Below are 57671 nucleotides of genomic sequence, written 5' to 3' on the forward strand. Positions count from 1 at the left end.
GGACGCGGAGGGTGCGGCGGCGGGTGGATGCGGTCCTGGCGGGTGCGGGTGCGGACGCGGCGCAGGTGCGGCCGCGCGGGCGGATGCCGGGTGGGGTGCTGCGGCGGGCCGAGGTGCGGGACGCCGTGCGGCGGTGGCTGCCCGTCACCGGGGCGCTGTGTGCCGGCTGGGTGGTGATCGGGGGGTTCGCCGGGCTGGGGGCCGGGCTGGTCACCGGGTTGGGCGTGGCGCGGTGGCGTGCCCGGCAGGAGCGCGACCGCCGCACCGAGGAGTACGACCCTGTCGTGGCCGTCCGTCAGCTCCCGCTGGCCGCCGACCTGCTCGCGGCGTGCATCGCGGCGGGCGCGAGCCCGGTCTCGGCCGCCCAGGCGGTGGGCGAGGCCATGGCGGGGCCGGTCGGGGAGCGGCTGGCGCGGGGCGCGGCCGAGGTGCGGCTCGGCGCCGAACCGACCGATGCGTGGCCGCGGCTCGCCACGCTCCCCGGCGCGGGAGCACTGGCGCGGCTCCTTGAACGGGCGGGCCGTTCCGGGGCCCCGGCTGCCGCACCGGTCGGGCGCCTCGCGGCTCAGGCTCGGGCCGAGTGGGCCCGAGGGGCGACGGCACGGGCGCGCCGTGCGGGCGTCCTGGTCACCGCCCCGGTGGGGCTGTGCTTCCTGCCCGCGTTCATCGCGGTCGGGGTGCTGCCCGTGGTCATCGGGCTGGCGGGAGGGCTGCTGGGAGGGGGTGGGAGGTGAGGGTGCACGGAGAGACCAAAGGGATCAGACGACGGCCACGGCCGGAAGAGACAACGACAACGCACGACAACGAACGACAACCTACGGGGGTAGAGACATGAGCAAGGCGGTACGAGTACGAGCCGGGGTGCGTGCGCTGGTGCGCCGGCTGCGGGCGGTGGTGCGCAAGGACGCGGGCATGGTCACGTCGGAATACGCGGTGGGAATCATCGCCGCGGTGGCCTTCGCGGCGGTCCTCTACAAGGTGCTGACGAGCGGGCAGGTCAGCGCGGAACTGCAGGCGATCGTGAAACGGGCGCTCAGTGTCCGGATGTGAGGGCGTGAGGGCGCGCCGGGGAGCGGGCCGTGGCCGGGACCAGGGCTTCGTGACTGCGGAGACCGCCGTGGTGCTGCCCGCCCTGGTGCTCTTCGCCATGGCCCTCGTGTGGGCCTTGCTGGCCGCGTCCGCGCAGATCCGCTGCGTGGACGCGGCCCGCGCGGGAGCCCGGGCGGCGGCTCGGCAGGAGCCGCCGGGCGTGGTGCGGGACATGACCCGGCAGGCGGCTCCGGACGGCGCGAGGATCACGGTGAGCCGGCAGGGCGACCTGGTACGTGTCCTGGTGGTGGCGCATCCTCCGGGCCCGGACGTGTTCCCTCTCGAACTGCGCCACGAAGCGGTGGCGTTGGCGGAGGACACGGTGGGGGTGAAGCAGTGAGGGCGTGTGACCCGGTCGCTCTCCGGAGCCGCTTGGAGGCCCTCAACGCCCGTCTGGCGGCGGCCCGTTCGGACCGCGGCTCCGCCACCGTCTGGGTTGTGTGCCTGCTCGGCGCGATGTGTGCCGTGTTCGGCGTCCTGCTGGCCCAGGGCGAGGTCGTGCTGTCCCGGCACCGTGCGGCCGGTGCGGCCGACCTCGCCGCACTCGCGGCGGCGGACCACTGGATGGACGGAGGCGGCAAGGCGTGTGCCATGGCGGCCCGGGTGGCCAGGGCCCAGGGGAGCAAGCTCGTGCGGTGCGCGGCTGTGGGGGCCGTCTCCGACGTCACGGCGGCGGCGGCCGCGGGACCGTTCACCACCGAGGTCAGGGCGAGGGCGGGGCCGGCGGAGCCGGGGGAGCCGGAGCGGAGGGCGCCGGAGCCGCCGGACCGCTCGTCGCCTCCTCGGGCGCCGCGCGCAGCAGCACCGTGAGGAGGCGTACGGCACCCCTCTTGTGCAGCGGATCGTTGCCGTTGCCGCACTTGGGGGACTGGATGCAGGACGGGCAGCCCGCCTCGCACTCGCAGGACGCGATGGCCTGACGGGTGGCGGACAGCCAGTCGCGGGCCGTGTGGAAGGCGCGCTCCGCGAAGCCCGCGCCGCCCGGGTGGCCGTCGTACACGAAGACGGTGGGCAGGAGGGTGTCCGGGTGCAGCGGCACGGAGACGCCTCCGATGTCCCAGCGGTCGCAGGTGGCGAAGAGCGGGAGCATGCCGATCGAGGCGTGTTCGGCCGCGTGCAGCGCGCCGCCGAGGATCTCCGGGCCGATCCGGGCCTGGTCCAGCTGGTCCTCGGTGACCGTCCACCACACGGCGCGGGTGCGCAGCGTGCGAGGAGGAAGATCGAGTTTCGTCTCGCCCAGCACCTCACCGGTGATCAGACGCCGACGCAGAAAGGAGACGACCTGGTTGGTGACCTCCACCGAGCCGTAGCACAACCGGCCCTCGCCCCAGGGGATCCCCACGTCCGTCTCCAGGACGGAGATGGAGGTCGTGTCGCGGGCGACCGTCGTGTACGGCGGGTCGGCCTCCTCGACCAGGGCGACGGAGTCCTCCAGGTCGAGTGACCGCACCAGGTACGTACGGCCCTGGTGCAGATGGACCGCGCCCTCGTGGACGGTCGTGTGGGCGGCGCCCGCGTCGACCGTGCCGAGCAGCCGGCCGGTGCCGGCCTCGACCACCTGGACCGGGCGCCCGCCCGCCCCGCGGATGTCCGTGAGGTCGGCGGCCCGCTCCCGGCGCGTCCAGTGCCAGGCCTTCGTGCGGCGGCGCAGCAGCTTCGCGGCCTCCAGCTGCGGCAGCACGTCCGCGCACGCGGGACCGAACAGCTCCAGGTCGTCCTCCGCAAGCGGCAGCTCGGCCGCCGCCGCGCACAGGTGCGGCGCGAGGACGTAGGGGTTGTCCGGGTCGAGGACCGTGGACTCCACCGGCTGGTCGAAGAGGGCCTCGGGGTGGTGGACGAGGAACGTGTCCAGAGGGTCGTCACGGGCGACCAGCACCGCGAGCGCCCCCTGCCCGGCACGGCCCGCGCGCCCCGCCTGCTGCCACAGCGACGCGCGTGTCCCCGGGTACCCGGCGATCAGCACGGCGTCCAGCCCGGACACGTCCACGCCGAGCTCCAGGGCGGTCGTCGCGGCGAGGCCGAGGAGTTCCCCGGAGTGCAGGGCCCGCTCCAGCGCGCGGCGCTCCTCGGGAAGGTAGCCGCCGCGGTAGGCGGCCACGCGGCGGGCCAGGGAGCGGTCGACCTCCGCCAGGCGTTCCTGCGCGATCACCGAGATCAGCTCGGCGCCGCGGCGGGAGCGGACGAAGGCGACCGAGCGCACGCCCTGCACGGTGAGGTCGGTCAGCAGGTCGGCGGTCTCGGCGGTGGCCGTGCGCCGGACGGGCGCGCCGCGCTCTCCGTGCAGCTCGGTGAGCGGCGGCTCCCACAGGGCGAAGACCAGCTCACCGCGCGGTGAGGCGTCGTCGGCGACCTCGACGACCGGCAGCCCGGTGAGGCGGCGGGCGGCCACCGAGGGCTCGGCGGCGGTCGCGGAGGCCAGCAGGAAGACGGGTGAGGCGCCGTAGCGGGCGCACAGGCGGCGCAGTCGGCGCAGGACCTGGGCGACATGGGAGCCGAAGACGCCGCGGTAGGTGTGGCACTCGTCGATGACGACGTACTTCAGGGCGCGCAGGAAGGAGGACCAGCGCGGGTGGGAGGGCAATATGCCGCGATGGAGCATGTCGGGGTTGGTGAGGACGTAGTTGGCGTACTGGCGTACCCATTCCCGTTCCTCGGGCGGCGTGTCGCCGTCGTAGACCGCGGCACGGATCGCTGGGCCGAGAGGGTGTGAAAGTTCCTTCACCGATCGGCACTGATCCGCCGCGAGGGCCTTGGTGGGGGCGAGGTACAAGGCGGTCGCGCCCCGGCCGTTCGGAGCCTCGGAGCCGTCCAGCAGCCGCGACAGCACCGGGACCAGGTAGGCGAGCGACTTGCCCGACGCCGTGCCCGTGGCGACGACCACCGAGTCGCCGTCCAGGGCGTGCTCGGCGGCGAGCGCCTGGTGGGCCCAGGGGTGCTCGATGCCCGCGCGGCGCACGGCGGCGACGACCTCGGCACGGATCCGGTCCGGCCAGACGGCATGGCGGCCCGCTCGCGGGGGCAAGTGCTCCGTATGAGTGATGCGCGCAGCCCGGCTCGGACCCGAGGCGAGCCGGTCCAGCACCGTGCCCGGCGAGAGGCGGGACACGGGGCCCGTCGTGGGTCGATCGGATCGGTGATTCTTGGCCATCGGCACCGAGTGTGTCACTGGCGTGACGGACAATGGGTCCAAGGCGTCGTACACGCCTGCCGGTAAGTGATTGAATGCCATCGCGGCTGGCGAACCGTCCCGGGGGCTGAAGCCGAGGTGCCCGAGGGGCGACCGCTCGATAGCAAGGTGCTGGAGGATCCGTGGACCTGTCCCTGTCGACCCGTACCGTCGGCGATCGTACGGTCGTCGAGGTCGGTGGCGAAATCGACGTATATACCGCGCCCAAGCTGCGCGAGCAGCTGGTCGAGCTGGTGAACGACGGGAATTTCCACCTCGTCGTCGACATGGAGGGCGTGGACTTCCTCGACTCCACCGGGCTCGGCGTGCTGGTGGGCGGCTTGAAGCGTGTTCGAGCCCATGAGGGCTCCCTGCGCCTGGTGTGCAACCAGGAGCGCATTCTCAAGATCTTCCGCATCACCGGCCTCACCAAGGTGTTCCCGATCCACACCTCGGTCGAGGAAGCGGTGTCGGCCACCGACTGACCCCGCTTCCGGGCCGTGGTGCCCGGACGGCAGAAGCAAGAGCGGGGGGTGCGGGCCAGTACGGCCCGGGCCCCCCGACCGCACGCCCGAAGTTCTGAGGGGGATGCATGGCCACCGTTGAACTCCGCTTCAGCGCGCTGCCCGAACACGTCAGGACCGCCCGACTCGTGGCGGCGGCGGTGGCGCGCCGGGCCGGAGTGGAGGAGGCCGCACTCGACGAGGTCAGGCTCGCCGTCGGGGAGGCCTGCTCCCGGGCCGTCGGACTGCACCAGAGCAACGGAATCTCGGCGCCGGTGCGAGTGCTGCTGACCGAGGAGGAGAAACAGTTCTCCATCGAGGTCGGCGACGAGGCGCCGCACATCGTGCCCGGCGACGAGCCGGTGGGTGCCGACCCGGTCGAGGCGGAGGCCGAGGCCGAGGAGGACGAGATGGGTCTCGCGGTCATCAGTGGCCTCGTCGACGACGTGGAGGTCACCACCGGGGAGAACGGCGGACTGATCAGAATGAGCTGGCCGACCACGCCGCCCGGCGCCGCCCCGTTCCCGGCCTGACGGGGCGTTTCTCCCTCAAGCCCGAAGACTTCTCCGGAAGGGTCCTGCCTGTGCAGGGCCCTTCTTTTTGTAAAGTCGTATCGTAATTCGTGAACCCCTTCACGTGAATAACTTCACGATCAATAGCGCGATAATTTGATCAAGATTCCATCTCGTCAATGGTTTTGGGGCGTTACCACTTTCGGGTTCTATGGCTGATGTGCGATCTTTTCCTGAAGAGCAAGTGACGTCTCAATCGGTTTACCGCGCACTGTTTTGATCAGGTTCCGGTACCTACAATCCGTCCACATCTTGAGCTCAGCCCAAGCGTCAAGGAGGACGAATGGCGGGGCTTTCTACCCCTCAACAGTTTGACCACCCCTCAGCCCTCGCGGCTGCGGTCCTGACCCACGACAACCGCATGATCGTGGTGGTCATCGCGGCCGTCGCGCTGGCGGCCCTCGTGGTGGCCGGGATTCTGGTGCGCGAGGTGCTCGCGGCCGGCGAGGGCACCGACAGCATGAAGAAGATCGCCGCCGCGGTCCAGGAAGGCGCGAACGCCTATCTGGCCCGGCAGTTGCGCACGCTCGGCGTATTCGCCGTGGTCGTGTTCTTCCTGCTCATGCTGCTGCCCGCCGACGACTGGAATCAGCGCGTCGGACGGTCGGTGTTCTTCCTGATCGGTGCGGCGTTCTCGGCGGCCACCGGCTATATCGGTATGTGGCTCGCCGTGCGCAGCAATGTGCGCGTCGCCGCGGCGGCGCGCGAGGCGACCCCGGCGGAGGGCGAGCCGGAAAAGGACCTCACCGCCGTCTCGCACCGGGCGATGAAGATCGCTTTCCGCACAGGCGGTGTCGTCGGCATGTTCACGGTGGGGCTCGGTCTGCTGGGCGCCTCCTGTGTGGTGCTCGTCTACGCGGCGAACGCCCCGAAAGTCCTCGAGGGCTTCGGTCTGGGCGCCGCGCTGATCGCCATGTTCATGCGTGTCGGCGGCGGCATCTTCACGAAGGCCGCCGACGTCGGCGCCGACCTGGTCGGCAAGGTCGAGCAGGGCATTCCGGAGGACGATCCGCGCAATGCCGCGACCATCGCCGACAACGTGGGCGACAACGTCGGCGACTGCGCGGGAATGGCTGCCGACCTCTTCGAGTCGTACGCCGTCACGCTCGTCGCCGCGCTGATCCTGGGCAAGGCCGCGTTCGGCGACTCGGGGCTGGCGTTCCCGCTGATCGTGCCTGCGATCGGGGTCGTGACCGCGATGATCGGCATCTTCGCGGTGGCCCCGCGCCGGGCCGACCGCAGCGGCATGTCCGCGATCAACCGGGGCTTCTTCATCTCCGCGGTGATCTCGCTCGGGCTCGTCGCGGCGGCCGTCTTCGCCTATCTGCCGTCGTCGTACGCCGCCCTCAAGGGCGTCACCGACGCGGCGATCCGCGCCAAGAGCGGCGACCCTCGGATCCTCGCACTCGTCGCGGTCGCCATCGGCATCCTGCTCGCCGCCCTGATCCAGCAGCTGACCGGCTACTTCACCGAGACCAGCCGACGTCCCGTGCGGGACATCGGCAAGACCTCGCTGACCGGTCCCGCCACCGTGGTTCTCGCCGGTATCTCCGTCGGTCTGGAATCGGCCGTCTACACGGCGCTGCTGATCGGTCTCGGCGTCTACGGGGCGTTCCTGCTCGGCGGTACATCGATCATGCTCGCGCTGTTCGCGGTGGCGCTGGCCGGCACCGGCCTGCTCACCACGGTCGGTGTGATCGTCGCCATGGACACCTTCGGTCCGGTCTCGGACAACGCACAGGGCATCGCCGAGATGTCCGGCGACGTCCAGGGCTCGGGCGCGCAGGTGCTCACCGACCTGGACGCCGTGGGCAACACCACCAAGGCGATCACCAAGGGCATCGCCATCGCCACCGCCGTCCTCGCGGCCTCGGCGCTCTTCGGGTCGTACCGCGACGCGATCACCACGGCCGCCCAGGACGTGGGCGAGAAGGTCGGCGACGGCGGGCCGATGAGCCTGGTCATGGACATCTCGCAGCCCAACAACCTGGTCGGCCTCATCGCCGGCGCGGCGGTCGTCTTCCTCTTCTCGGGGCTGGCGATCAACGCGGTGTCGCGGGCGGCCGGTGCGGTGGTCTTCGAGGTGCGGCGGCAGTTCCGCGACCGGCCCGGAATCATGAACTACACGGAGAAGCCGGAGTACGGCAAGGTCGTCGACATCTGCACCAAGGACGCCCTCAGGGAACTGGCAACGCCCGGTCTGCTCGCCGTCATGGCGCCCATCGCCCTCGGGTTCACGCTCGGCGTCGGAGCGCTCGGCGCGTACCTCGCGGGCGCGATCGGCACCGGCACGCTGATGGCGGTCTTCCTCGCCAACTCCGGAGGCGCGTGGGACAACGCCAAGAAGCTCGTCGAGGACGGCCACCACGGTGGCAAGGGGAGCGAGGCGCACGCCGCGACGGTGATCGGCGACACGGTCGGCGACCCGTTCAAGGACACCGCGGGCCCCGCGATCAACCCGCTGCTGAAGGTGATGAACCTGGTTTCGCTGCTGATCGCGCCCGCGGTCATCAAGTTCTCCTATGGCAGCGACAGGAACATCGGCGTGCGGATCGCCATCGCGGTACTCGCGCTCGTCGTGATCGTGCTCGCCGTGTACGTCTCCAAGCGGCGCGGGATCGCCGTGGGTGACGAAGACAACGCCGAGAAGGTGTCCAAGCCCGCAGATCCGGCGGTGGTGTCGTAGCCCGGCTGCCCGGCACCCCGCTCTTACGCCTGGTCAGATACGGGCACACGGGCGGGCGCACGGCGCTCCTCGAGAGGCCGCGCGCCCGCCCTTGTCCGTGCGCGGGGCCTTCTCGTGAGCCTTCTCTCGCGTGGTGCAAAAGGCTGCAACAGCACCCATAGGTGACATTCGGCCTGCGGCCGTCGCCCGATTGGCGTGTATCTTCCGGGCCGAGAGAGCCATGGAAGGGACCAATCCGGTGAACAAGAAGCTCGCGACCACAGTGTCCGGCGGTGCGGTGCTGGTACTGGCGCTGTCGGCCTGCACCAGCGGTGGCAAGAGCCAGACCGACGACAAGCTGGCCTCCTGGGCCAAGCAGGTCTGCGACGCGGTGCCGGCGCAGAACGCGAAGATCAAGGCCGCCAACGATGCGATCACGAAGGCGGCCTCGGACACCACGAACCCGCCTCAGACCATCCAGAAGACCGACTCCCAGGCCTTCCAGGACATGTCCGACGGCTACAAGGCGCTCGCGACCGCCCTCAACAACGCCGGAGCGCCCCCCGGCGTCGACGGCGGTGCGCAGCGGCAGCAGGACGCCGTCAAGACCCTGAACAACCTCTCCGCGTCCTACGCCGACCTGAAGAAGAAGGTGGACGCGCTCAACACGAAGGACCAGGGCAAGTTCGCGTCCGGGCTGCACGACATCGCGGCGCAGATGACCGAGCTGGAGAAGCAGAACCAGAGCGGGACCACGGCGCTGAAGAACCTCGAGCAGGGCGACGTCAAGAAGGCGATCGCCGAGCAGGCGAGCTGCAAGAAGGCGGCCGCTACGGCCTCGGCGACCGCGGGCTGAATCCGCCCGCAGGCCACAATGGGGGCGTGAGTACCCCCAGTCGCACCCTGCCCTCCCTGGACCGCACCGATGTCGCCGCACGGCTGCGGGACGCCCTGCTCGGCGCCTCCTTCACCGCCGACGGGCTGCTCGACCTGCTCGGAGCGCCCGCGTACGCGGCGCTCGCACGGAGCGAGACCGTCCCCGCACTCCGGGCGACGCGCGGGGACACGCCGCTGGAGACACTCGTACGGCTGTTCCTGTTGCAACAACCCGTGCTCCACGCGCGCGTGGCCGACGTCCTGCCCCTCGACGCCTGCCTGGAGGCCGGCTGGTTGGTGCGCGCCGGCGGGGACGAGGTCGCCGCGACCGTGGACGTGCGGCCGTACGGCGGACCGGAGGGCGAGGACTGGTTCATCGTCTCCGACCTCGGGTGCGCCGTCGGCGGTGCGGGAGGCATCGGCAGCCGGGAAGAAGACGTCGTCCTCGGGGTCGGCGGCGCCTCCACCACCCTCGCCGGCATCACCGTACGGACCCCCGTCGGGTCAGCACTCGACCTCGGTACCGGCTCCGGGATCCAGGCGCTGCACGCCGCCCAGCACGCCACGCGCGTGACCGCGACCGACGTCAACGCGCGCGCCCTGCACATCGCCGCGCTCACCCTGGCGCTGTCCGGCGCCCCGGCCGCCGATCTGCGCCAGGGTTCGCTCTTCGAGCCGGTCCGGGACGACGAGACGTTCGACCTGATCGTCTCAAACCCGCCCTTCGTGATCTCCCCCGGCGCCCGGCTCACCTACCGCGACGGCGGGATGGGCGGGGACGATCTGTGCCGCACGCTCGTTCAGGGGTCGGGGGAACGGCTGAACGTGGGCGGGTTCGCGCAGTTTCTCGCCAACTGGCAGCACGTGGAAGGGGAGGACTGGCAGGACAGGCTCAGGTCGTGGGTGCCGCGCGGCTGCGACGCGTGGATCGTGCAGCGTGAGGTGCAGGACATCACGCAGTACTCCGAGCTGTGGTTGAGGGACGCCGGGGACCACCGCGGCGATGCGGCCGGGTACCAGGCGCGGTACGACGCGTGGCTGGACGAGTTCGAGGCGCGCAAGGTGCGCGCGGTCGGATTCGGCTGGATCGCGCTGCGCAGGACCGACGCGGGTGAGCCCTCCATCACGATCGAGGAGTGGCCGCATCCGGTCGAACAGCCGCTCGGAGACACGGTGCGTGCGCACTTCGACCGCGTCGACTACCTGCGGGCGCACGACGACGCCGCCCTGCTCGCCGGGCACTTCAAGCTCGCCGCCGAAGTCGTCCAGGAACAGGTCGGGCTGCCGGGCGCCGAGGACCCGGAGCATGTGGTGCTGCGCCAGAACCGGGGGATGCGCCGCGCCACCAGGGTGGACACGGTCGGCGCGGGCTTCGCGGGCGTCTGCGACGGCACGCTGAGCGCGGGACGGATCCTGGACGCCATCGCCCAGCTCGTCGGCGAGGACCCTGTGCTGCTGCGCGACCGCACACCCGCACAGATCCGGTTGCTGGTCGAACAAGGGTTCCTGGAGCCCGGGCGCTGACGGGGCGGCGGGGCCGCACGGGGGCGCGGGGGCCGGTGGCGACGGGGGGTGCGAATGGATTGTCCGCCGGCCGTTCACCTCAGGTTCGCGTGCGGGCTTTCCCGGTGTGCCAGCCTCCCGTCGCCGGGGCGGGTCGGGCGATGGGAAGCCGGGCCGGCCGGGCGGGAGGGAAACGACATGGAGAGCGGGCCGGCGATCATCACGGGGACGGCGTTCGTCCTGTTCGGCGGCGCTCTGCTGACCTGGACCGGGACCCGGCTGTACCGTGGGGAGCCGGTGGCGGACGGTGTGAGCCGTATCGCATCCGCCACACTTGCGAGCCTCGCCGCCGTGGCCGCGCTCGCGGCCGGTGCGTGGTGCCTCCTGCGCCTCTGACATCACTGTTCCCGGTCCCCGGGCAACCGGAGGCGGAGTAACCGGGGGATCACGCTCCGGACAGGCCCGACGGGGCTGCTGGACAGTCCGGGCGGCAGGAATGCCGGTAGTCGGGTTACCGTTCGAGTGGCCGTTGTGGGCTTTTCCCGTTTGACACGGGGGCGGGATGTACCGTCACACTCCGCAGCGTCACCAGCGAGCCAGAAAAGCGACCTCACCCCGGGACCAAGGCCTGGGGAGGCCCAGCGTCGACCGGAGAGAAGAGCGAAGTTGTCCCCGACCAGCGAGACCGCACAGGGCGGCCGCCGACTCGTCATCGTCGAGTCGCCTGCCAAGGCGAAGACGATCAAGGGCTATCTCGGCCCGGGCTACACCGTCGAGGCGAGCGTCGGGCACATCCGCGACCTTCCGAACGGCGCCGCGGAGGTACCCGAGAAGTACACCGGCGAGGTCCGCCGCCTGGGCGTGGACGTCGAACACGACTTCCAGCCCATCTACGTCGTCAACGCCGACAAGAAGGCGCAGGTCAAGAAGCTCAAGGATCTGCTGCGCGAATCCGACGAACTCTTCCTCGCCACCGATGAGGACCGCGAGGGCGAGGCCATCGCCTGGCACCTCCAGGAGGTGCTCAAGCCGAAGGTCCCGGTCAAGCGGATGGTCTTCCACGAGATCACCAAGGACGCGATCCAGCAGGCCGTGCGCAACCCGCGCGAGCTGAACCAGAAGCTCGTCGACGCGCAGGAGACCCGCCGCATCCTCGACCGGCTCTACGGCTACGAGGTCTCGCCGGTCCTGTGGAAGAAGGTCATGCCGCGCCTGTCGGCCGGCCGTGTCCAGTCGGTCGCCACCCGTCTCGTGGTCGAGCGGGAGCGTGAGCGCATCGCGTTCCGTTCCGCCGAGTACTGGGACCTGACGGGCACCTTCGCGACCGGCCGCGCGGGCGACCCCTCGGACCCGTCGTCGCTGGCCGCCCGTCTGCAGAGCGTCGACGGCAGGAGGGTCGCGCAGGGGCGTGACTTCGACTCCCTGGGGCGGCTCAAGAGCGATCAGGTCCTGCACCTCGACGAGGCGAACGCCCGCGCCCTGGCCGCCGCCCTGGCGGACACCCGCTTCTCGGTGCGGTCCGTCGAGTCCAAGCCCTACCGCCGCTCGCCGTACGCCCCGTTCCGTACGACGACGCTGCAGCAGGAGGCGAGCCGCAAGCTCGGCTTCGGCGCGAAGGCCACCATGCAGATCGCGCAGAAGCTGTACGAGAACGGCTACATCACGTACATGCGTACGGACTCCACGACGCTGTCCGACACGGCGATCTCTGCCGCCCGTGCCCAGGTCACGCACCTGTACGGGGCCGAGTACCTGCCGGACGCCCCGCGCACCTACGCCGCCAAGGTCAAGAACGCGCAGGAGGCGCACGAGGCGATCAGGCCCTCGGGTGATCGTTTCCGCACCCCGGCGGAGACGGGGCTGACCGGCGACCAGTTCAAGCTCTACGAGCTGATCTGGAAGCGGACCGTCGCCTCCCAGATGAAGGACGCGACCGGTAACTCGGTCACCGTCAGGATCGGCGGCACCGCCGCCGACGGCCGGAACGCCGAGTTCAGCGCTTCCGGCAAGACGATCACCTTCCACGGCTTCCTGAAGGCGTACGTCGAGGGCGCCGACGACCCGAACGCCGAGCTCGACGACCGCGAGCGCCGGCTGCCGCAGGTCGCCGAGGGCGACGCGCTGAGCGCCGAGGAGATCACCGCCGACGGACACGCGACCAAGCCCCCGGCCCGCTACACCGAGGCCAGCCTGGTCAAGGAGCTGGAAGAGCGGGAGATCGGCCGTCCGTCGACGTACGCGTCGATCATCGGCACGATCCTGGACCGCGGCTATGTGTTCAAGAAGGGCACGGCCCTCGTGCCGTCCTTCCTGTCCTTCGCCGTGGTCAACCTCCTGGAGAAGCACTTCGGGCGGCTCGTCGACTACGACTTCACCGCCAAGATGGAGGACGACCTCGACCGCATCGCCCGCGGCGAGGCGCAGGCCGTGCCGTGGCTGAAGCGGTTCTACTTCGGCGAGACGGCATCCGACAGCGGCTTCCCCGCGGGCACCAACGGCACCGCGGCCGACGCCGGGAACGGCGACGGTGATCACCTCGGCGGCCTCAAGGAGCTGGTGACCGACCTGGGCGCGATCGACGCGCGCGAGGTGTCGTCGTTCCCCGTCGGCAACGACATCGTGCTGCGGGTCGGCCGCTACGGCCCGTACATCGAGCGCGGCGAGAAGGACACCGAGCAGCACCAGCGGGCCGACATCCCGGCCGACCTCGCCCCCGACGAGCTCACCGTCGAACTGGCGGAGGAGCTGCTGGCCAAGCCGAGCGGCGAGCGCCCGCTGGGCACGGACCCGGAGACGGGCCGCCCGATCGTCGCCAAGGACGGCCGCTACGGCCCGTACGTCACCGAGATCCTCCCCGAGGGCACCCCGAAGACCGGCAAGAACGCGATCAAGCCGCGCACGGCATCGCTGTTCAAGTCGATGTCCCTGGACACGGTGACTCTCGACGACGCGCTGAGGCTGATGTCGCTGCCGCGCGTCGTGGGCACCGACGCCGACGGGCAGGAGATCACCGCGCAGAACGGCCGCTACGGGCCGTACCTGAAGAAGGGCACGGACTCGCGCTCGCTGCAGTCCGAGGACCAGATCTTCACGATCACGCTGGAGGAGGCCCTGGCGATCTACGCCCAGCCCAAGCAGCGTGGCCGGGCGGCCGCCAAGCCGCCGCTGAAGGAGCTGGGCGAGGACCCGGTGAGCGGGAAGCCGGTCGTCGTCAAGGACGGCCGCTTCGGGCCGTACGTCACCGACGGCGAGACCAACGCGACCCTGCGCTCCGGCGACAGCGTGGAGGCGATCACTCCGGAGCGCGGCTTCGAGCTGCTCGCGGAGAAGCGCGCCAAGACGCCCGCGAAGAAGACGGCGAAGAAGACGGTCGCCAAGAAGGCACCGGCCAAGAAGACGACGTCGACAGCGGCGAAGAAGACGGCCGCCAAGAAGACCGCCGCGAAGACGACCGCGAAGAAGACGACGACGGCGAAGAAGACCGCTGCCGCCAAGACGGCGGCGTCGAAGGGCACCGCGGAGGACTGACGCGGAAGAGGACCGAGCCGAAGGGGCACGGTTCCTCACAACCCCTTGGCCAAACACACGGTCCGGCATCGGTTCGGTGTCGGGCCGTGTGTACATGGCGAGTGGCCGCACCGGGCTGTCGGTGGCTCCCGATAGTCTGAATGCATGACGCGAGCCGAGCAGCCAACGGCCCCCCAAGCGGCCCCCGACGACGCCCTGGTCGCAGATTCCCGCGAGCGCGCCGTCCGCGCCCTGCTGCGCCAGCCGCAGCTGAAGCGGCTGTGGAGCGCCCAGCTCGTGGGCGGCATCGGTGACGCGCTCGCCGTGCTCGTCCTGGTCCTGCTCGTTCTCCAGGCGGCCATCGCCGCGGGCTCCTTCGGCGGTGGCTACCGGGGTGTGGCGTTCGCGATCGCGACCGTCTTCGGCGTGCGGATTCTTTCCACCCTGCTCTTCGGGGCCGTGCTCCTCGGCCCGCTGAGCGCGCTGACGTCCAAGGAGGGGCCGCTCGACCGCCGCTGGACCATGGTCGGCGCGGATGGCCTCAGGGCGGCCCTGCTGATCGTCGCCCCCCTGTGGATCGACTGGACTCCGGGCAACGCGCTCGCGCTCCTGCTGGTCACCGCCTTCGTCACCGGCGTGGCCGAGCGCTTCTGGACGGTGTGCCAGGAGAGTGCGGCGCCCGCGCTGCTGCCCGCGCCGCCCCTCGAGGGCGCGACGGTGCGTCCGCTGCCGGACCACATGGACGCCCTGCGCCGTCTGTCGCTGCGGACGGGGTTCGTGGCGGTGCCGCTGGCCGCTGCCGGACTCGTCGTGGTGGCGCTGGTGAACAACCTGCTGGGCACGGGCATCGCCTGGTTCGGCCAGCACCAGGCGGCCCTCGCGTCGTACGTGGCGGCCGGGCTGTTCGCCGCCTCCCTGTCGGTGGCCACCTCACTGCAGCTGCCCGACACCCGCACTCCCCGCGCGCGCTCGCCTCTGGAGGGCCTGCGCCGCCCCCGGACGGAAGCGGGCGTCGCCAAGGGCCGCACGGGCGCGCTCCCGCTGCTGGTGCTCGCCTGCGCCGCCGTCGCCGGGGCGGTCGCGGCCGCCGTCGCCGTCTGCGTGCTGCAGGCCAAGGACCTGGGCGGCGGCCCGGTGCTGTACGGCCTGCTGGTTCTCGCGCTGACCGGGGGCACGGTCGTCGGCATCCGTACGGCGCCCCGTGTGCTGCCCGCGCTGTCGAGGCGCCGGCTGCTCGCGCTGGCGATCGCCTTCACCGGGATAGCGCTGCTCGCCGCGGGTCTCGACCCGGACGTCACGAGCGTGCTGCTGATCGCGCTGCTCGCGGGCATCGGCGCGGGCGTGGCCGCGAACACCGGGCACACGCTGCTCGAGCAGGAGGCCGAGGAGCACCGCCGGGCGCGGACGACCGAGCATCTGCACGCGGTCGTGAGGGTGTGCGGAGCCCTCTGCGCACTCGTGGCGCCGCTGGTGGCCGGAGCCATCGGGCCGCACCGGATGGAGAACGGCAGGTTCGTGTTCGCGCACGGCGGCGCCGCCTTCACGCTGATGCTGGTCGGCGCGCTGCTGCTGCCCGTGGCCGCACTGGTGCTCGCCAAGGTCGACGACCGCTCCGGCGTGCCGCTGCGGCAGGACCTGCTCGACGCCCTGCGCGGCGGCGACGATCCGGAGAACGCCCCTGTGGCGAGCGGGTTCTTCATTGCCCTGGAGGGCGGCGACGGCGCCGGGAAGTCCACCCAGGCCGAGGCGCTCGCCGAGTGGATCCGCGGCAAGGGCCACGAGGTGGTGCTGACCCGTGAGCCGGGCGCCACTCCGGTCGGCAAGCGGCTGCGGTCGATCCTGCTGGACGTCTCCAGCGCCGGCCTCTCGCACCGCGCGGAGGCGCTGCTGTATGCGGCGGACCGCGCGGAACACGTGGACACGGTCGTGCGTCCGGCCCTGGAGCGGGGCGCCGTCGTGATCTCGGACCGCTACATCGACTCGTCCGTGGCCTACCAGGGCGCGGGCCGTGACCTGTCCCCGACCGAGATCGCCCGCATCAACCGCTGGGCGACGGACGGCCTCGTGCCGCACCTCACCGTGCTGCTGGACGTCGCCCCGGAGACCGCGCGGGAGCGGTTCACCGAGGCACCGGACCGGCTGGAGTCGGAGCCGGCCGAGTTCCACGCGCGCGTGCGGTCCGGTTTCCTCACGCTGGCTGCCGCCGACCCCGCGCGCTACCTGGTCGTCGACGCCGGACAGGAGCCCGAGGCGGTCACGACCGTGATCCGGGCCCGGCTCGACCAGATGCTCCCGCTGTCCGAGGCGGAGCTGAAGGCGCAGGAGGAGGCACGCCGCAAGGCCGAGGAGGAGGCCCGGCGCAAGGCCGAGGAGGAGGCCGCGCGCAAGGCCGAGGAGGAGCGACTGGAGCGCGAGCGCCAGGAGCAGCTCGCCAAGCTGCGCGCCGAGGAGGAGGAGCGCGAGCGGCGCGAGCTGGAGGAGGCGCAGCGCCGCGAGGCCGAGCGGCAGGCGGAGGAGGCCCGGCGGCGTGCCGAGGAAGCCCGTCGGCGTGCCGAGGAGGAGAAGGCGCGGCTGCTGGCCGAGGAGAAGGCCCGGGCCGAGGAGGAGGCGCGGCGCAGGGCCGAGGAGGAGCGGCGGCGCAGGCAGGCGGAGGAGGAGGCCCGGCTGCGGGCGGAGGCCGAGGAGCGCCGGCTGGAGAAGCAGCGGAAGGCCGAGGAGGCGCTGCTGCGGGCCGAGGAGGCGCGCAGGGCGGCCGCGGAGGCGGCGGCGTCGGCCGCGGCGGCGGCATCGGCCCCGCCCGCGACGCCGGCCGCCGGATCCGGCGCGCCCGCACGGAGTGCGTCGCCGGACAACGAGACGACGGTCCCCACGCCACTGGTGACACCGACGAACGCGTCCGGCGGGCCGGTGGAGGAGACCGCGGTCCTGCCGCCGGTACGGGCGCGCGACACCGACGCCGAGACCACGGCGGAGCTCCCGGCGCCGCCCGAGCCGCAGGGAGCGGCCGACGAGACGGCGGTGCTGCCCCCCGTGGTGCCGGGATCCGCCGACGAGACGGCCGTCCTGCCGCCCGTACGGGACACGGGCGCCGGTGATCCGGCGGACAGGGTGCCGCCCGGCTTCTTCCGCGACGAGCGCCCGGCTCCGCGACCGGACGGCGCCGAGGACCGCACGCGCGAGCTGCCGCAGCTGGACGCCGACGGCCGCCCTCGCCGCCCGCGCCCGGACTGGGCCGAGGAGACGCCTCTGGACGACCTCCCGACCCTGGCGGACGAACTGCTCGGCCCCCGTCAGGACGAGGACTGGGGCGACGGCCGGGACGGGCGGGACGGGCGGGGACGCGGCAGGCGCCGCTGAGCGGCGTCTGACCCGCCTGTCGGTGCCCGCGGCCGTGGTCAGTGGTGATCCGTTGTCAGTGGTGACCCGCACAATGGATCGCGGTAGGGCGCAGTACGACGGAAGGGCGGTGTCCCCGTGAGCGTGTGGGACGACCTGGTGGGCCAGGAGAAGGTGTGCGAGCAGCTCGACGCGGCTGCCCGGGACGCCGACGCCCTGGTCACCGCGGCCGCCGCCGACACCTCGCCGCCCGAGGCGTCCAAGATGACGCACGCCTGGCTGTTCACGGGTCCGCCCGGCGCGGGACGTACGCAGACGGCGCGGGCCTTCGCCGCCGCGCTGCAGTGCGTGAGCCCCGACCGCGCGCTCGGCGGCGCCCCCGGCTGCGGGTTCTGCGACGGCTGCCACACCGCCCTGATCGGCACCCACGCGGACGTCACCACGGTCGCCGCCGTCGGCACCCAGATCCTCGCCGACGACATGCGCGACACGGTCCGCAAGTCGTTCACGTCGCCGGCGAACGGACGCTGGCAGGTGATCCTCGTCGAGGACGCCGAGCGGCTGAACGAGAAGTCGGCCAACGCGGTCCTGAAGGCGGTGGAGGAGCCCGCCCCCCGCACCGTCTGGCTGCTGTGCGCGCCGTCCCTGGAGGACGTCCTGCCGACGATCCGCTCCCGCTGCCGCCACCTGAACCTGCGCACTCCCTCCGTGGAGGCGGTCGCGGACATGCTCGTGCGGCGCGACGGCATCGAGCCGGAGACCGCTGCCGCCGCCGCCCGCGCCACCCAGGGTCACGTCGACCGTGCCCGCAGGCTGGCCACGGACGAGCGGGCCCGGGCCCGCCGGGCCGCCGTCCTGAAGCTCCCCCTGCGCCTCGACGACATCGGCGGCTGCCTCAGAGCCGCCCAGGAGCTGGTCGACGCGGCCACCGACGACTCCAAGCAGCTCGCCGAGGAGATCGACGCCAAGGAGACCGAGGAGCTGAAGGCGGCGCTCGGCGCGGTGCAGGGCGGCCGGATGCCGCGCGGCACCGCGGGCGTGGTCAAGGAGCTGGAGGACAAGCAGAAGCGCCGCCGGACGCGCACCCAGCGCGACAGCCTGGATCAGGCCCTCACCGACCTCACGGGCTTCTACCGCGACGTCCTCGCCCTCCAGCTCGGCTCCCGCGTCGCCCTCGCCAACACGGACGCGGAGGACGCCCTGGAGCGGCTGGCCCGCGGCAGCACACCCGAGGCCACCCTCCGCCGTATCGAGGCGATCTCCGCGTGCCGGGACGCCCTGGACCGCAATGTGGCCCCGCTGCTGGCGGTGGAGGCCATGACGATGGCGCTCAGAGCGGGATGACGGGCGAACCGCGTACGAGGAGCGCGCCCTCGGGATGAGCGCCCCCGTGACCCCCTTCCCTCTTCCGTGGGTGGGCTCGACGGACGATTGACGATGTCACTCGTACGAGGCGCCTGAGTCACTGACAGACATCAACTCGTCGCCCACGGTTACGCTCACGAGATGCACACCAGGCGCATTCCCGGACCGTCCCGCCTTCTGCACCCCCTCCGCCGTCCCCGAGGCTCCCGTCGTTCCCTCCCCGCGATGCGGACGGGCGGCACGCTGCTCGCCGCCGTCTCGCTGCTGCTCTCGGCCTGCTCCACCGGCGGCTCGACGACCGCACAGACGGCCCTGGCCGCGCTGCCCCAGTCGCCCCCGTCGGCGCTGGCCCGGTACTACACACAGAAGCTGACCTGGCGCACCTGCGGCGTCCCCGGCTTTCAGTGCGCCACCATGAAGGCCCCGCGCGACTACGCCAAGCCGGGCGCGGGCGACGTACGGCTCGCCGTGGCCCGCAAGAGGGCCACCGGCCAGGGAAGGCCGCTGGGGTCGCTGCTCGTGAACCCGGGCGGGCCGGGCGGCTCGGCGGTCGGTTACCTGGAGCAGTACGCGGGCGTCGGCTACCCGGCCGAGATCCGTGCCCGCTACGACATGGTCGGCGTCGACCCGCGCGGCGTGGCCAACAGCGAGCCGATCGAATGCCTCGACGGCCCCCGGATGGACGCGTACGCGCAGACCGACATCACCCCTGACGGCCCGGCGGAGACGCGCCGCCTGGTGGATGCCTTCAAGCGGTTCGCGGAGGGCTGCGGGCGGCACTCGGCGGCCCTGTTGCGCCATGTCTCCACGGTCGAGGCGGCCCGTGACATGGACATCCTGCGCGCGGTGCTCGGCGACCGGAGGCTGAACTACGTGGGCGCGTCGTACGGGACGTTCCTCGGGGCGACGTACGCGGGCCTGTTCCCGGAGCGGGTGGGCCGGATGGTGCTGGACGGCGCGATGGACCCGGCCCTGTCCGCACGCAGGCTCAACGAGGAGCAGACGGCGGGGTTCGAGACGGCGTTCCAGTCCTTCGCCAAGGACTGCGTCCGGCGACCGGACTGCCCGCTGGGCGGCCCGGGCACGTCGCCGGCGAAGGTCGGCGACAAGCTGAAGGCGTTCTTCAAGAAGCTCGACGCGTCACCCGTCCCGACCGGCGACGCGGACGGCCGCAGGCTCGGCGAGGCCCTGGCGACGACGGGAGTGATCGCCGCGATGTACGACGAGGCGGCCTGGCCGCGGCTGCGCCAGGCGCTGACCTCGGCGATGAAGCACCGCGACGGCGCCGGTCTGCTCATGCTGTCGGACAGCTACTACGAGCGGGACGCGGGCGGCAAGTACGCGAACCTGATGTCCGCGAACGCGGCCGTGAACTGCCTCGACCTGCCGCCCGCGTTCTCCGGTCCGGAGGACGTGGAGAAGGCGCTCCCGGCGTTCGAGAAGGCCTCCCCGGTGTTCGGGCGGGGACTGGCCTGGGCGTCCCTGGGCTGCGCGTACTGGCCGGTGCGCGCGACCGGACGGCCGCACCGCATCCAGGCGAAGGGAGCGGCGCCGATCGTGGTGGTGGGCACGACCCGCGACCCGGCCACCCCCTACCGCTGGGCGCGCTCGCTCGCCTCCCAGCTCACCTCCGGCAGGCTCCTCACCTACGACGGTGACGGCCACACCGCATACGGCCGCGGCAGCAGGTGCGTGGACTCGACGATCGACGCGTATCTGCTCCGCGGCACGCCACCGGCGCAGGGAAAGCGCTGCTCGTAGGCGCCGTGCCACCCCCTGGGGGCTCCACCTCCAGGGGGTGGTCGGAGCACCCCCGGAAACTGTGTAGACTTACCGATGTTGCTGATCGCACCATAGTGCGGGCAGCGCGCCGCCTTAGCTCAGATGGCCAGAGCAACGCACTCGTAATGCGTAGGTCTCGGGTTCGAATCCCGAAGGCGGCTCCATCGGAACCCCAGCCCAGAGAGTATCTGAGCTGGGGTTTTTGCGTTCAGCGGATGCGGCGGCGGGCGCGGGCCTCCCTGGTGCTCGTGGTCTCAATTGTGGTCTCAATTGCGGGCTCAGACTGAGGCATGAAGGCGTCTCCCATGCGGCGCATGGCGTCCTTCGAGAGGTGAGATCTCCCCTTCACGTGCCGCCGGGTCTGACTGATCTGGGTGTGCCGAAGGATCTCCATGATCGTAGGCATGTCCGCGCCCAGCTCGTTCAGGATCGTGCCTGCGGTGTGACGGCTTCCGTCGTACAGGCGCCGGTCGTCGATTCCGGCTTCCTCAAGCAGCTCCTTGAACTCCGCCCAGTCGGCTCGTGGGTCTAACGGCCGACCGTCCGGACGCGTGAACACCGCGCCGTGCTCCTCCCACGCGTCGCATGCGGCGGCTCGCATCTCCTCCTGGCGTGCCTTGTGCTCGTGCAGGTAGGGGATGAACGGCGGCGGGATCGGCACAGGGTTGGTGCTCTTCTTGGTCTTGGGGCGTGTGAAGACCAGTCCGCCTCCCTTGCGCTCCGGGCATGCGCTCGCGTGCTTCGTGCAGTTCTTTGTGCACGGCTTGGGGCATCCGCGCTTGTAGTTCTTGTGTGCCTTGCACTCCGGCGGGCACGGCTCGAAGCGGTGCAGCCGGGAGCCACAGGCGTGCGGGTCCTTGCAGCCGTGCCGCCACGTGAGCCGCTGAAGCTGCCATTGGGGGTGGAACAGCTCGTTTCCGAGGTCCACGTACTTCCAACGAAGCCCCAGGGTCTCTCCCTGCCGGAAGCCCATCCCGACGCCGACGCACCTCCACATGAAGGTGGGCCGCCTGACCGCCGCTTCGAGGAATGCCTTGGCCTCTTCGGTGGTGAACGGGGTCGCCTCGGTCTCGTCGACCGTCGGCGGGTCCACGAGTGTGGCCACGTTCTCGGCGATGATCCGGCGACGGTGGGCAATCTTCAGGGCTCGCGACAGGAAGCGGTGAACCTTGAGCACGTGCGACGGCGCGTGTCCTTCGTCGAGCATCGCGCGGTACATCCGCTCAAGGTGTTCCGGCTGGAGCTTGTCGAGCCGGTGCTTGCCGATGTTGGGGATGATGTCGTCGCGGGTCTTGGACCAGTAGTCGGTCCAGGGAACGCGGCTTGAGCTTGAGGCTCGCGATGTCGGTGAGGTAGGTCCGGTACGGCAGGGTCAACGCCGATTACGCGTCCTGACGGCCCGTCCGCACGGTCACAGGTGCGCGCGCCGGGTGCGGCGCCGCGACGCGACGGTGATCAGGGCCGCGCCGGCCGCTGCGAGCAGGGCGGCGAGGCCGGCGAAGAGGCCGGTGTGGGACGACCCGGTGTGCGCCAGGCTCCCGGTAGCGGGGCTCTGCGAGGGTGTCCCGGAGTCCGCGGCCGGAGCGGCCGCCGAGGCCGGGGCCGACGAGGACGCCCCCGCGGTGCCGGGAACCGTGGACGGCGTCGCGCCGGGGGCGGACGTGTCCGCCGGCGCGCTCGGGGCGGACCCCGGCACCTCGTGCAGGACGGTCTTCGCGTTCGCGATCGGGGTCCCGAGGAAGGTCAGCGAGGTCAGCTTGATGTCCCGCGCGGAGCCGGGGTCGTGCGTGGTCGAGAACCGGAGGTCGTAGTCGTGCTTCTGGCCGTGGGCGAATCCCGCGGCCAGTTGCGGCAGCTTCCACTCCCCCGGCTGGACGACGACGGCCGGCACCCAGACGCCGTCGACGCGGACGTCGAGTCCGAGGCCGGGGCCCGTGGGGTAGACCTCGATCAGTGTGTCCAGCGGCTTGGTGAACGCGCCGCCGGCCTGGTTGTCCAGTACCAGCGTGGTCGTCCCGGGCCGGCCGGGCGCGACGGTCACGGCGTGCGTGAACGACTCGGTGAACCGGCCGTCGGGCAGGGCCGGCGAGAGATCGAAATGGACCTTCTGGGCCGTGCCGCCACCGCCGACGGCGGAGATGTCCAGACCGTCGTCGTTCCCGGGGTAGTCGGCGCCGAAGGCGACGGTCACCTGCCAGCTGTACGAGGCCCCTGCCGGAATCTGGAACGGGTGCCTGGCGTCGGTGCCCTGCGGGAAGAACTCGTCGATGAGCGCCGGGCTCTGCCCCATCGTGCTGCTGCCGGTGGCGGGCGCGGTGAGGGGCCGCACGCCGAAGGAGACCTGTCCGGGCTCCAGCGGGCTCGGCCCGCCGGTCGGCAGCGCGGCCAGCTCGCCGCTGTACGGCTGGGCCTTCGCGGAGCCGTTGGTGACGGTCAGCGTGAAGGTGTTCTCGCCGTGCCCGCGGGTCACCGTGTGGTGGGTGGCGTCGCTGATGGCCAGGGTCAGTGCGGCGGATGTGTCCGCGTGAGCGGCGGGCGCGAGCAGCGCGGCGCCCGCAGCGGCGGTGAGGGCGACGGCGGTGGCCGTCGGCAGCAGGGTGCGGCGGGAAGGCCGAGCGGGACCGAGACGACGAGCGGACATGGTGGTTCCCCCCAAGGAACGCGAAGCGGTGGTGCGCTGCCCCTCTGCGGCCCTGGTTCGACATCAGCGGCTGGCGATGCACGGATCTTCGCAGGCCATCGGTGACCGCGCGGTGTGGGGATTGTCACCGCCGCGCAACAATGACGCCCGCGCCCCGGGGGCCGCGGGCGTACGAGGCCGGCCTCCGGCTCTCACCGGGCCATTTCCGTCACTCCAGGGCGTCCGCCGCCGCGTTGATAACCGCGACGAAGCCTGCGGGCTCTGGCACGGTCATGACGGCACGTGCGGTCAGCTCCTTCGGGACTCGGCGGTGCCCGCGCTGGCCACCAGCAGCCAGGGCAGACCCTGTTCGCGCAGCTCCGCGACCGCGTCGAAGGCCGCGATGTCGCCGAGGTCGTCGTACCCCGTGCGGCTGAGGAGTGTGCAGCGGCGATGGCGGTGGGTGGTACAAGAGATGCTGGCCGGCGCGAACGCTGCCGACGGAGCCGGCTTCGTTACCCAGATCGGCGATCAGTAGACCGGCAAGTGACAGAACAACGCCTCATGCTGCGTGGACGCCCCCGGACCAAGATCTGACAACTGGTAAGGCGTAGGTCTCGGCTTCGAATCCCGAAGGCGGCTCCATTCGAACCCCAGCCCGGACAGTGTCTGAGCTGGGGTTTTTGTGTCTAGCGGATGCGGCGACGGCGGCGGGCACGTGCCGCGCGGTTGTCGCCGGTCTCAGTTCTGGTGCGCCGCTCACCCGGGCGTCGCTGAGCGACAGGGCGGTGCTCACGCGGTTGAAGGGTGTGGGGGCGCCGCCCTCCACCACGGAGCGCCGCAGGGAGAAGTTGCCTTCGATGCGGGCCGAGTCGGCCTCGATGCCGGGTATCCGGCTGTCGGTGAATACAAGGGCCTGCGTCGACGCGCCGAGGAGATTCACCGCCTCCTCGAACCAGCATGCCTTCATCCAGAGGGCATGGGCGATCTGCGCGCCCGCCAGGTCCAGGGGCCCGGAGATCCGTGCCCCTGTGAGCCTCAGGCGCGCCACCGCACCCGGTTGCGCGGTGTTCGCGCCCAGCAACAACGCGGCGATCACCACCGCCCGCACCGTCCGCTCGGGTCCCCACCCTCCGCCGTCGGCGACCTGGTCCTCCTCCGGCGTACCCGTACGCAGGTCGACCCTCCGCCCCTCGGGGAACGCGTCCCACAGCTCACGCTCAGGTGAAGTCAACTCATCGTAGGAAAGCACTCGTGCAGAGACGGGGGAAACCCATCGGCGCGCTGCTGGGAACGGCGGGCGAAGTGTTGGCCGTCTGGGGCGGACGGGTATCGCTGAGGGACCTACGCCACTCTTGCCGACGCGGCGATGGTTTCGGTGCTGTGAGACGGATGTCTGCGAACAGGGCGCCGTAGTGGTGGTGAGCAGGTCCGCACTGTGATCGGCGTGCGGATGGGAGATCCAGATCGCGTCGAGCTCTTCCAGCGGGACGTATCGCTGGAGCGGGCCGAGCGTCCCGGTTCCGGCGTCCACCCAGATGCGGGTCTCCCCGCTCGACACCAGGTAGCCGGAGCATGGGTTGTCCGCGCTCGGGTACGGCGTCGCGCTTCCCAGGACGGTGAGACGGATGGGCTCGCTGCTCATCGGGCGATCTTCGTGTCCGGACTGTCGGTGTCGGGGAGCCAGTCACGGTCGGGGTCGTAGTCGAGCCAGCGGCGGGTGCGGCCGATCGCGGTGAAGCCGCGGATCAGGGTGTCGAGGTGGGGGTGGCGGTGGGACGCGCGCCAGGCCAGGGACCATGCGTACAGCGGGGTGGGGCGACCAGAGGGATGGAGCGCAGGCCCGCGTGGTCGGGCAGGGGAGCGTCGGCGGGAAAGAGGGTGAAGCAGTCCGGGTCGGCGCGCAGGTGCGCGGCCAGGTGGTCGAGGCCCAGGTTGGGGCCGTCCTGGTGGCGCTGGACGGCGAAGGCGTCGGCGAAGCGGTGCAGAAAGTCCAGGCGGGACAGTTCCGCTGGGCAGAACAGGGTGCTTGTGCGCAGGGCGGATGGTCTGAGCTCGGCGGCGCTCGCGAGGGGGTGAGAGGTACTGAGCAGTACGTCGACGGGTTCGAGGCGGACCAGGCGCTGGGTGAGGCCCGCTGTGCCGCCGGGCAGCGGGTGCACCCGGCCGAATCCCAAGTCGGTGTCGCCGCGCAGCAGCGCCTGGGCGACGGACGGCCAGTCGCGTCCGGGACCCGGCTCCAGCCGTACGCCGCCGAGCCCTTCGACTGCCTGGGCGACCGTGCGCATCGGCGCGAACAGGTGGCCCCACACGTCGAGCCGGATGGACGGTCCCACACCGCGAAGGACGGCGATTGCCTTGTCACCCGCCGACAGGGCCTCGCGAGCGGCCGGCAGGAATCGCTCACCCTCTTCGGTCAGCCGTACGCCGCCCTCGCGTTCGAACAGCCGGACCGACAGCAGGGTCTCCAGGCGGGCGACACGTTTGGACAACGCCTGCTGACTGGTGCCCAGTTGCCCGGCTGCGCGTCCGAAATGCAGGTGCTCGGCGGTGACGGTGAACGCCCGCACCAGCGCGAGGTCGAGATCCATGGCCCTGACCTTAAGGTGACAACACACCGTTGTTACCACCAGGCCTCCGTTGTTGGCGGGGCACACCCGATGGCCGATTAAGTGCCTCCACAAGGAGGTGCCGACATGAAAGCGCTCATACCGACCGGAGATCCGGCCGAACCCGTTGTGCTCGCCGACGTCCCCGAGCCCACGCCAGGCCCGGACGAGGCCCTGGTGAAGGTCGAGGCGTTCTCGATCAACCGAGGCGAGACGTTCAGGCTCGAACGGCCCGCCGCCGGGGACCGTCCGGGGAAGGACATCGCGGGCCTGGTCGTACAGCCCGCCGCCGACGGGAGCGGCCCCGCCGGCGCCACCCGCGTCGTCGGCCACCCGATGGCCGGCGGCTGGGCCGAGTACGCCGCTGTCCCCACCTCGGCCCTCGCGCCGCTGCCCGACGCCATTGCGGCAGTCGAAGGCGCGGCGCTCCCGCTGGCCGGGCTCACCGCCCTGCGCCTGCTGGACAGCTCAGGGCCCCTGCACGGCCGCCAGGTCCTTCTGACCGGGGCGTCCGGGGGAGTCGGGCACTACGTCACCGAGCTCGCGTCGGCCGCCGGAGCCCGGATCACGGCCGTGACCCGGGACGCCGAACGCGGCGCCCGGCTCGCCGAACTCGGCGCCGAGGCGGTCGTCCACGAAGTCGCCGACGCCCGCGGCCCCTTCGACCTCGTCCTGGAGTCGACCGGGGGCCAGGCTCTGCCTCTTGCGCTGTCCCGGCTCGCTCGGCGCGGCACGCTGATCTGGTTCGGCCAGGCCAGCCGTACGCCGGCGACGCTCGATTTCTTCGACTTCTTCGCCGGTCCGGAATCGGCGGTCATCCGCCACTTCCACTACCTCGACGCCGACACCAGCCTCGCCGCCGACCTGGCGACGCTCGTCCGGCTCACCGCGGGAGGCCGTCTGCACCCGGAGATCGGCCGCGTCGCCGACTGGGCCGAGACCGCGACCGCCCTCACCGACCTGCGGGACCGCCGCATTCGCGGCAAGGCCGTCCTCACCCTCAGCTGACAAGGAGCCCGTCATGACCGATCCCAGGACTGTCGTCGTCCGCTACATCGAGGCCGTCCGCGACGGCGACGCGCACACCATCGCCGCCAGCTTCGCCGAAGACGCCAGCTGGCACTACCCGGGCAGCCTGCCCATCTCCAAGATCTGGAACGGCCGCGACGCGATCGTCAACGAGTTCCTCGGCGGCATGGGCCCGATCCTCGTCCCCGGCACGCTGAAGATCGAACTCATCAGCACGATCGCCGAAGGCGACCGCGTCGTCGCCGAGTGGACCTCCCAGGCCGAGACCGTCCACGGCACCACCTACGACAACCGCTGTATCGGCATCTACACCGTCCGCGACGGCCGGATCACTTCAGTGATCGAGTACGCCGACACCCAGCACGTGGCAGCTGCCCTGTTCCCCGGCACGGACTGAATGACCCAGCTCGAAACCGTCACCGACCGCGCGATCACCCGATGATCCCGGGCTGTGCGACCCCGTGACGGACTTCGCCATACGTCAGCCCTGTGAGCGTCTTGGCCTGCAGGGCAGGACGCCTTCAGCTGACGAAGGCGTCGAAGGTTCTCGGCAAGGAGCCGACGACACGCCTGCGCCCCGTTCTCCTTCCCCGGCCTGGCTCCCCATGAGGACCACCGTCTGCCATCCGGCGGGATCCGGAGGGCCGGCAGCTCTGGCACCTGAGTACGGAGACCCGCTGCCTCCGCCGCGCTCTGGGCTACTGCTACTGGCTGTCGGCATGGCGGGGGCCGACCCGGGCGGGGCGCACCCATGGGACGAGCGCCGGGACGCGAGCACGGTAGGCGTCGTAAGAGGCCCCGAACTGACTGGCCATAAGGTCGTCCTCGATCCGGACCCGGCGCAGCAGCCACGGGACGGCGACCGGGAGGACGGCAGTCCAGACGCCGAAGCCGCAGGCCAGCATGCTGCCGACGATCAGTCCGAGCAGGCCGGTGTAGATGGGATGGCGGACCAGCCGGTAGGCCCCGTCCGTACGCAGCTCGTGGTGCTCCCGGACCATTGGAACGCTGGCCCACATCGTGCCCAGAACCCAGCGGGCCCACAGCAGCAAAGCGGTGGAGGCGACGGTAAGCAAGCCACCCAGGAGTGCGAGTGCAGGCTGCCAGTACTGAAGATGACGCCAGAAATCCTGAGAGTGCCTGACCAGCAAGGAAAATGCGTAGGCGCCGGCGATCAGCAGAACCCGGCGGGGCAACGTGCGACGCAGTCCACGCACCCAGTCGTGCAGACCGGCCTGGCTCTTCACGCCGAAGTAGACAGCACCCACAATCCAGGCCACGACAAAGATCAGGACGCAGACGCCGGTGAGAGCAGCAAGTGCTGAGTGAAGTGAACCCATGCCTCAAGACTGCTCCGAGCGCGAAGCGGATCACCACCACCCACAGGTTGATGGAGAGGTCTCCACCCACGGATGGAGACCCGACAGGGAGGCGCCGACGGCGTGCGCTCGTGCGGGGGCACACGGGTGGCTGCACGGGCCGGACGTGTGGCCGCGCAAGCCGAGACGGAGCTTCGTCAGGTCACTTCGTCGGTCTCGTCCTGAGAGTCCTCACCTGGACGAGAGCGCGGACCTGCGTTGGGCACGTGCCTTTACCAGACGTTCGCGGTGGCGGCGACGGTCGCGCCACCACTGAAGCCGATCATGAGAATTCTGGAGAGGCTTGCAGGAGCAGAGCGAAGGCGCCAGGGAGGAAGAAGATCGCCAGTGCCCACCAGGGCGCTCCGGCAAAGCCGAGCGCGGTGGGCGGGACAGCGGTGATCGGCAGGGCACCAGCGAGTAGACGCCTCAGCGTCCGCAGACCCCTCGCATGGAGCTTGAGAAAGTCGGCGCGAGCAAGCGCCTCTTGAACTGCCTTCTCCACCGGAGCCAAAGGCCGGAAACGCCTGTAACCCCCCTTGAAACCCAAGTGGGTAGTGCGCCATGGATGGAGAGGCCAGGACACCAACGGGCGGACCGCCGCACCTCGTTGACGTCCACGCCGTCGGCCCCGGCTGTCAGGCCATCCCGAGGAAGCGCAGCACGGCGAGCACCCGGCGGTGGTCCGCGTCTGCCTTCGGCAGGTCGAGCTTGGCGAAGATGCTGTTGATGTGTTTGGCCACCGCACTCTCGCTGACCACGAGCTGCTCGGCTATCCCGGCGTTGGACCGGCCGCCCGCCATCAGTTCCAGGACCTCGCGTTCGCGCGGGGTGAGGCGGTCCAGCGGATCACTGTGACGGCGCACCAGCAGCTGGGAGACCACCTGCGGGTCCAGTGCGGTGCCGCCCGCGGCCACCCGCCGCAGCGCGTCGGCGAACTCCTCGACGTCCGCGACCCGCTGTTTGAGCAGATAGCCGATTCCCGACGTGTTGGCGGCCAGCAGATCGGCTGCGTACCGCTCCTCCACGTACTGCGAGAGCAGCAGTACCGTCGTGTCCGGCCACTGCCGCCTGATGACCAGCGCGGCCCGCACGCCCTCGTCCGTGAAACCGGGAGGCATGCGGACGTCCACCACCGCAATGTGCGGCCGGTGTTCCTCCACCGCCGCCAGCAGCGTTTCCGCGTCGCCGACCTCGGCGGCCACCTCGAACCCGGCCATTTCCAGGACCTTGACCACGCCGATCCGAAGCAGGACGGAATCCTCGGCGATCACGGCACGGACGGCAGCTCCACGGTCAAGACGGTCGGCCCCTCGACGGGGCTGTCGACCGACAGCGTGCCATCGACCGAGGCGACCCGCTTGGCCAGCCCCGCGAGGCCGGTGCCGCGGGTGGGGTCGGCGCCGCCCACACCGTCGTCGCTGACGACGACCAGCAGGGTCGGCCCGAAGCGTTCCAGTGTGACCTCGGCTCTCGACGCCTCCGCGTGCTTCACCACGTTCGTCAGCGCTTCCGAGACGACGAAGTAGGCGACGGCCTCGATCGTGGGCGACGGCCGCGACGGCAGGTCCACCTTCACCCGTACCGGGACGGGCGCCCGGGCGGCGAGTCCAGAGAGCGCGGCGTCGAGGCCGCGGTCCTCCAGAACGGCCGGGTGCAGCCCGCGCACCAGACTGCTCAGCTCCTCTATCGCCTCCTTCGCCTCCCGGTGTGCCTCGTCGATCACCCGGCGGGCATCCTCGGGGAGGTCCCCGAGTGTGGCCTTCGCCAGCCCCAGGTTGACCGCCAGGGAGACCAGCCGCTGCTGGGCCCCGTCGTGCAGGTCCCGTTCGATGCGCCGCCGTTCGGCGTCGGCCGCGTCCACAAGGCCCGCCCGGCTCTCGGCCAGGGCCTCGACCCGGCGCGCCAGCTGCTCTTCGCGGCTCGGGCCGAGCAGCACGGTGGCGGCCCGGGTGTCGAGCCGGGCCAGGGCTCCGGAAAGCCAGGAAGCCGCGTAGAGGAGGGCGATTCCAGCAGCGGTGACGTACGCCGCCCAGGTGGTGTGGCCGGGGTGGTCGACGCGCCAGTCCAGCGACACCAGCCAAAGCCATACGTAGGCCGAGGCGGCGGCGATGGCCACGGCCCACAACAGAAGGACGAGAACCGAGGCGAGGGCCAGCAACGGCCCCCCCAGCAGGTGGTACATGAGCTGCCACCGACCCGGCGGGGACCGCAGCCAGTTGCGCAGCGGGGGCCGCGGTCCGCTGTAGGGGGAGGGGATGTCCACGCTGAGCCGGGTACGGAAGCGGCCGTGCTGTGCGGCGGTCAGCAGCGGACCGCCGAGCACGACGGCGGCGAGCGGGACGAGCACCGCGAGGAGGATGGCAGCCATCGACACCGGGACGAAGAGCATCCACGGCAGGGCCATGACCAGCAGTACGCCGAGCTGGATCAGGACCCCCGTGGCAATGAAGGCGACCGATCGTCCGGCTCCTTGGAACGGCCGCAGGACAACATCCCGCAGGCGGGCGGTGATGGGCATGGGCCAACGGCAGGTCGCGAGGTCAGGGGCGGGCCATGGCGTAAATGGCCGCCTTGGGGGTGCAACCAGTGCCACCCCGGAACGGATACCCGCGTTACTGACCGTGAGCGCCGCGCGCTGAAGGCTTGAGGACGTGAAGGGAAGCGGGAAACACGAAGGGACCGAGCCGATGAGCGTGCTGATCACCGGTCAGGGGCAGGGCCGGCGGTCACGGTCCGCCGGGACGCGGGCTCGCCGCGGGTGCGGTGCGGAACACGTCCTCGTCGTCAGCGGGGTGGCTCTGCTCCCCTGGCTGGTCGTGCTGGCCGACGGCCTGCCCGGAACCACCACGGCCGCGCACTGGCGCGGTGCCTGGATCGGCCTGGACGCCTTGGAGGCCCTGGGCCTGATCGCCACGGGCGTGCTGGCCGTACGCGGCCACCACATGCACCGGCTCACGGCCGCCGCCACTGCGACGCTGCTGGTCGTCGACGCCTGGTTCGACACGATGACGGCGGCACCGGGCGCGGACCGGTTCGCGGCGGTGGCGATGGCGGTCGGCGCGGAGCTGCCGCTGGCGGTGAGGTGCGCCGTGCTGGCGGTGACGGGGCGGGTCCCCCCGACGGCCTGACCGCCTTCGGCCCTCGGCCTCCTTTCGCGCAGCCGCCCACCACCACCGCATCGGAGAAGACCCATGCTTCACCCTGTCCTGACCAAGCCCGGCGTCCGCTGGGCACTCGCCGCGGGTGCCGTAGCCGCGGGAGCCTGGTGATTCGGCGACCAGGCCCCATACCCCTACAGCCAACGCAGGCTGCTCGACCTGCAGTTGCCCTGCCTGACATCGAGCCACCTGGACTCCGTGCTCAGGCCCGGGCCGGGTGAGCGGATGCTGGAGGTCGGGCCCGGCACCGGCCTTCAGTCGCTGCACGTGGCGCCGCAACTCGGGCCGGAGGGGCGCTTGGACGTCTTGGACATCCAGCCGGAGATGCTCGATCACGTGATGCGCGGCGCGCAGCGGCGGGGTATCACCAACATCACGGCGACCCGAGCCGACGCCCGCGACATCCCCTTTGCCGACGGGACGTTCGATGCTCTGTACCTGGTGACCGCCCTGGGCGAGATACCGGAGCCGGAGCGGGTGTTGGCCGAGGCGGTCCGGGTGCTGGCCCCCGGCGGCCGATTGGTGGTCGGCGAGTTCTTCGACCGCCACTGGATCCCGTTCGGCACATTGCACCGCCTCGCCGACGCGTCCGGCCTCCACCTGGCCGGCCGCCACGGGTTCACCCTTGCCTACCTGGCCCGCTTCCACCCCTGCTCAGCGGCGGCCTGACCCGGCCGGCCGGCCCGTCAGCGGGGCGGGCCGGTCCGGCGGGACGGACGTCCCGTCCTGAAGGCCCCCTTCCGGCGGGGCCGTCACACGGCCCTCGACGCACTCCGGTCGTGCGCCGCGACCGTAGCCCGGCAACGCGAACGGGCCCGCGTGCGCCCTGGTCAGGACGCACGCGGGCCCGTTCTCACCCGGTGTCCGGGTGCGGGATCGATCTCCCGCCGGTACCGGTCAGCTCAGCCGGTAGCCGCCGTAGCCGTATCCGATCTTGATGCGGGAGGCCAGCGGGTGCGAGACGTCGCCCGTGCCTTCGTACAGCCACAGGTTGCCGCTGCTGTCGCGGGCGATCAGGTCGGAGTGACCGTTGCCGGTCATGTCCCCGTTCATCACGTACGCGTTGTAGTGGAAGCCCCAGCCGATCTTCACGCGGGACGCCAGCGGCGCCGACGGGTTGCCGGTGCCCTTGTACAGCCACAGGTTCCCGGACGAGTCCTGGGCGAGCAGGTCGAGCTTGCCGTCGCCGGTGAAGTCGCCCTTGCCGAAGACGTTGCTGCCGTACTGGCCCCAGCCGTAGCCGAGCTTGACGCGCGAGCCGAAGTTGCCGTGGCCGGTGCCCGGGTAGCGCCAGAAGTTGCCGCTGGAGTCGACGGTCAGCAGGTCCTGCAGGCCGTCACCGGTGACGTCGCCGGGTACGAGCATGACCTTCATGCTGTTCCAGCCGGTCCCGAGCGTGGTGACGTCGGTGTTGCCGGTGGACACGTTGTAGTGCTGCCAGTACAGGGTGCCGTCGGTGGTGCGCACCAGCAGGTCGGCGTAGCCGTCGCGGTCGAGGTCGGCCTGGCGCACCAGGTTGACCCCGCTCCAGTCGCCGAGCGAGATCCGCGAGCCGAAGGACTTGCCGCGCGAGTCGTACTCGTAGCCCTGGCCGTTGGAGGCGATCGCGAACATGTCCGCGCGACCGTCACCGCTCAGGTCCGTGTCGTCGATGCGCGGTTCGGTCGCCCCGATGTACGTGCTCAGCTTGGTGAAGACGCTGTACGAGCCCTGGGCCACGCAGTCCTGCACGCCCCACGACACGACACCGACGACGCGTCCGTTCACGACCAGCGGGCCGCCGGAGTCGCCGTTGCAGGTGGCGACGGTGCCGCTGTCGGAGCCGCTGGCCGGGGTGCCGACACAGGTCATGGCGCCCGCGACGAAGTCGCTGCCGTAGTAACTCGAGCAGGTCGAGTCGCCGTTCACCGGCACGGTGGCCTTGCGCAAGGTCTGCGAGATGTCCTGGCTGGTGGAGCTGGTGCGCCCCCAGCCGTAGATCTGCGCCTGGGTGCCCGCCTTGTACGACGCGGTGTCGTCGGAGGTGGTGATGGGCAGCGGCTTGGCGCTGATCGGGTCGGGCAGCGTCAGCACGGCGACGTCGTTGACGGCGGTGCCGGTCGAGGTGATCTTGAACGAGGAATCGTTCCACTGCCGCCAGACGCCCGACACCGTTCCGCCGTGGAAGTCGGTGGTGTTGGTCGACGGGTCGGTGGTCGGCAGCTGGTCGGTGCCGTAGACGATGGCGCCGTTGTTGTGCCAGTCGTAGCCCGAGACGCAGTGCGCGGCGGTGAGGATCTTCGTGGGCGACACGACGGTGCCGCCGCAGAAGAAGCCGACGTCGTCGCTGGTGTCGCTGGTGCCCTTGTCGTCGTAGTACCACAGCTGCACCATCCACGGGGCCGTGGAGATGCTGGTGGTCGTGCCGCCGATGATCTGCGGGCTGGCGGTGCCGGAGGTCGACGGCTGCGGCTCCGGGCTGGTGCTGGTGGTGCCGGACGGCGCGCCCGCGCTCGCGGCGGGGCGCAGGCTGGCCGGAGTGTTGGCGGCCGGCGCGGCGAGCGCGCCGTGCACGCGGGCCTTGAGCTGCGACTTGCCGACGCTGTCGTGGCCCTGAACACCGATGTCCGTCGGCACGGGCGCCGCGTGGGCGGGCGCCATGAGGAACGCACCGGCGCCGCCGAGGAACAGCGTGGCAGCAGCGGTGCGTACGGCTATCCGGCCCCGGCGGCGGTGATTCCCGCCTTTGTGGGCAGAGGACACTCAGGTCTCCTGATGGGTGAAGATGCTGGAGAAGTGCTTGAAGGCAAGCGGCTGATGTTACTTCCAACTCGACGATCTTCACCAGTCTCACAGGCCACAGATGCATAAAGTTTTCGCCTGGGCCACCGGATGGCTCTCCTGTGAGGGAGCGGATCGCGAACGCTCCCGTGGCGGAGCCGAGTTGTCACTGGTGGCGCGTCCGCGTGCCCGGGAGCAAGCACAGGCGTGTGCCGCAGGCCGGCGACGACGCGCGGGGCATGGCTCGAATTCCCCGTCATCAAAATGGAGTTCGATGCCCCGCCTCAGCGTCGGCCCGACGCCATCCGCTGCCGTACGGCCTCGTAGGTGAACAGCGCCGCGGACACCCCGACATTGAGCGAGTCCACCTGGCCGAACATCGGGATCTTGGCCTTCGTGTGACTGCCCCCGAGCCACCGGTCCGACAGGCCGTACTTCTCGCTGCCCACGAGGATCGCCGTGGGCCCGGTCATGTCGACGTCCGCCATCAGGACGTCGGTGTCGGGGGTGGTGGCGACGACGTTCACCTGGTGGTCGGCCAGCCAGCGCATGACCTGTTCGGAGTCGGCCGAGGCGATCGGGACGGCGAACACCGTGCCCTTGCTGGCCCGGATCACGTTGGGGTTGCCCCAGTCGGTCACCGGGTTGGCGGAGATGACCGCGGTCACTCCGGCCGCGTCCGCGGTGCGCAGCATCGAACCCAGGTTGCCGGGCTTCTCGACGCTCTCGCAGATCAGGAAGAGGGAGCGGTCGTCGACCTGGATGCGGGAGAGGTCCGTCTCGATGTCCGGCACGACGGCGAGCCAGCCGTCCGGGCCCTCGCGGTACGCCGCCTTGTCGAACGCCTGCCTGCTGAGGCTGTACAGGGCGGCGCCGCGTTCGGCCGCACGGGCCACCACGTTCCGCGGGTCGGACCCGCCGGTCAGCGCGGGGCAGAAGTACAGCTCACGGGGGCGTACGCCGGCTCGCAGCGCGAGGTCCAGTTCCTCGTACCCCTCCACGAGGGTCACTCCGGCGGCCTGCCTGCTGCGCCGGCGGCGGAGGGCGGCGAGTTCCTTGACGTGGGGGTTGCTCGGGCTGGAGATCTCCTTGGGCGACCCGGCCCGGGGGTTGGACGGCATGGGCGGTGGGAGTCACGGTCCGCGGCGGGCTCCGATCCTCCGTCCCCTTTCTCGTGTTCTCGCTGGTGCTGCTGTGGTGCGCTGCGCTGCCGCGCGGTTGCGGCCAGCGTACATGCGGGCCCGGGGGAGGGGGCGCTGCGCACCCGCGCGCCCCGTCCCGCCCCGTACGTCCCGGAAAGTCGTCCGGTGCCGGGACAACCGGAGGACCCCCGGGCGTCCTCTTGGTGAACGGCTAGCATCGCGAGGTCGGTCTTCGGTGGGATGGGGTGTCGCAGGCGCAGGCGCAGGCGCAGGCGCAGCCGCAGCAGGAGCAGGGGCCCAGGATCGCCGTCGCCGTCGTGACCATGGGCAACCGGCCCGCCGAGGTCGACGCGCTCCTCAGGTCCGTCGCCAAACAGGACCTCGCCCCCTCCCGCATCGTGATCATCGGCAACGGCTGCCCGCTGCCCGAGTTCGCCGAGCGCCTGGACCTCCCCGGTGAGGTCACCTGCATCGAGACCGACGAGAACCTCGGCTGCCCCGGCGGCCGCAACGTGGCCCTCGCCCGGCTGCGGGAGTTCGGGGACGTCGACGTCGTGGTGGAACTCGACGACGACGGGCTGCTCGTGGACGTCGACGTGCTGCGCCGCGTACGGGACCTGTACGCCGCCGACCCCCGGCTCGGCATCGTCGGTTTCCGCATCGCCGACGAGCACGGCGAGACCCAGCAGCGGCACGTGCCGCGGGTCGGGGCCGCCGACCCGATGCGTGGCGGGGAGGTGACCGGCTTCCTCGGCGGCGGGCACGCGCTGTCCATGGCCATGCTCGCCGAGACCGGCGACTGGCCCGCGGAGTTCTTCTTCGCGCACGAGGAGACGGACCTGGCCTGGCGGGCCGCCGACGCCGGATGGACCATCCTGTACGCGCCGGAGCTGCTGCTCCAGCACCCGAAGACCTCACCCGCCCGGCACGCCGTCTACTACCGCGTCACGGCTCGCAACCGCGTCTGGCTCGTACGGCGGCGGCTGCCGCTTCCCCTCATCCCGGTCCACCTCGGGGTGTGGATCGCCGTAACCCTCCTGCGCACCCGGTCGGCCAGTGGGCTGAAAGCCTGGTTCGGTGGGTTCGTGGAGGGGCTGCGGACCTCCGGTGGCGCACGGCGGCCCATGCGCTGGCGCACGGTGTGGCGGCTGACCAGGCTCGGCCGGCCGCCCGTCATCTGAGGGGTCCGGGAGGATCCGGAAGCCCCGGACGGTCCGGAATTCCCGGACGGTCCTCTAGCCCCGGACGGTCCTCAAGCCCCTGACGGTCCTCAAGCCCCGGACGGTCCTCAAGCCCCGGATGAGCCGGAACCCCGGTTGCGGGAGGCCCCGGTTGCGAGACGCCCCGGTTCCGGGACGCCGGGGGAGTAGCCCGCGCGGTGGTGGGCAGGCACACCCCATGCAGGCGGCCCACGCGCTCGCGGAGACGACGAAGGACCCGGTCGTTCACCTCCACCGACCGGGTCCTCGTGCGATCCCGGATCCGGCCACGGCGGCGACACTCCCCCGAGCTACGCGTGAACGCGCGCACCGTCGGGCCAGATCCGATGAAAGGATCACATCAGGCCACGCCAACAGATCGCTAACATGGGGCCAACGGCTGGCGAGGAAGCCGTGAGCTGGCCCGTTCCACGAGGAGTTGTGGGCCGGTCCGACGGGAACGCGCCGTTCGTCGACGCGATCCGACGCCGGGACGCGGCGGTCGGGCCGCGCGACCAGGCGTTGCGCGGCGGTCGTGCCGCACGGTGAAGGCGAGGCACGGCAAGCGTGCCATCGGGGTCCCCCCGCTCGGGCGAAGCCGAGAGCTCGGGGGAAGAAGGGCGACGGGGCGGCGATGCGGGACGGGCTGCGGTTCGGACTGCTGGGTCCGCCCGTCGTGTACGGCGCCGACGGCGAGGTGCGCACGATCGGCAGTGGCAAGGTGCGCGCCCTGCTGGCCGCGCTGCTGCTGGAGCCCGGCCGGGTGGTCTCGGTCGACGCCCTGAAGGACGCGCTCTGGGGCGGTGCGCCGCCGGCCTCCGCGCAGGCGTCCCTGCAGAACCACGTCACCCGGCTGCGCCGCCTGCTCGGCGACGACGGCCCCGAGCGCCTGCGCGCCGTGCCGCCCGGCTATCTGCTGCGCGTCGACGAGGGCGAGCTGGACGTGCGCGTCTTCGAGGAGCACCTCGTCGCTGCCCGCGCCGCGCACGCCGCTCGGGCCTGGGAGGACGCCCTGCGGGAGGCGTCCGCCGCGCTCGCGCTGTGGCGAGGTACCCCGCTCAGCGGGCTGCCTCACGAGACCGGAGCGCATGCGCTGGTGCAGCGGCTGCAGGAGGCGCGGCTGCTCGTCCTGGAGTGGCGGTACGACGCGGAACTGCGGCTCGGCGGGGCGCGGTTCGGGAGCCTCGTGCCGGAGCTGGCCGCGCTGGTCGCCGAGCATCCGCTGCGGGAGGGGTTCCACCGGCTGCTGATGCTGGCCCTGCACCGCACCGGCCGCCCGGCGGAGGCCCTGGCCGTCCACCGCGACCTGCGGGCCCGTCTCATCGAGGAGCTCGGCGTCGAGCCCGGCGCGGCAGTGCGGGAGGCGCATCTGGAGATCCTCCGGGAGGGGCGGGCCGCGACCGGCGACGGGACGGGAGCGGACGACAGGCGGGCGGACGACCCGTACGCCGAACGCCGCTTGGACACCGACCCCGCGAAAGCGCCCAGACCCGCCCAACTCCCGCCTGCGCCCGCGCACTTCACCGGCCGCGAAGCCGTCCGCGAGGACCTGCTGCGGTTTCTCGCCGCCGAACGCGACGCGCCCGGCATCGCCCTGGTCAGCGGTATGGCCGGGGTGGGCAAGAGCGCGCTCGCCCTGCATGTGGCGCATGGACTGCGGGAACGTTTCCCCGACGGTCAGCTCTACGTCAATCTGCACGGCGCCACCCCCGGCATGACCCCGCTCACCCCCGAGCAGGCGCTCGCCGCCCTGCTGCGCGACCTCGGCGCCGAGTCGCACCGCACCCCGGAACACCCCGACGCCGCCGCCTCGTTGCTCCGCTCGCTGCTCGCCCCGACCCGCACCCTGATGGTGCTGGACGACGCGGCGCACGCCGCCCAGGTGCGTCCGCTGCTGCCCGGCGGCCCGGGCTGTGCGGTGATCGTGACCAGCCGTTCCCCGCTCACCGCGCTCGACGGCGCGCACCGGGTCCCGCTCGCCCCGCTCAGCGACGAGGACAGCGCGGCCCTGCTGCGCGCGGTCTCCGGCCGGGACGGCCTGCACGCCGGGCACCCGCTCGTCGAACTCGCCGGGCGGCTCCCGCTCGCCCTGCGCATCGTGGCGGCGCGGCTCGCCGCCCGCCGCGCCCTCACCCCGGACATGCTGGCCGGTCAACTCGCCGCCACCGAGGGGCGGCTGCACCACCTTGAGTACGACGACCTGAGCGTGCGCCGGTCGCTCGCCGTCGCACACGACGCGCTGCGCGCCTCCGACCGCGAGGCCGACCGGGACGCGGCACGCGCCCTCGCCCGGATCGGCGCCCTCGACCTGCCCGGCTACGGCGCGCCGCTCCTCGCCCGGCTCCTCGGTGCCGATGAGCGCCGCGCCGAGGCCGCCCTGGACCGCCTGGTCGACGTAGCCCTGCTGGAGGAGACCGCCTACGGCCGGTACGCGCCGCACGACCTCGTCCGGGACTTCGCCCATGAGACCGTGGCGAGCGAACAGGGCGTCGAACCGGAGCGCTCCGGCGCCGAGGTCGCCCTGCGCTGGTACGCCGCGATGGCCACGCGCGCCCTCGAGGCGCTGGTCGAGCCGGGCACCGAGCGCACGGACCGGCTGCGGGCGACCCCCTCACAGCCCGGGACCCACACGGCGGACGTGGCGTCCGTGCCCGCCTTCGGCTCCGCTGAGGCCGCCGCCGACTGGATCGTCCTCGAACTCGAGAACATCGTCGCCCTGGTGGAGCGTCACGCGGACACCTCCGCGTATGTGCCGCTGCTCGTCCGCATGATCACCTCCCCCCTGCAGCGCCGTGGCCGCGTCGCCGAGTCGGAGGCGCTCGTACGCGCCGCCCTCCGCGGGGCGCGGGGCCTGGCGGACGCACCGGCGGAGGCCTACGCGCTGCTGGACATGGCCGGGGTGCAGTTCCTGAAGGGCCGGGGCAACGACGCGCTCGTCCTGTTGGACGAGGCGCTGGAGATCTGGCGGCGGCTCGGCGATCTCTCCTGCCTGTGCCGTGGCCTGAACAACCGGGGGCTGCTGCTGGGGGTCCTCGGGCGGTACGAGGAGTCCGGTGAGGCGCTCAGGCGGTGCCTGGAGTACACGCGTGTGCTCGACGACCCGATGCAGGAGGCCATCACCTACAGCAACCTCGGCAACCTGTACGAGCACACGGACCCGCGGGGCGCCATCGGCCACCACCGCCGCAGCCTGGAGATCGGCGAGCGGATCGGCCATGTGATCATCCGTCACTCCGCGCACTGCAACATGGGCTTCGCCCATCTGGCGCTCGGCGAACCGGACGCCGCCGTACCCCACTTCGAGGAGAGCCTGCGCATCCTCGGCGGGCACGGCCACTGGCAGGGCGAGTCCCAGACCCGTCTTGGCCTGGTGCGGGCGCTGCGGGATCGGGGGGACGCCGGGCGCGCCGCGCGCGAGTGCGATGTGCTGCTGTGCCTCGCCGCCCGGCGCGGCGACCGCTACACCGAAGGGCTCGCCCGCCACCAGCGGGGCCTGCTGTGCCGGGCCGAGGGCGACGCCGAGCAGGCCCGCCGGCAGTGGGAGGCGGCCCTGTCGGCCCTGGAGCGCACGGACAGTCCGGTGGCGGGGGAGCTGAGGGAACTGCTGGCGGAGGGGTGAGACCGGACGGGTGCCGCCACTCGGCTCCTCGGTTCGCGCCGCCCTCACTTGGCGTCCGCGTAGCACTCCACCACGGCCGTCGTGAACGGGATCCGTACCGGAGTCTCGCCGAACGTCAGCCGCATCGCCAGGTCCGACGCCTCCTGGATGGCCGCGGCCACCGTCTCCGCCTCCTTCGCCGGGCAGTGCACGATCACCTCGTCGTGCTGGAAGAAGACCAACTCGGCGGCGAGGCCCGCGCAGGCGCGGCGGAGCGCGGCGAGCATCAGCAGCGCCCAGTCGGCGGCGCTGCCCTGCACCACGAAGTTGCGTGCGAAGCGGCCACGGGCGCGGGAGTTGAGGGAGGCGTAGCCCGGCATCCACTGCTGGGGTTCGTCGGTCGGGGCCGGTGCCGTGTCCTCCTGCGGAATGCCCGCTTCCTCCGCAGCGTCGTCGGACGCCCCGGCCGCCGGCGGCGACGTACGCCCGAGCCAGGTGCGCACCAGCCGGCCCTCCTCGCCGGCGCGGGCCGCGTCGTCGACGTAGGCGACGGCCTGGGGGAAGCGGCGGCGCAGCGCGGCGAGGTTCTTCAGGCCGTCGCCGGACGTCTGGCCGTAGATCGCGCCGAGCACGGCGAGCTTGGCCTGGGCGCGGTCGCCGGAGAACGCCCGGTCGGACACCGACTGGTAGAGATCGGCGTCGCGGCCGGCGACCTCCATGAACGCCGGGTCCCGGGAGATGGCGGCCAGGACGCGCGGCTCCATCTGGGCGGCGTCGGCCACGACCAGCCGCCGGCCGGGGTCGGCGACCACGGCGCGCCGGATGACCTTGGGGATCTGCAGGGCTCCACCGCCGTTGGTGACCCAGCGGCCGGTGACCGTGCCGCCCGGCAGGTACTCGGGGCGGAAGCGGCCGTCGCGCACCCAGTCCTGGAGCCAGGACCAGCCGTGGGCGACCCAGATGCGGTAGAGCTTCTTGTATTCGAGGAGCGGCTTCACCGCGGGGTGGTCGACGGACTGGAGCTCCCAGCGGCGGGTGGAGCGCACCTTGACCCCGGCCTGGGCGAACGCCTTGACGATGTCCGCGGGCAGGTCAGGGCGGACACGGCGCCCGAAGGCGGCGGACACCTCGTCGGCCAGTTCGGCGAGGCGCCGGGGCTCGCCCCCGCCCGCGTACCGCTCGCCGAGCAGCTCGTGCAGCACCTCGCGGTGGATGTCCGCGCGCCACGGCAGGCCGGCGTGGTGCATGTCGGCGGCCACCAGCATGCCGGCCGATTCGGCGGCGGTGAGCAGCCGCATGCGGTCCGGGTGCGTGGTGGTGTCGTGTCGCCGCTGCTGGTCGGCGTAGACCTCGACGAGGTCCTTCAGGGGGACGTGGACGGGGCTCGGCTCGAACAGGGAGGACTGTGAGCCGGGCTCGGCGGAGCGCGGCGGCGGATCGGGCGGTACGGGGCCGCCGCGCAGCCGGGCCAGCGCGGCGGCGGCCGACCGGGGCTCGCCGAGGCGTCCCTCGTGGCCGAGGAGGAGGGCCTCGGCGGCCTCGACGTCGTAGCACCGGTCGACTCGCACCCCCGTGGCGAGCAGACGTGGCTGGACGTCGGCGGTGGACCGCCACACCCACCGGGTGACCTCCGGCCGTGTGCGCACGGCCTCTGCGAGGTCCTCCTCCTTGACCACCGGCCCGGCGAGCAACCCGTCCGGGCCGAGGGCGGCGACCTCCACGCCACCGTCCCCGGCCGGAGCGAGAGCCCAGCGCCCGGTCATGTCTTCGAGTGTGGCAGGGGGGTCTGACAGTGCGCGCCGACCTGCGGAAACGCCTTATCGGTCCTTCTTCTCGCGGGCCTTGAGGGCGTCGGTGATGTCGGTCAGCTCCTTGCTGACGTTCTCCTCGGCCGTCGCCTTGTCGATGCCGAGACCGCTGAGCGGTCCCTCGCCGTTCTCCAGCTCGAGGAGCGCGAGCAGGATGTGCTCGGTGCCGATGTAGTTGTGGCCCAGACGCAGAGCCTCGCGGAACGTCAGCTCCAGGGCCTTCTTGGCGGCGGGGGCGTAGGGGACGAGTTCCGGGACCTGCTCGGCGGGGGCCGGGAGCGCCGCCGAGGCCGCCTCGTGCACCGCCTCCAGGGAGACGCCCTGCGCGATGATCGCCTTGGCCGCGAGGCCCTCGGGCTCGGCGAGCAGACCCAGGACGATGTGTGCGGGGACGGTCTCCGCGTTGCCGGTCTCCTTGGCCGCGTTGTGCGCCGCCACGACCACGTTCCGCGCGCGGGGGGTGTAGCGGCTGAACCCCTGGCTGGGGTCGAGGTCCGCGGACTCCTTGGGCACGAAGCGCTTCTGGGCCGCCTGCCGGGTGACGCCCATGCTCTTGCCGATCTCGGTCCAGGAGGCGCCCGAACGCCGGGCCTGGTCCACGAAGTGGCCGATCAGGTGGTCGGCCACGTCGCCGAGGTGCTCCCCGGCGATCACGGCGTCCTGGAGCTGCTCCAGGGCGTCGCTGTGGACCTTCTTGATGGCGTCGATGAGGTCGTCGAGACGCAGGTTCGCTGAGATGTAGGGATTCACCGTCATGCGTCAACCGTAAGTTGACAGTCGAGGAGTGTCAACCCGAAGTTGACAACTGCCCCCGTGCCACGATCGACTCTGTGAGTACGACGACCACCGTGGACCGCGCGTTGCGAGCAGCCCTCTACGACGACACCGACGCCGCCCTCGACGCCGGTGCCTCACTGCTCGCCGCCGACCCCGCGGCCGACGGGGAACTCACCCGCCGTGGGCAGGAGTTCGTCGCGGCCGCCTGGCGGCGCGGCTGGCAGCCCGCCGACGTCGTGCGTCTCGTGCGCCGCCGGCTGGACGACACCCACGTGCACCTGGTGTCCGCGCTGATCCGCGCGGAGGCGGGGGAACGTCCGGCTCCGAGCCCGCGCTGGGCCGCCCAGCTCGAGGAGCTCGACCCGGAACCTCCGCGCCTCGCCGACCGTTTCTCCCACGCCACCGCAGTCCTGGAGCTGTACCGCCTGCTGCTGCGCCTGCCCGCCCTCGAACCTCTCGACCAGGCCCGGCCCTCCGCCGCCCCGCGGCAGCCGGAGTCGCGCATGCTCACCCGCATCCGCGCCCTGCTCGCCAAGGCGGAGGCGACCGGATACCCCGAGGAGGCCGAGGCGCTCAGCGCCAAGGCGCAGGAACTGATGGCCCGGCACAGCATCGACGAGGCGCTGCTCGCGGCCCGCACGCACACCGGGGACGTGCCCGGCGCCTGCCGCATAGGCGTCGATCCGCCGTACGAGACGGCCAAGGCGGTGCTCCTGGACGCCGTGGCCGCCGCGAACCGCTGCCGGGCCGTGTGGCACGACGCGCTCGGCTTCTCCACGGTCGTGGGCTTCGAACCCGACCTGGAGGCTGTCGAACTCCTCTACACCTCGCTGCTGGTGCAGGCCACCACCGCTCTGACGAAGGCGGAGGCGGCGCAGCGCAAGGGCGGCCGGAAGCGCACGAAGACGTTCCGGCAGTCGTTCCTGGCCGCGTACGCGCACCGCATCGGCGACCGGCTCCGTGCCGCCGCCGAGGGGGCCGAGGGAGAGGTGGTCGGCGGCGAGGGCGAGTTGCTGCCGGTGCTCGCCGCCCGGGACGTCGCCGTCGCGGACCGCATGGAAGAGATGTTCCCCGACACGGTCACCACCCGGCTGCGCGGTGTCAGCGACGCGGCCGGATGGGAGCAGGGAGCCGCGGCCGCCGACCGTGCCCAGGTGACGGGGCGGCCCCGGCTCCCCTGAAACGGTCGCGTCAGTCGCCCGCGACCTGGATCGGGCTCACCGAGGCGTCCGGGGTCTTCCCGCCCTTCAGCGTGACCTCGCCGTACGACCACGGGTAGCTGTGCGCGTCGCCGGCGCCCGGGACGGTGATCTTCACGTTCTTCGCCGCCGCGCTGTCGGTGCCGCCGGTCTTCCCGCGCACGTATGTGATCGTGAAGGTCGCGGTGTCGCCCTTCTGCAGCGTCACCTTGTCCGGGTTCGCGCCCTCCTGGTCGGGCACCTTCCAGCCGGTGTCCCCGCCGGTCAGCTCGATGGCCGGGAAGCCCTGGAAGGTGCACGGACGGCTGCCGTCGTTGGTGAGGGTGACCGGGACGTTGCCGGTGTCACCGGCGGTGGTGGCGGCGTTGGCGGGGCCGACCTTGATGCCGAGGGTGCACTCGGCGGTGTTCTTGCTCTTGCCGCTGTCGCCGCTCTTGTCGGCGCTGCCGCTCTTGCTGCTGTCACAGGCGGTCAGCGCCAGGGCCGCCACGAGGGCGGTGACGGCGAGACGGACGGGAAGGGCGCGCATCGGGCTCCTCTGGTTCGTGATGGTGCTCATGGATCATCACGCAGGCGTGCGGACTCCCTTTGCGCGCCCTCCCCTTACACGGGCGCCGTCGGCCACGGTTGTCGCGATTCGCCCCGTATGCCTCCCTCCGCCGGTCCGGATCCGTACCGCGGTGAAAGGGGAGTCGTCACGACCCCAGGCTCGCCGTCGGGAACCCGCTCGGGAGCTTGCCGCCCTCCGCCTTGGTGTACGTCTCGGTGCCGGCGCCACCCTCCCATGTCACCTTCATGCTGCTGGAGTTGACCGAGTCGACCATGCCGGTGCTGCGGCTCTTGCCGCCGCCGGTGCACTTGAGGTGGATCATCTGCATGCCCGCCTCCTCGCCCGCCGTCCCGCTGCACACGGTCCCGCCCGTCGCGAAGAGGCCGGCCTGCCTGCCGTTGATCACCAGGGCCACGGCCTTCCCGCCGGACGTGGCCAGCCAGCTCCCCTCCAGCTTCCCGGCCTTCCCCGACGAGGAGGCGGAGCTCCCGCCGCTGTCCGCGGAGGGCGAGGAGGGGGACACGCTGGGCGTGGCCGACGCCTCACCGCCCGAGGTGCCGGAGCCGCCGCTGCAGCCGGTCAGCATGAGTGCCGCCGCACAACCCGCGGCCGCGAGCGCGACGCGGGGCTGCCGAGGCGTGACATGGGTCGCCGTGGTCACTGAAGTCTCCCAGGGGTGCCGATGACGTCGTGGGACGGCCGCTGGCAAGCTACCAGGACATCGGCGACCCCCATAGGTAGGGGATCTCCTACGTTTGACGGGTAGGAGATCCCCTACCTATTGTGCGTCCATGACCGTCACGCACGCTTCCTTCGTCACCCTCCCCGTCACCGATCAGGACCGCGCCCTGCGCTTCTACACCGACGTCCTCGGGTTCCGGGTCACCGCGGACCTGGACGTTCCGCAGGGGCGCTGGCTCCAGGTCGCCCCCGAGGGCGCGCAGACCGTCTTCACGCTGTCCGGGCCGGGGATGGGTGGTTTCGAGCCCGGCAGCGCCCGGGGGATCATGTTGGTCACGACCGATGTCGACGCCGACTGCGCCCGCCTGGCGGAGGCGGGGGTCTGCGTGCAGGGCCCGGACGACCTCCCCTGGGGCCGGATGGCGTCCTTCCGGGACCCGGACGGCAACGGTCTGATGCTGCTGACGGAGGCTCACGGATAGGAAGACCGCCATGACCACGACGGGGGCCGGGGCGGGCACCGCCGCCGAGGACCGCGTCTTCGCCGCGCTCGCCAACGCCACGCGCCGCGAGGTGCTGCGCCTGCTGCGAGAGAAGGGGCCGCAGCCCGTCCAGGCCCTGGCCGACCACTTCGCCATGCGCCGCCCGAGTCTGTCGGAGCATCTGAAGGTGTTGCGTGAGGCCGGTCTCGTCTCCGAGCAGCGCTCCGGACGGCAGCGCGTCTACCGCCTCGAGGCCGCGCCGCTCGCCGAGGTTCAGGACTGGCTCCATCCGTACGAGCGGTTCTGGCGCGAGGCGCTGAAGGGCCTCGGCGATCTGCTCGACCGTATGCCCGACGATGACCGGCCATGAGCACCGCAGACGACGACGATCTCACCACCGTCCGTGTCGAGCAGTTCCTGCCGCATCCGCCCGCCAAGGTCTGGCGCGCGCTCACCGAGCCGGCACTGCTCGCCCGGTGGCAGATGCCCGGCAGCGAGAACTTCCGGCTCGAGGTCGGCCACCGCTACACGATGACCTCGGTGCCGCGGCCCAATGCGCGCTTCTCCGGCACCGTCGAGGTGCGGGTTCTCGCCTACGAGCCGGAACGGATGCTGCGCGTCCGCTGGGCCGACGCCGACCCCGGCAACCCCGCGGACTGGACGATCACGTGGACATTGGAACAGGAAGGCCGTGGAACGCGTCTCTTCCTAGTGCACGAAGGGTTCGACCCGGACGACCCGGCACAGATGACGGCGCGGAAGATCATGCACGGGGGCTGGAGCTCGCATGTGGTGCGAGCTCTGGGGCAGACGCTTGACCGACTGTAGCCAGACCACAGCCAGAGCGTAGTCAAGGAACTGTAAAAGCTGTAACCGCAGGACCACCCCGCGTGCACGTGCATCTGCTCCTGCATCTGCACGTGAACGGGGTTATGATCCGGGGCAGTTGACCGCCACATCAAATGGCCATACCAGCCACTGCACCACCCGGGGAGCGACCTGTGGACCACGACGTGTGCTACGTGGACGACGTGTACAACGGCATGGCTGCGACAGAGCTGGAGGGAGTGGCCTGGCAGAAGAGCCGGCACAGCAACTCCCAGGGGTCATGCGTGGAGTTCGCCCGGCTGCCCGGGGGAGAGGTGGCGGTGCGCAACTCGCGCTTCCCCGACGGGCCCGCGCTGGTCTACACCCGCGCGGAGATCCAGGCGATGCTGCTGGGCATCAAGGACGGGGAGTTCGACCACCTGATCGCGTGACACGCCGCACCGGTCCCCACCCGGTGGATCGGGGGAGCGGCGGACGTCTCCCGTCGTGACAGGGCTGGTTCGGTGGCGCGTGGAGACGCGCAGGTACGCAACCAGCGCAAGCCTGCGGCGACTCGGGACGCCGCAGGCGTGTAACACGCGTAGAACTTCGGCACCCGAAAGTGCCGTGGGGCATCACTCAGGACACACCTGCGCCGGCGGCAGCCGGAACAGCGCCCAGACCACCTTGCCGCTCAGGGTGCCCGCCAGCGGGTGCCAGCCCCAGCTGTCCGCGAACGATTCGACGAGGAACAGCCCGCGGCCCGACTCGGCCGAGAAGTCCTCCGAGTCGCCCGCGACCGGACTGTCGTGGCTGGGGTCGCGCACCGCGCACACCAGACGCGTGGTCCAGCGCATGAGGTGGAGTCGCACCGGCGGGTCCTGCTCGCCCGGGCGCACGGCGCAGGCCGGCAGGGCATGGCGCAGGGCGTTGGTCACGAGTTCGGAGACCACCAGGCAGACGTCGTCGAAACGCTCGCCCACATCCCACTGCCCGAGCGTGGCCCGGGTGAACCGCCGTGCCTCGCGCACCGCTTCGAGGCGGGCGGGCAGGGCACAGGAGGCGGCGCTGGACACGGCCGCGGGATCGAGCGGCGGAAGTCCCTGCCGTAAGGGCTCGAGCATGGTCGATCCATTCGTCCCCATGCGAGGCACTCCCGGGTGTTCGCGGTCGTGGCGATGCAGCGGTGGCGCGGAACCATGGTTTCGGATGAGCCAACCAGATGCAAGGGCAGATGCACGTGCACGCGCCGGAATTGGCCGCTCCCGCACCGTTTCCCCTTATTTCTTCAGCCACTTTCTTCCCTCCCGCTTGCCCTCCCTCAACTCCCCCTGCGCCTCATCCTTGTCTCCTTTCTATTTCTGTAACCGCACGAGTACAGCTCGGAGTGTTTTAGTGGCAGACTGCGCGATCTGAAGGACGTTGGGGAGGCTGACGAAGTGAGCGCTGGGGACTCGAGCGGTTCGGTGGTGCGGCGCATTCTGCTGGGATCCCACCTCAGGCGCCTGCGGGAGACACGCGGCATCACCAGGGAGCAGGCCGGCTACTCGATCCGCGCCTCCGAGTCGAAGATCAGCCGCATGGAGTTGGGACGGGTGAGCTTCAAGACGCGGGATGTCGAGGACCTGTTGACGTTGTACGGGATCACCGACGAAGCCGAACGCACGTCCCTGCTCTCCCTCGCGAAGGAGGCCAACGTCGCGGGGTGGTGGCACAGTTACTCGGACGTCCTGCCCAACTGGTTCCCGACCTACGTCGGCCTGGAGGGTGCGGCGCACCTGATCCGGTCCTACGAGGTCCAGTTCGTGCACGGCCTGCTGCAGACCGAGGCGTACGCGCACGCGGTGGTCTCCCGGGGCATGAAGGGCGCGAGCGCCGAGGACATCGACCGCCGGGTGGCGCTGCGCCTCGAGCGGCAGAAGTACCTCGTCTCGGAGAACGCCCCGCAGTTCCACGTCGTCCTCGACGAGGCCGCACTGCGCCGCCCCTACGGCGACCGGCAGGTGATGCGCGGCCAGCTGCAGCATCTGATCGACCTCTCCGAACGCCCCAACGTACGGCTGCAGGTCATGCCGTTCAGCTTCGGCGGGCACTCCGGCGAGAGCGGTTCCTTCACGATTCTCAGCTTCTCGGAGTCCGACCTGTCCGACGTGGTGTACATGGAACAGCTCTCCAGCGCGCTCTACCTGGACAAACGCGAGGACGTGACCCAGTACGAGGCCGCGATGAAGGAGCTGCAGCAGGACAGCCCCGGCCCGGACGAAAGCCGCGATCTGCTGCGGGGGCTGCTCCAGCTTTCCTGAGGCCCTACCGGGAGTATCCCCAGGAGCCCTCCAACTCCCAGCTGACGCAAGTACGATGACGCGCGATCAGGCCGTGACGTGAGCGCGGGTGCGGAAACGGGTGTCTGCTTCGGCTGCAAAGGGATTGAGGGATCACATGTCGTCGTCCTACTTCACCGATCTGGCTCGGCAGTACATCGGCGGTGAGTGGCGCCCCGGCACCGGCTCCTGGGACATCATCGACTTCAACCCGTACGACGGCGAGAAGCTGGCGTCGATCACGATAGCCACGGTCGACGAGGTCGACGAGGCCTACCGGGCCGCCGCGGCCGCGCAGAAGGAGTGGGCCGCCACCAACCCCTACGTCCGCCGGGCGGTGTTCGAGAAGGCGCTCGGGCTCCTGGAGGACCGCGAGGCCGAGATCGCCGAGGCGATCATCGCCGAGCTGGGCGGCACCCGGCTGAAGGCCGCCTTCGAGCTGCACCTCGCCAAGGAGTTCCTGCGCGAGTCGATCCAGCTGGTGCTGCGCCCCGAGGGCAAGATCCTCGCCTCGCCCGTCGACAGCAAGGAGAACCGCCTCTACCGCGTGCCCGTGGGTGTCGTCGGTGTGATCAGCCCGTTCAACTTCCCGTTCCTGCTGGCGATCAAGTCGGTCGCCCCGGCGCTCGCGCTCGGCAACGGCGTCGTCCTCAAGCCGCACCAGGACACGCCGGTCGTCGGCGGCTCCCTGGTCGCCAGGATCTTCGAGGACGCGGGGCTCCCGGGCGGGCTGCTCAACGTGGTGATCACCGACATAGCGGAGATAGGCGACGCGTTCCTCGAGCACCCGATCCCGAAGGTGATCTCCTTCACCGGCTCCGACAAGGTCGGCCGCCATGTCGCGACCGTCTGCGCCGCCCACTTCAAGCGCTCGGTCCTGGAACTGGGCGGCAACAGCGCGCTGGTGGTCCTTGACGACGCGGACGTCGACTACGCGGTCGACGCGGCCGTCTTCAGCCGGTACGTGCACCAGGGCCAGGTCTGCATGGCCGCCAACCGCGTCCTGGTGGACCGCTCGCTGCTGGCGGAGTTCACCGAGAAGTTCGTCGCCAAGGTGAAGTCGCTGAAGGCGGGCGACCCGCGCGACGCGGAGACCGTGATCGGCCCGGTCATCAACTCCTCGCAGGCGGACGCGATCACCGGTGTGGTGCGGCAGGCGATCGCCGAGGGCGCCACGGCGCTGGTGCACGGCGCGACCACCGACAACCTGGTCGAGCCGACCGTCCTCACGGACGTCCCCGCCGGCTCCCCCATCCTGCGGCAGGAGATCTTCGGCCCGGTCGCGCTGCTCATCCCCTTCGACGGCGAGGAGGAGGCCGTCCGCCTCGTCAACGACACCCCGTACGGCCTCAGCGGCGCCGTCCACACCTCCGACGTCGAGCGCGGTGTCGCCTTCGCCCAGCAGATCGACACGGGCATGTTCCACGTGAACGACGGCACGGTCCACGACGAGCCACTGGTCCCGTTCGGCGGCGAGAAGAACTCGGGCATCGGCCGGCTGAACGGCGAGACGACGGTGGACGCGTTCACCACGCTGAAGTGGATCTCGATCCAGCACGGGCGGAGCGCGTTCCCCTTCTAGTTCCCGCGCAAGTGGCGGACCCTTGCGGACAGAAGCTGACCGCAAGGGCCCGTAGCGTCGTACGTGTCAGGGAGAACCGGACCGACGAAGGGCGGCAGCCATGGTCACGCACGTACGAGCCGAGGCACAGGGAGACGAGCGAGGGGCGCTGCTGTCGTTCCTGGAAGAGCAGCGCGGGGGGATCCGCCGGGCGGTGCTGGGACTGACGGAGGAGCAGGCCAGGACCCGCCCGAGCGCCAGTGAGCTGTCCCTGGGCGGCCTGCTGAAGCATGTCGCCGAGGTCGAACAGACCTGGGTCGCCCGGGCCAAGGGGGAGCCCCCCGCGGTCAAGCGGGACGAGTCGAACTGGCACGAGTGTTTCCAGCTCCTCGACGGCGAGACGGTCGCCTCGCAGCTCGCGTACTGGGAGGAGGTCGCGGCCGGGACCGAGGCGTTCATCCGCGCCGTGCCGAGCCTCGACGACACCTTCGCACTGCCGAACGACCCCTGGTTCCCGCCGGACGAGCGGGTCTCGATGCGCTGGCTGATGCTCCACCTGATCCGCGAGACGGCCCGGCACGCGGGGCACGCGGACATCCTCCGGGAGTCGCTCGACGGGAAAACGGCGTTCGAACTGGTGGCCCTGGCGCAGGCGGGGTGAGCCAGGCCGGCGAGCGGCGGCTCAGTGGTGGAAGCTCGTGGCCGCCTCCTTGTCACGGGTCAGCGGGTGCGGCTGGCGCCTGAGTTCGGGCAGCAGGCGGGTCAGGTCCTCGAGGAACAGGTCCGCCAGGTCCGTCGAGAAGCCGTTGCGGCACACGATGCGCAGGACGGACAGGTCCTGCCGGTTGGCGGGGAAGGTGTACGCGGGCACCAGCCAGCCGTACTCGCGAAGCCGCCGCGAGACGTCGAAGACGTCGTACGCCTCCACGTCCGGCGCCGTCGTGAAGGCGAACACCGGCAGCTCGTCGCCGCGGGTGAGGAGCCGGAAGTCGCCGAGCGACTCCACCCGCTCGGCGAGGCCCCGCGCGACGTTCCGTGTGGTCTGCTGGACCGCCCGGTACCCTTCCCGGCCGAGCCGCAGGAAGGTGTAGTACTGCGCGGCCACCTGGGCCCCGGGCCGGGAGAAGTTCAGCGCGAAGGTCGGCATGTCGCCGCCCAGGTAGTTGACGCGGAAGACGAGTTCCTCGGGCAGGGCCTCTTCGTCCCGCCACAGCGCCCAGCCCACGCCCGGGTAGACCAGCCCGTACTTGTGCCCGGAGGTGTTGATCGACGCGACCCTCGGCAGCCGGAAGTCCCACACCAGGTCCTCGTCGAGGAACGGCGCGATCATGGCTCCGGAGGCGCCGTCCACGTGCACGGGGACGTCTAGACCGGTGCGCTCCTGGAGGGCGTCCAGGGCCGCGCACAGCTCCGCGATCGGCTCGTAGGAACCGTCGAAGGTGGAGCCGAGGATGCCGACGACGCCGATCGTGTTCTCGTCGCACAGGTCGGCGGCGGCCTGCGGATCGATGTGGAACCGGTCGCCCTCCATGGGCACCTGGCGCGCCTCGACCTCCCAGAAGTTGCAGAACTTCTCCCAGCAGACCTGCACGTTCACACCCATCACCAGGTTCGGACGGACGTTGCCGGACGGGTAGCGGTCCGCGTTGCGCCGCGCCCAGCGCCGCTTCAGCGCCATCCCGGCGAGCATGCACGCCTCGCTGGACCCGGTCGTCGAACAGCCGACGGCCGCCTCCGGGTGCGGCGCGTTCCACAGGTGGGCGAGCATCGCCACACAGCGGCGCTCCAGCTCGGCGGTGCGCGGGTACTCGTCCTTGTCGATCATGTTCTTGTCCCGGCACTCGTTCATCAGCACGCCGGCCTGGGGCTCCATCCAGGTGGTGACGAAGGTGGCGAGGTTCAGCCGCGAGTTGCCGTCCAGCATCAGTTCGTCGTGGACCAGTTGGTAGGCGGTCGTGGGCAGCATCGGGCCCGCGGGCAGCCGGTGCCTGGGCGGCGCCTCGGTCATCTCGACGACCGGATTGGCCTCCCCGTAGAAGGGGTTCATCGACCTCGGGCGCTCTTCGGGTGTCCCCGGGCCAGTGTGGAGCGGCATGGCGTTGCGTCTCCCATCGCGTAGGCGGAGCCGGTGATGCTTCGGTTTCCTGTCGCCGGTCTCGTCGGTTCAACGAATCATGGTTCCGTCCGCGTGCGGGCTCCTCCCCTTGCACCTCACGCGACGTGAGGCCCGAGGCTGAGGCACGTACCCAGAAGGGAGCGGAAGTGAGCTACTCGGTGGGCCAGGTGGCCGGCTTCGCCGGTGTGACCGTGCGCACGCTGCACCACTACGACGAGATCGGCCTGCTCACACCCAGTGAGCGCACCTACGCCGGTCATCGGCGCTACAGCGACGCCGACCTCGACCGGCTGCAGCAGATCCTGTTCTACCGAGAACTCGGCTTCCCGCTCGACGAGGTTGCCGCTCTGCTCGACGACCCGGACGCGGACCCGCGGGAGCACCTGCGGCGCCAGCACGAACTGCTGACCGCCCGGATCGAGAAGCTGCAGAAGATGGCGGCGGCCGTGGAGCACGCCATGGAGGCACGCAAGATGGGCATCAACCTCACGCCCGAGGAGAGGTTCGAGGTCTTCGGGGACAAGGACCCGGAGCAGTACGCGGAGGAGGCGCAGGCGCGCTGGGGCGACACCGAGGCGTGGGCCGAGTCGCAGCGCCGCGCCGCCCGCTACACCAAGGAGGACTGGCAGCGCATCAAGGCCGAGGTCGGCGCCTGGGAGGAGCGCTACGTCGCCCTGATGACCGCCGGCGAACCGCCGGCCGGCGAACGCGCCATGGACCTGGCCGAGGAGCATCGGCAGCACATCAGCAGGTGGTACTTCGAGGTCCCGTACGAGATGCACCGGTGCTTCGCCGAGATGTACGTCTCCGACGAGCGCTTCAAGGCGTACTACGACTCCATGCGCCCGGGCCTCGCGGAGCACCTCAGGGACGCGATCGTGGCGAACGCGGCCCGCCACGAAGGATGACGGCCACGAGGGGTGAGGGCCACCGGGGGAGCGGCCGCACAGCCGTGGCCGAGTTCCCGCACAGTGCATCGCGGGGACACCGGGGGAACCTGCCGGGGACACCGTGCGTTGATAGCTTTGTCCGGCCAGTGCCTGCGTGACGGCCGCCCCAGGACGCCGTACGTACGTCCCCTCACCCCTCAGGAGCCCGGAACCGTGATGTCGCTTGCCCTCGGACCGAGCTGGCTGGATCCGAACTACCTGCTCGACACCTTCGGCATCTGGGGTCTGGTCCTGGTGGTCTTCGCCGAGTCGGGCCTGCTCATCGGCTTCTTCCTGCCGGGTGACTCGCTGCTGTTCACCTGCGGCCTGCTGATCACCGCGGGGACGATGAAGTTCCCGCTGTGGGGGGCGATCGGCCTGATCTGCCTCGCCGCGATCCTGGGCGACCAGGCGGGCTACATGTTCGGCAAGAAGGTCGGACCGTCGCTCTTCAGGCGCCCGGACTCCCGCCTCTTCAAGCAGGAGAACGTCACCAAGGCGCACGAGTTCTTCGAGAAGCACGGCCCGAAGTCCCTGGTGCTGGCCCGCTTCGTGCCCATCGTGCGCACGTTCACGCCGATCATCGCCGGCGTCAGCGGCATGAAGTACCGCTCGTTCCTGGCCTTCAACGTCATCGGCGGCGTCCTGTGGGGCGCGGGCGTCACGCTTCTGGGCTCCTGGCTGGGCAACGTGGCGTTCGTCCACAAGAACATCGAGCTGATCCTGATCCTGATCGTCTTCGTCTCGGTGATCCCGATCATCATCGAGTTCCTGCGGGCCCGTTCCCAGTCGAAGAAGACCGCGTCCCAGCCCCAGCCCCAGGCCCAGGCCCAGTCCCCGGTCATGGACGACGCGACGACCCAGCTGCGCCGTATCTCCCCGGACCGCCAGTACCCGCAGCAGTACGGCAACCAACACCAGAACCAGCACCAGAACGAGCACCAGGGCTCGGGCTACGACTACCGGCAGTACCCGCAACAGCAGTACGCCCAGGAGCAGTACCCCCAGGAGCAGTACGGGCAGCAGGCGCCGCAGGAGTACGAGCAGCCCCAGCAGCAGTACCCGTACAACCGGGGTTACTAGGGCCGCGGGGGTCAGAACCCTCTGGTCCGCTTGGCTGCCCGGCGCCCCCCGGCGGACCCGAACCGCAGGAACAGCCGGGAGATCTCCGAGCCCAGGTTCACCCCGATCGCGATGGCCATCGCCAGGGACACCGCGTTGGCCAGCGACACCAGGCCCTTGTCGACGTTGTTCTGGGCGATGGACAGCAGCCCGAAATACGTGGCGGAGCCGGGCAGCAGTGGCCCGATCGCCGCGGTCGTGTACGGCAGCGCGGACGCGAACCGGTAGCGCGACAGCAGTTGCCCGAACAGTCCCACCAGTCCGGCCGCGACAGCCGTGGAGGCGACCGGCGACAGCCCGCCCGGGTAGTGCAGCGCGCCGTACACACTCCAGGCGACGCCGCCGTTGAGGGTCACCCACAGCACGGTGGACCGTTCCTGCTGGAGCAGTACGGCGAACGTCAGCGACAGGAGCATCGACGCCACGATCTGCACGACGGGCCGCTCGGCGAGGTGCAGGGCCGCGTTCGGATCGAGTTCGGCGCCCAGCTTCACCCCGAAGTAGAGGACCACCAGGACGCCGGCGACGATGCCCACGAAGAAGTACATGACCTCCAGCAGGCGCGCCGCGGCGGTGATGTAGAAGCCGGTCAGCCCGTCCTGCACGCCCGCGACCAGGGCCCGCCCGGGCAGCAGCGCGAACAGTCCACCGGTGATCACCGCGGAGGCGGCCACGGGCACATGGGCCAGCGTGAGCGCGACACCGATCGCGGCCGGCGGCATCGCGGCCACCAGGAACTGGTAGAACTCCGGCAGTCCGCGGCCCGCGCACAGCCACGCGAGCCGGTCGCCGAGCATGGCGCCCAGCGCGGCCGCGACGAAGACGATGAGATCGCCGCCGACGAGTATGGAGGCCGCACCGGCGAGCAGCCCGCTCGCTCCGGTCAGCGCCCAGCCCGGGTAGGGGTGCCGGTTGCGGCGGATCTCGGCGAGCCGCCGGTAGGCGTCCTCCAGGGAGATCGAGGTCTCCGGGTCGGTGAGGTCGTCCACGAGCCGGAACACGGCCTGCAGGCGGGTGTAGTCGGTGCCCCGGCGGCGGACCGTCCGCGAGGCCGACACGGGGTCCTCCACCAGGGACGGCTGGTAGGAGATCGACAGCAGGGTGAAGGTGACGTTCGGCTCGCAGCGGTCGAGGCCGTAGGACCGGCAGACCGCGAACATCGCCGCCTCCACGTCCTCGGCACCCTCGCCGCCCGCCAGCAGCAGTTCGCCGATGCGGAGGGTCAGGTCGAGCACGCGCGGCACGGCGGGACCCGACTCGCCGATCTTCTGCACGGGCTCCGGCGCCGGCCGCTCGGTCACCGGCATGCGCAGCATCGCGCGCATCCGGTCCTGCCAGGGCGCCTCCTTGGTGAGCCGCACCGCCGGTATACCGGAGGGAGGGGTGAAGGCGGGCGGGGCGCTGCGGGCGCTGTACGTGCTCGGCGGGCTGAACGCGGATCCCTCGGCCTCGGCGGCGGTCGGCTGCGGAACCTGGAGGCCCTCGGGGAGGGCGAACTCCGACGTCGTCTCGGAATCGGCACCGGCCGCCGCCACCTCCAGGCCCTCGGGGAGGGCGAACTCCGACGTCGTGGACGACTCACCGCCGACCGCCGCCGGCGCGCCCACGCTCGCGGGGACGGTGAAGGCCAGGGTCGTGGCGGACTCGCTCCCGCCTCGCCCGTCGGGCGCGAACACGCCCCTCGCCTGGTCCGACCGCGGCTTGCGGTCCACCCCGTCCGGCTCCGCCACCTGCTTCTTCCTTGCCCTTCCGTGCGCGCGTGTCCCGTGGGTACCTCCCGTGCGCCCCAGTATGCGCACCTACGCCAGCGGGCCGCGTCACCCGGGAGGGTCACGCGGCCCGCTGGAGGTCGGAGCGGTCAGTGACCGCCGTGGTCCTTGAAGCGCTTGAAGGAGCGCTCGATCTCGGCCTCGGCGTCAGCGCGGCCCACCCAGTCGGCGCCCTCGACGGACTTGCCGGGCTCCAGGTCCTTGTAGACCTCGAAGAAGTGCTGGATCTCCAGCCGGTCGAACTCGGAGACGTGGTGGATGTCCCGCAGGTGCTCCACGCGCGGGTCGGACGCCGGCACGCACAGCAGCTTGTCGTCGCCGCCGGCCTCGTCGGTCATCCGGAACATGCCGATGGCGCGGCACTTGATGAGGCAGCCGGGGAAGGTCGGCTCCTCCAGGATGACCAGAGCGTCCAGCGGGTCGCCGTCCTCACCCAGGGTGTTCTCCACGAAACCGTAGTCGGCCGGGTAGCTGGTCGAGGTGAAGAGTCGACGGTCGAGGCGGATACGACCGGTCTCGTGGTCCACCTCGTACTTGTTCCGCGAACCCTTCGGGATCTCGATCGTGACGTCGAACTCCACCGGTGGCTCCTCCATGATCAGCACATAGTTCTGGTGGTTAAGTGTCCCTCACGCAGGAGTGTGATCGCGAAAGGGGCTGGTGGTCGTGCCGGAGCTGGGGCCTTGGCGGGCCGCGGGACCGCGTCTCGTGCGGGTCGCGCAGGCCGCGAAACCGCACCTCACGCGCATGACCCAGGCTGTGGGACCCCGCGCCCGGCGGATCGCCGAAACCGCGCGACCCGGTGTGACGCGAATCACGAGGGGGGCGAAGCCGCACGTCGCACGGGTCGCGCGCGCCGTACGCCCGCCCCACGGGAGGCTGACGACCCCGCAGCTGGCGGCCGTCGCCGCCACCGTGGGCCTCGCGCTCGCGGCCGGGGCCGTGACCGCCGCCGGTCCCTGGGACTCCTCCGGCCAGCGTACGGCCGAGCGCGACCTCGCCGTGGCGTGGGACCGCCGGGGTGGCGCAGATCACGGGGCCGGTACGGCGGCGGACGCGCCCGCTCCCGCCCCGAGCGCCGCCTCCGTGCTCGTCGCCCTCGGCGGCGCCACCACCAAGTCCGCCCCCGAGGACAAGCCCCTCGCCGCCGTACTCGGCCCGCTCCTGCGCGACCCCGCCCTCGGCACCCGGCGCAGCGCCGCGGTCGTCGACGTGACCACCGGGAAGCGCCTGTACGCCGTGGGCGGGGACGACGCGCTGACCCCCGCCTCGACCACGAAGATCGCCACCGCTGTCGCCGCGCTCTCCGCGGCGGGCGCCGACCACCGCTTCACCACGCGTGCGGTGCTGGAGCCCGGCAGCGACCACCTGGTCCTGGTCGGCGGCGGCGACCCGACGCTGACCGCCCGCAAGCAGGCCGAGGGCTGGGCGAGCCTGCGCACCCTGGCCGACGACACCGCCGCCGCCCTGAAGACGCGCCACCTGACCTCGGTGACCCTCTCGTACGACACCTCCCTGTTCACGGGCCCGGCCCTGCACCCCATCGGCGTCAACGACAACCTGTCCCCGGTCACCGCGCTGATGGTGGACGAGGGCCGCACGGACGACACCTCCAGTGGGCCGGCCCCGCGCGGCACGGACCCGGCGGCCGACGCGGCCCGCGCGTTCGCCCGCCTGCTCCAGGGCCACGGCATCAAGACCTCGCAGCC

The 57671-nt window shown here is 71.4% G+C and carries 48 protein-coding genes, 1 tRNA gene and 2 pseudogenes (1 of these 51 running past the window's edge); 32 read left to right on the forward strand and 19 right to left on the reverse strand.

The window, feature by feature from the left end; genetic code table 11:
• The 4 genes from C3488_RS17520 to C3488_RS17535 all read left to right on the forward strand — a co-directional run.
• Positions 1 to 734: type II secretion system F family protein (locus tag C3488_RS17520; RefSeq protein WP_103840421.1), on the forward strand; the 734-nt coding region annotated here is incomplete at its 5' end.
• 97 nt (positions 735 to 831) lie between these two features.
• On the forward strand, positions 832 to 1050 hold the full coding sequence (locus C3488_RS17525; RefSeq protein WP_103840423.1) for a DUF4244 domain-containing protein: 219 nt from the start codon (positions 832 to 834) through the stop codon (positions 1048 to 1050).
• 4 nt (positions 1051 to 1054) lie between these two features.
• Positions 1055 to 1429 carry a TadE family type IV pilus minor pilin gene (locus C3488_RS17530; RefSeq protein WP_103840425.1) on the forward strand — a complete coding sequence of 125 codons (375 nt, stop codon included), beginning with the start codon at positions 1055 to 1057 and terminating at the stop codon, positions 1427 to 1429.
• On the forward strand, positions 1426 to 1899 hold the full coding sequence (locus C3488_RS17535) for an Rv3654c family TadE-like protein (RefSeq protein ID WP_308460671.1): 474 nt from the start codon (positions 1426 to 1428) through the stop codon (positions 1897 to 1899). Before C3488_RS17530 ends, C3488_RS17535 begins: the two co-directional genes overlap by 4 nt.
• On the opposite strand, the gene C3488_RS17540 is transcribed toward C3488_RS17535, so the two are convergent.
• Positions 1793 to 4318 carry a DEAD/DEAH box helicase gene (locus C3488_RS17540; RefSeq protein ID WP_181139061.1) on the reverse strand — a complete coding sequence of 842 codons (2526 nt, stop codon included), beginning with the start codon at positions 4316 to 4318 and terminating at the stop codon, positions 1793 to 1795. The two genes, C3488_RS17535 and C3488_RS17540, sit on opposite strands and share 107 nt — an antisense overlap.
• A gap of 80 nt (positions 4319 to 4398) precedes the next feature.
• On the opposite strand from C3488_RS17540, the gene bldG reads away from it, so the two are divergent.
• The 11 genes from bldG to C3488_RS17595 all read left to right on the forward strand — a co-directional run bounded on the left by bldG (position 4399) and on the right by C3488_RS17595 (position 20528).
• Positions 4399 to 4740: an anti-sigma factor antagonist BldG gene (bldG, locus tag C3488_RS17545; protein ID WP_103840429.1), complete on the forward strand. Its 342-nt coding sequence runs from the start codon at positions 4399 to 4401 to the stop codon at positions 4738 to 4740.
• 107 nt (positions 4741 to 4847) lie between these two features.
• Positions 4848 to 5291 carry an ATP-binding protein gene (locus tag C3488_RS17550; RefSeq protein ID WP_103840431.1) on the forward strand — a complete coding sequence of 148 codons (444 nt, stop codon included), beginning with the start codon at positions 4848 to 4850 and terminating at the stop codon, positions 5289 to 5291.
• A gap of 322 nt (positions 5292 to 5613) precedes the next feature.
• On the forward strand, positions 5614 to 8016 hold the full coding sequence (locus C3488_RS17555; RefSeq protein ID WP_103840433.1) for a sodium-translocating pyrophosphatase: 2403 nt from the start codon (positions 5614 to 5616) through the stop codon (positions 8014 to 8016).
• A 220-nt stretch (positions 8017 to 8236) separates the two neighbouring features.
• Complete coding sequence (locus tag C3488_RS17560) at positions 8237 to 8851, forward strand: small secreted protein (protein WP_103840435.1); 615 nt, start codon at positions 8237 to 8239, stop codon at positions 8849 to 8851.
• A 26-nt stretch (positions 8852 to 8877) separates the two neighbouring features.
• Positions 8878 to 10395, forward strand: a complete 1518-nt coding sequence (locus C3488_RS17565) for a class I SAM-dependent methyltransferase (RefSeq protein ID WP_103840437.1) — start codon at positions 8878 to 8880, stop codon at positions 10393 to 10395.
• A gap of 177 nt (positions 10396 to 10572) precedes the next feature.
• A complete protein-coding gene (locus C3488_RS17570) occupies positions 10573 to 10770 on the forward strand; it encodes a hypothetical protein (RefSeq protein WP_103840439.1) in 198 nt (65 codons plus the stop codon).
• Positions 10771 to 11040: 270 nt separating this feature from the next.
• Positions 11041 to 13902 (forward strand): type I DNA topoisomerase, encoded by a 2862-nt coding sequence (gene topA, locus C3488_RS17575; protein WP_103840441.1) that lies wholly within the window; start codon positions 11041 to 11043, stop codon positions 13900 to 13902.
• 144 nt (positions 13903 to 14046) lie between these two features.
• Positions 14047 to 17238 (forward strand): dTMP kinase, encoded by a 3192-nt coding sequence (tmk, locus tag C3488_RS17580; protein ID WP_103840443.1) that lies wholly within the window; start codon positions 14047 to 14049, stop codon positions 17236 to 17238.
• A 117-nt stretch (positions 17239 to 17355) separates the two neighbouring features.
• The gene (locus C3488_RS17585) at positions 17356 to 18561 is read left to right on the forward strand and encodes a DNA polymerase III subunit delta' (protein ID WP_103840445.1); all 1206 of its coding nucleotides are present in this window, start codon (positions 17356 to 17358) and stop codon (positions 18559 to 18561) included.
• Positions 18562 to 18723: 162 nt separating this feature from the next.
• Complete coding sequence (locus tag C3488_RS17590; RefSeq protein WP_103840447.1) at positions 18724 to 20343, forward strand: alpha/beta hydrolase; 1620 nt, start codon at positions 18724 to 18726, stop codon at positions 20341 to 20343.
• A gap of 108 nt (positions 20344 to 20451) precedes the next feature.
• A tRNA-Thr gene (locus C3488_RS17595) sits at positions 20452 to 20528 on the forward strand.
• Positions 20529 to 20572: 44 nt separating this feature from the next.
• Here the strand turns inward: C3488_RS17595 and C3488_RS17600 are convergent.
• The 5 genes and pseudogenes from C3488_RS17600 to C3488_RS17625 form a co-directional block, all read right to left on the reverse strand.
• Positions 20573 to 21722 (reverse strand): annotated as a pseudogene (locus C3488_RS17600) (tyrosine-type recombinase/integrase); the annotation flags it as partial.
• Between the two features lie 53 nt (positions 21723 to 21775).
• Positions 21776 to 23005 carry a hypothetical protein gene (locus C3488_RS17605; protein WP_103840449.1) on the reverse strand — a complete coding sequence of 410 codons (1230 nt, stop codon included), beginning with the start codon at positions 23003 to 23005 and terminating at the stop codon, positions 21776 to 21778.
• Between the two features lie 541 nt (positions 23006 to 23546).
• Complete coding sequence (locus C3488_RS17615) at positions 23547 to 24236, reverse strand: hypothetical protein (RefSeq protein WP_258053475.1); 690 nt, start codon at positions 24234 to 24236, stop codon at positions 23547 to 23549.
• Positions 24237 to 24354: 118 nt separating this feature from the next.
• Positions 24355 to 24629: pseudogene (locus C3488_RS17620) on the reverse strand (MBL fold metallo-hydrolase); the annotation flags it as partial.
• A 103-nt stretch (positions 24630 to 24732) separates the two neighbouring features.
• A complete protein-coding gene (locus C3488_RS17625) occupies positions 24733 to 25575 on the reverse strand; it encodes a LysR family transcriptional regulator (RefSeq protein ID WP_308460672.1) in 843 nt (280 codons plus the stop codon).
• A gap of 105 nt (positions 25576 to 25680) precedes the next feature.
• Here C3488_RS17625 and C3488_RS17630 point away from each other — a divergent pair, with 105 nt between their 5' ends.
• The gene (locus C3488_RS17630; protein ID WP_103840453.1) at positions 25681 to 26601 is read left to right on the forward strand and encodes a zinc-binding dehydrogenase; all 921 of its coding nucleotides are present in this window, start codon (positions 25681 to 25683) and stop codon (positions 26599 to 26601) included.
• 13 nt (positions 26602 to 26614) lie between these two features.
• On the forward strand, positions 26615 to 27019 hold the full coding sequence (locus C3488_RS17635) for a nuclear transport factor 2 family protein (RefSeq protein WP_103840455.1): 405 nt from the start codon (positions 26615 to 26617) through the stop codon (positions 27017 to 27019).
• 307 nt (positions 27020 to 27326) lie between these two features.
• On the opposite strand, the gene C3488_RS17640 is transcribed toward C3488_RS17635, so the two are convergent.
• From C3488_RS17640 to C3488_RS17650, 3 genes are all read right to left on the reverse strand, one after another.
• Entirely contained in the window at positions 27327 to 27962 is a 636-nt protein-coding gene (locus C3488_RS17640) for an isoprenylcysteine carboxylmethyltransferase family protein (RefSeq protein ID WP_103840457.1), read from the reverse strand.
• Positions 27963 to 28618: 656 nt separating this feature from the next.
• Positions 28619 to 29254, reverse strand: a complete 636-nt coding sequence (locus C3488_RS17645) for a response regulator transcription factor (RefSeq protein ID WP_103840460.1) — start codon at positions 29252 to 29254, stop codon at positions 28619 to 28621.
• The gene (locus tag C3488_RS17650) at positions 29251 to 30501 is read right to left on the reverse strand and encodes a sensor histidine kinase (protein ID WP_103840462.1); all 1251 of its coding nucleotides are present in this window, start codon (positions 30499 to 30501) and stop codon (positions 29251 to 29253) included. Before C3488_RS17650 ends, C3488_RS17645 begins: the two co-directional genes overlap by 4 nt.
• 169 nt (positions 30502 to 30670) lie before the next feature.
• Between C3488_RS17650 and C3488_RS17655 the strand changes: the two genes are divergently transcribed.
• Both C3488_RS17655 and C3488_RS17660 read left to right on the forward strand, forming a co-directional pair.
• Positions 30671 to 31111 carry a hypothetical protein gene (locus C3488_RS17655; protein ID WP_258053476.1) on the forward strand — a complete coding sequence of 147 codons (441 nt, stop codon included), beginning with the start codon at positions 30671 to 30673 and terminating at the stop codon, positions 31109 to 31111.
• 255 nt (positions 31112 to 31366) lie between these two features.
• On the forward strand, positions 31367 to 31810 hold the full coding sequence (locus C3488_RS17660; protein ID WP_374955426.1) for a class I SAM-dependent methyltransferase: 444 nt from the start codon (positions 31367 to 31369) through the stop codon (positions 31808 to 31810).
• 228 nt (positions 31811 to 32038) lie between these two features.
• On the opposite strand, the gene C3488_RS17665 is transcribed toward C3488_RS17660, so the two are convergent.
• The gene (locus C3488_RS17665) at positions 32039 to 33883 is read right to left on the reverse strand and encodes a trypsin-like serine protease (protein WP_103840465.1); all 1845 of its coding nucleotides are present in this window, start codon (positions 33881 to 33883) and stop codon (positions 32039 to 32041) included.
• 302 nt (positions 33884 to 34185) lie between these two features.
• Positions 34186 to 35022, reverse strand: coding sequence for an RNA methyltransferase (locus tag C3488_RS17670; protein WP_103840467.1), 837 nt, complete (start codon positions 35020 to 35022; stop codon positions 34186 to 34188).
• 266 nt (positions 35023 to 35288) lie between these two features.
• On the opposite strand from C3488_RS17670, the gene C3488_RS17675 reads away from it, so the two are divergent.
• Complete coding sequence (locus C3488_RS17675) at positions 35289 to 36224, forward strand: glycosyltransferase family 2 protein (protein WP_103840470.1); 936 nt, start codon at positions 35289 to 35291, stop codon at positions 36222 to 36224.
• A 652-nt stretch (positions 36225 to 36876) separates the two neighbouring features.
• Positions 36877 to 39861, forward strand: coding sequence for a BTAD domain-containing putative transcriptional regulator (locus tag C3488_RS17680; protein WP_103840472.1), 2985 nt, complete (start codon positions 36877 to 36879; stop codon positions 39859 to 39861).
• A gap of 44 nt (positions 39862 to 39905) precedes the next feature.
• Here C3488_RS17680 and C3488_RS17685 read toward each other — a convergent pair whose 3' ends face one another.
• The gene (locus C3488_RS17685; protein WP_103840474.1) at positions 39906 to 41603 is read right to left on the reverse strand and encodes a bifunctional 3'-5' exonuclease/DNA polymerase; all 1698 of its coding nucleotides are present in this window, start codon (positions 41601 to 41603) and stop codon (positions 39906 to 39908) included.
• Positions 41604 to 41657: 54 nt separating this feature from the next.
• Positions 41658 to 42404, reverse strand: coding sequence for a Clp protease N-terminal domain-containing protein (locus tag C3488_RS17690; RefSeq protein ID WP_103840476.1), 747 nt, complete (start codon positions 42402 to 42404; stop codon positions 41658 to 41660).
• A 74-nt stretch (positions 42405 to 42478) separates the two neighbouring features.
• On the opposite strand from C3488_RS17690, the gene C3488_RS17695 reads away from it, so the two are divergent.
• Positions 42479 to 43606: a DUF2786 domain-containing protein gene (locus tag C3488_RS17695; protein WP_103840478.1), complete on the forward strand. Its 1128-nt coding sequence runs from the start codon at positions 42479 to 42481 to the stop codon at positions 43604 to 43606.
• 10 nt (positions 43607 to 43616) lie between these two features.
• On the opposite strand, the gene C3488_RS17700 is transcribed toward C3488_RS17695, so the two are convergent.
• Both C3488_RS17700 and C3488_RS17705 read right to left on the reverse strand, forming a co-directional pair.
• Positions 43617 to 44183, reverse strand: a complete 567-nt coding sequence (locus C3488_RS17700; RefSeq protein WP_258053478.1) for a DUF4232 domain-containing protein — start codon at positions 44181 to 44183, stop codon at positions 43617 to 43619.
• 136 nt (positions 44184 to 44319) lie between these two features.
• The gene (locus C3488_RS17705) at positions 44320 to 44835 is read right to left on the reverse strand and encodes a hypothetical protein (RefSeq protein ID WP_181139062.1); all 516 of its coding nucleotides are present in this window, start codon (positions 44833 to 44835) and stop codon (positions 44320 to 44322) included.
• 130 nt (positions 44836 to 44965) lie between these two features.
• Here C3488_RS17705 and C3488_RS17710 point away from each other — a divergent pair, with 130 nt between their 5' ends.
• The 4 genes from C3488_RS17710 (at position 44966) to C3488_RS17725 (ending at position 46596) form a co-directional block, all read left to right on the forward strand.
• A complete protein-coding gene (locus tag C3488_RS17710) occupies positions 44966 to 45337 on the forward strand; it encodes a VOC family protein (RefSeq protein ID WP_103840480.1) in 372 nt (123 codons plus the stop codon).
• A 10-nt stretch (positions 45338 to 45347) separates the two neighbouring features.
• Positions 45348 to 45707 carry a helix-turn-helix transcriptional regulator gene (locus C3488_RS17715; protein WP_103840482.1) on the forward strand — a complete coding sequence of 120 codons (360 nt, stop codon included), beginning with the start codon at positions 45348 to 45350 and terminating at the stop codon, positions 45705 to 45707.
• Positions 45704 to 46165 carry an SRPBCC domain-containing protein gene (locus C3488_RS17720; protein WP_103840484.1) on the forward strand — a complete coding sequence of 154 codons (462 nt, stop codon included), beginning with the start codon at positions 45704 to 45706 and terminating at the stop codon, positions 46163 to 46165. Before C3488_RS17715 ends, C3488_RS17720 begins: the two co-directional genes overlap by 4 nt.
• 173 nt (positions 46166 to 46338) lie before the next feature.
• Positions 46339 to 46596 carry a DUF397 domain-containing protein gene (locus C3488_RS17725; RefSeq protein ID WP_103840486.1) on the forward strand — a complete coding sequence of 86 codons (258 nt, stop codon included), beginning with the start codon at positions 46339 to 46341 and terminating at the stop codon, positions 46594 to 46596.
• Positions 46597 to 46779: 183 nt separating this feature from the next.
• Here C3488_RS17725 and C3488_RS17730 read toward each other — a convergent pair whose 3' ends face one another.
• The gene (locus tag C3488_RS17730; RefSeq protein WP_374955427.1) at positions 46780 to 47268 is read right to left on the reverse strand and encodes an ATP-binding protein; all 489 of its coding nucleotides are present in this window, start codon (positions 47266 to 47268) and stop codon (positions 46780 to 46782) included.
• 342 nt (positions 47269 to 47610) lie between these two features.
• Here C3488_RS17730 and C3488_RS17735 point away from each other — a divergent pair, with 342 nt between their 5' ends.
• The 3 genes from C3488_RS17735 to C3488_RS17745 all read left to right on the forward strand — a co-directional run bounded on the left by C3488_RS17735 (position 47611) and on the right by C3488_RS17745 (position 50687).
• Entirely contained in the window at positions 47611 to 48447 is an 837-nt protein-coding gene (locus C3488_RS17735) for a helix-turn-helix transcriptional regulator (protein WP_181139066.1), read from the forward strand.
• Positions 48448 to 48583: 136 nt separating this feature from the next.
• Positions 48584 to 50047 (forward strand): aldehyde dehydrogenase family protein, encoded by a 1464-nt coding sequence (locus tag C3488_RS17740; RefSeq protein ID WP_103840490.1) that lies wholly within the window; start codon positions 48584 to 48586, stop codon positions 50045 to 50047.
• A gap of 100 nt (positions 50048 to 50147) precedes the next feature.
• Positions 50148 to 50687 carry a DinB family protein gene (locus tag C3488_RS17745; RefSeq protein ID WP_103840492.1) on the forward strand — a complete coding sequence of 180 codons (540 nt, stop codon included), beginning with the start codon at positions 50148 to 50150 and terminating at the stop codon, positions 50685 to 50687.
• 21 nt (positions 50688 to 50708) lie between these two features.
• Here the strand turns inward: C3488_RS17745 and C3488_RS17750 are convergent, their stop codons facing one another.
• Positions 50709 to 52121 (reverse strand): glutamate decarboxylase, encoded by a 1413-nt coding sequence (locus tag C3488_RS17750; protein WP_103840494.1) that lies wholly within the window; start codon positions 52119 to 52121, stop codon positions 50709 to 50711.
• Positions 52122 to 52288: 167 nt separating this feature from the next.
• On the opposite strand from C3488_RS17750, the gene C3488_RS17755 reads away from it, so the two are divergent.
• Together C3488_RS17755 and C3488_RS17760 are read left to right on the forward strand one after the other, a co-directional pair.
• Positions 52289 to 53050: a MerR family transcriptional regulator gene (locus C3488_RS17755; RefSeq protein WP_103840496.1), complete on the forward strand. Its 762-nt coding sequence runs from the start codon at positions 52289 to 52291 to the stop codon at positions 53048 to 53050.
• Positions 53051 to 53248: 198 nt separating this feature from the next.
• Positions 53249 to 54154, forward strand: a complete 906-nt coding sequence (locus C3488_RS17760; protein WP_374955428.1) for a VTT domain-containing protein — start codon at positions 53249 to 53251, stop codon at positions 54152 to 54154.
• 11 nt (positions 54155 to 54165) lie between these two features.
• Here the strand turns inward: C3488_RS17760 and C3488_RS17765 are convergent, their stop codons facing one another.
• Both C3488_RS17765 and C3488_RS17770 read right to left on the reverse strand, forming a co-directional pair.
• Entirely contained in the window at positions 54166 to 55923 is a 1758-nt protein-coding gene (locus C3488_RS17765; RefSeq protein WP_181139063.1) for a threonine/serine exporter family protein, read from the reverse strand.
• Between the two features lie 128 nt (positions 55924 to 56051).
• Positions 56052 to 56543 carry an inorganic diphosphatase gene (locus tag C3488_RS17770; RefSeq protein WP_103840535.1) on the reverse strand — a complete coding sequence of 164 codons (492 nt, stop codon included), beginning with the start codon at positions 56541 to 56543 and terminating at the stop codon, positions 56052 to 56054.
• A gap of 79 nt (positions 56544 to 56622) precedes the next feature.
• Between C3488_RS17770 and dacB the strand changes: the two genes are divergently transcribed.
• Positions 56623 to 57671: the 5' portion of a D-alanyl-D-alanine carboxypeptidase/D-alanyl-D-alanine-endopeptidase gene (gene dacB / locus C3488_RS17775; protein WP_103840500.1), read on the forward strand. It continues 595 nt past the right edge of the window; only the first 1049 of its 1644 coding nucleotides appear in the window; it begins with the start codon at positions 56623 to 56625; its stop codon lies beyond the right edge, outside the window.

This window comes from Streptomyces sp. Ru72 (assembly GCF_002920635.1).
Taxonomy (GTDB): domain Bacteria; phylum Actinomycetota; class Actinomycetes; order Streptomycetales; family Streptomycetaceae; genus Streptomyces.

Bases quoted from the DNA above. Each gene is read 5' to 3' on its own strand.
- C3488_RS17525 (WP_103840423.1), top strand. From the start codon at position 832: ATGAGCAAGGCGGTACGAGTACGAGCCGGGGTGCGTGCGCTGGTGCGC.
- C3488_RS17540 (WP_181139061.1), bottom strand. From the start codon at position 4,318: ATGGCATTCAATCACTTACCGGCAGGCGTGTACGACGCCTTGGACCCA.
- C3488_RS17550 (WP_103840431.1), top strand. From the start codon at position 4,848: ATGGCCACCGTTGAACTCCGCTTCAGCGCGCTGCCCGAACACGTCAGG.
- C3488_RS17555 (WP_103840433.1), top strand. From the start codon at position 5,614: ATGGCGGGGCTTTCTACCCCTCAACAGTTTGACCACCCCTCAGCCCTC.
- C3488_RS17560 (WP_103840435.1), top strand. From the start codon at position 8,237: ATGGAAGGGACCAATCCGGTGAACAAGAAGCTCGCGACCACAGTGTCC.
- C3488_RS17570 (WP_103840439.1), top strand. From the start codon at position 10,573: ATGGAGAGCGGGCCGGCGATCATCACGGGGACGGCGTTCGTCCTGTTC.
- tmk (WP_103840443.1), top strand. From the start codon at position 14,047: ATGACGCGAGCCGAGCAGCCAACGGCCCCCCAAGCGGCCCCCGACGAC.
- C3488_RS17590 (WP_103840447.1), top strand. From the start codon at position 18,724: ATGCACACCAGGCGCATTCCCGGACCGTCCCGCCTTCTGCACCCCCTC.
- C3488_RS17605 (WP_103840449.1), bottom strand. From the start codon at position 23,005: ATGTCCGCTCGTCGTCTCGGTCCCGCTCGGCCTTCCCGCCGCACCCTG.
- C3488_RS17625 (WP_308460672.1), bottom strand. From the start codon at position 25,575: ATGGATCTCGACCTCGCGCTGGTGCGGGCGTTCACCGTCACCGCCGAG.
- C3488_RS17630 (WP_103840453.1), top strand. From the start codon at position 25,681: ATGAAAGCGCTCATACCGACCGGAGATCCGGCCGAACCCGTTGTGCTC.
- C3488_RS17635 (WP_103840455.1), top strand. From the start codon at position 26,615: ATGACCGATCCCAGGACTGTCGTCGTCCGCTACATCGAGGCCGTCCGC.
- C3488_RS17640 (WP_103840457.1), bottom strand. From the start codon at position 27,962: ATGGGTTCACTTCACTCAGCACTTGCTGCTCTCACCGGCGTCTGCGTC.
- C3488_RS17650 (WP_103840462.1), bottom strand. From the start codon at position 30,501: ATGCCCATCACCGCCCGCCTGCGGGATGTTGTCCTGCGGCCGTTCCAA.
- C3488_RS17655 (WP_258053476.1), top strand. From the start codon at position 30,671: ATGAGCGTGCTGATCACCGGTCAGGGGCAGGGCCGGCGGTCACGGTCC.
- C3488_RS17660 (WP_374955426.1), top strand. From the start codon at position 31,367: ATGCTGGAGGTCGGGCCCGGCACCGGCCTTCAGTCGCTGCACGTGGCG.
- C3488_RS17670 (WP_103840467.1), bottom strand. From the start codon at position 35,022: ATGCCGTCCAACCCCCGGGCCGGGTCGCCCAAGGAGATCTCCAGCCCG.
- C3488_RS17680 (WP_103840472.1), top strand. From the start codon at position 36,877: ATGCGGGACGGGCTGCGGTTCGGACTGCTGGGTCCGCCCGTCGTGTAC.
- C3488_RS17685 (WP_103840474.1), bottom strand. From the start codon at position 41,603: ATGACCGGGCGCTGGGCTCTCGCTCCGGCCGGGGACGGTGGCGTGGAG.
- C3488_RS17690 (WP_103840476.1), bottom strand. From the start codon at position 42,404: ATGACGGTGAATCCCTACATCTCAGCGAACCTGCGTCTCGACGACCTC.
- C3488_RS17700 (WP_258053478.1), bottom strand. From the start codon at position 44,183: ATGAGCACCATCACGAACCAGAGGAGCCCGATGCGCGCCCTTCCCGTC.
- C3488_RS17710 (WP_103840480.1), top strand. From the start codon at position 44,966: ATGACCGTCACGCACGCTTCCTTCGTCACCCTCCCCGTCACCGATCAG.
- C3488_RS17715 (WP_103840482.1), top strand. From the start codon at position 45,348: ATGACCACGACGGGGGCCGGGGCGGGCACCGCCGCCGAGGACCGCGTC.
- C3488_RS17720 (WP_103840484.1), top strand. From the start codon at position 45,704: ATGAGCACCGCAGACGACGACGATCTCACCACCGTCCGTGTCGAGCAG.
- C3488_RS17730 (WP_374955427.1), bottom strand. From the start codon at position 47,268: ATGCTCGAGCCCTTACGGCAGGGACTTCCGCCGCTCGATCCCGCGGCC.
- C3488_RS17740 (WP_103840490.1), top strand. From the start codon at position 48,584: ATGTCGTCGTCCTACTTCACCGATCTGGCTCGGCAGTACATCGGCGGT.
- C3488_RS17745 (WP_103840492.1), top strand. From the start codon at position 50,148: ATGGTCACGCACGTACGAGCCGAGGCACAGGGAGACGAGCGAGGGGCG.
- C3488_RS17750 (WP_103840494.1), bottom strand. From the start codon at position 52,121: ATGCCGCTCCACACTGGCCCGGGGACACCCGAAGAGCGCCCGAGGTCG.
- C3488_RS17760 (WP_374955428.1), top strand. From the start codon at position 53,249: ATGTCGCTTGCCCTCGGACCGAGCTGGCTGGATCCGAACTACCTGCTC.